Source organism: Pedobacter sp. GQ55 (assembly GCF_059758925.1).
Window position 1 is genome coordinate 57672 of sequence record NZ_JCAXEI010000012.1, and the last position, 57671, is coordinate 115342.

Here is a 57671-nt window from a genome sequence, read left to right on the forward strand (position 1 = left end):
AGTTTCGTCAACCTTTTTAATCAAGGCCAAGGATTTTATACAAAAAAATCAAAAAGAACCCTTCTTTTTATATTTTGCATTAACCGAGCCTCATGTACCACGGATGCCTGCAACAATGTTTCGCGGTAAAAGTGGTTTAGGTTTGCGTGGAGATGCTATCTTACAGCTGGACTGGACTGTGGGAGAGATTATTAAACAGTTAAAGGAATCCGGACTGGACAAAAATACCATGATCATTTTTTCAAGTGACAATGGTCCTGTACTGGATGATGGTTATCAGGACCAGGCAGTGACCAAATTAAATGGCCATACACCTACAGGTGCGTTCAGGGGTGGGAAATACAGCATATTGGAAGCTGGAACCAGAGTGCCGTTTATTGTGAGCTGGCCAGGAAAAATAAAGCCACAACAGGTTTCTGCGGCCACGGTAAGTCAGATTGATTTATTAGCCTCATTCTCAGCCCTGCTCGGCCAGCCGATACCCGCAGGAGATGCACCCGATAGCGAAAATACCATTGATGTATTTCTCGGTCAGTCGAAAAAGGGGAGGTCTGTCTTGATAGAACATGCAAATACACTTTCGATCGTAAAAGATGGCTGGAAGTATATTGAGCCTAGTGATGGACCCGCCTATAACAAGTTGGTAGGCATAGAAATGGGTAATTTAAAAGAGGCGCAGTTATATAACCTGAAAACAGATGAGGCTGAGAAAAATAACCTTGCTGCCCAATATCCTGATAAAGTAAAGATACTTAAGGATTTATTGACGACCATAAAAGATAAACGCTGAGAAAGTATATTAAGCTATTGCTTTCACAATTGTTTAACAATGGCTCAAACTCTCTTCAGGGTTGGTTTGATTGGATTCGAACCAACCCTGAAGTTGATACGGCGTAACTATCAGTCAGTTATGAAAGCATATGCTCAGCATATTTTCTACACAGTTTACAGTGATTGATTTGAAAGCTAAAAAAGAGAGAGTACAAACACGCAAAAAATGATAATTCTTTCTGTATGACCAAAGAAATAATTTCGAAGAAGTCTCAGTGCCTTCCGCATATGCTGTTCAACGGTGTTTTCGGAAATATGCAACTCTGAAGCGATTTCTTTATTGGAGAGGTGATGGTTGCGGCTGAGGTTAAAAACACTTCTGCATTTTAAAGGAAGTTTTTCTATCTGAAACGCCAGTTGTTGTTCCAGTTCTCTGGATTCAATTGAATGTAAAGTGGAGTTGTCTGTTTCTTTAAAAATATAAGAGCTGTAATCCTCATATCTTTTTAACAGTTTTTCTCTTCGGTAATGATCTATGATCTTATGTTTAACAGTGGTATTCAGAAATGCAGAAAGATTGATAATTTGATTGGCCGTTTTTTTTCTGGTAAATAATGCCAAAAAAGTTTCCTGAATAATTTCCTCGGATAATTCCCTGCTCCGGGTTTTGCTCAATGCGGCCGACAACAAACGCACAGCATACCTTTTGTATAGCACTTCAAAAGCATTATCCGCTCCATTCTGCCATAGCAATATCAATTCTGCATCACTAAGCTCCACAGGCATAACTCTATATTTGGTCAACGAAAATCCTCAAAAATTAATTATCAGTGCAGACGAAAGGTGCCTGTATCCATTAATACGAAAATAAGCAACATAATTATCATAACTGTCCTTTACTATCCTGCTCTGTCATTGGATAAATCAGCGAAGTGATACATGAATCTGAAAAAAAATATAGGGGGGATAACGGTTGGACAATTTTCATGCGTCTTACCCTTATAAGCAAACTCCGATAGATCATTTATGAATAGCGAAAGGTTACAATATTTGTTTAAACGGTATCAGGCTTCCAGCTGCACTGAGGAGGAGCTGGAGGAACTTAATGACTGGTACGAAAAACTAGGTACTGGCAATGAGCAGATCGAGCATTGGATTAACCAGGCAGGAGGCGAGGAGCAGTTGTCGGAAGAGTTGTATCGTAATTTTAACAAAAGGAAAAATATACAAAAGAGACATCAGCTGTTTAGCTGGTCGTGGAAAGCATCCGCAGCCGCGATTTTGATTTTGCTCGGTACAGGATTTTTGCTTTACAAGTTTTTCCCGGACCGTTCAGAGGCTCCTGCCGAACTAGTGCAGGTTCCGATACTGCCAGGAAAGAATAAAGCAGTGTTAACACTTGCTGATGGAACAAAAATTATTCTTGATGACAGTAATAATGGAGAGATTTCCCGCAAGAATGGTGTTTTGATTACTAAAACGGATAGTGGAAGTTTGGTCTATCGTAGTGAAAAAAATCCGGTAGTTACATCAGATAAAATGGCCTATCATACATTGTATGTACCAAGGGGAGGGCAGTATAAGGTAAAGCTGCCTGATGGAACTAATGTTTGGATGAATTCTGAATCTACACTTTATTTTCCGATCACTTCTAATGGGAAGGATCGTCAGGTACATTTGACCGGAGAGGCTTATTTTGAAGTAGCCCATAATAAGCGGCAGCCTTTTAAGGTACAAACCGGAGATCAGTTGGTAAGTGTATTGGGGACTCATTTTAACGTAAAAGGATACCCAGAGGATGCTGACATTGCCACCACCCTATTGCAGGGCAGTGTTCGTATTAGTAAGCTGTCCACCGGTCAAGCCAAAATGCTGCTACCTGGTCAGCAATCGAAACTTAGAGAAAGTGGAAAAGATATCGATATCGCTTATGTTAAAACAGATCAGGCAATTGCCTGGAAAAAAGGTTATTTTCTGTTTGATAACCAGGATATTAAAAGTGTAATGAAGACGATAAGCAGATGGTATAATGTGGATGTTACCTATAGCAATAATCTAGGGAATGACCGGTTTGGAGGTACTTTCTCCAGAAATGCAAATCTGTCAGAACTCCTGGCAAACCTCCAGGAACTTGGAGGTGTCCGTTTTCAGGTTACCAACCGAAATATCATTGTTAGTAACAGCCAATAAATTTTATATAATTAAAGCTAAAGAAAGGAGTAAGATGTGTAATTACTAACGTAAAAATTAAGACACCAAAAACCAAGGACGTTTGAGCCGCCCTTGGCATGCCAGAGTGAACTGGAGTGGAGGTCTGATCAAACTAAACGAATAATTTAAAAAACCAACCGACCAAATGTATAAAAAAAATACTGAAATAGTTTTCAGGAGGGATTCCTGTATGCTTCGACTAATATCCCTAAAGATGAGACTAACCTATATGCTATTGTTTTTTACTGTTTTTCAGCTCCGAGCCGAAAGCTTTGCGCAGAAAATAAGTATATCTGTTCAGAACGCACAGATAACGGATGTCATCTCTGAGCTTAAGAAGCAGACGGATTTTGATTTCCTTTACAACAATGCCACGCTAAAAAATGCAAAGCCGGTTACTCTGGATATTAAAAATCTTGATCTGAAAAAGGTTCTGGACCTTTGTTTTGAAAAACAACCTTTTGACTATAAGATCCGAAATAAAACGGTACTGATTACCGCTAAAAGACGCTGGGATGACACGCTCTGGCCATCTGTTGAAAAATGGCAGGTGCTTAAGGGAGTTGTCAGGGACTCTGCCACAAATGAAACGCTGATAGGGGTGTCGGTCATGGTTGAAGGAACCAAGACCGGCGCGGTAACTGATAAGGATGGTAATTTTACCATTAGCCATCCCGAGCCGAATTTCGTTCTGGTACTTTCCTATCTGGGGTACCGAACCGAACGAGTATCCATTAGCGGCCAACAATCTATCGAGATTAAAATGAGCAAGATGAACACCAGCCTGAATGAGGTGGTGGTTGTTGGTTATGGTACACGGGTTAAAGGTGCCATCACAGGTGCCATTTCAACGGTCAAGTCTGATGTATTTGAGAATCGCCCGCTTAATAATAGCCTGGATGCATTGCAGGGTACGGTACCCGGATTGACCATTACCAAGGGTAGCGGACAACCTGGAAATCAAAATTACGGCATTAAAATCCGCGGTTATTCCACTGTACATGACAGCCAACCCCTGACGCTTATTGACGGCATCCCCGGTGATATTGATAACATCAATCCAAATGATATTGCTGAAATCTCTGTATTAAAAGATGCTTCTGCGGCCATTTACGGCGCGCGCGCGGCAGACGGAGTGATCATTGTGACCACTAAAAAGGGAAAAAGCGGAAAGCCGGAAATTACCTATAGTGGTACAGTCGGTCTGAAAACGCCAACTTACCTTAGGAAGATTCAGAACACGTTGGAATATGCTGAATTTATGGATGAGGGACTTCGAAATGCGGGTATCAATGGATTTCCTCAGGAAGTGTTTGATAAGATCAGGGCTAATGCAGCGCCTGACCTTGATGGAGGCTGGAATTATGGAATTACCAGTTATCCTGGCTTTTACGGTTACACGGATTGGAATAAAGAGATTTATAAAAACTCTACCCAGCAGTTGCACAACCTTTCCATATCTGGTGGCGGAGAAAACAATAATTATCTGGTATCCATGGGCTATAATAGGGATGAGGGATCACTCCGGTTCGGAGAAAACAACTCCGACAGGTATAACCTTCGCCTCAACTATGATTTTCGGCTCACCCCCAAGTTCAACTTTGAGACAAGAACCAGTTTTGAGAGTAAGTCTACCATAACACCAACTATGCTTGGAAATGCGCTGACCAATGTTACCAGACAGTTTCCTTACCAACCGGTGTACAATCCGAATGGGCAGTTCTATGGTTATCAGGGCTATGAAAATCCCGCGCAGTCTCTGCAAGAAGCCGGTAGCCAGCGGGGAAGTTCTTCTAGATTTGCCACAAATTTTAAGGCAGACTACACCATTCTGGAGGGGCTTAAATTAACCGGGCAGGCCGCTATCAGATTGGATTACCTTAATGACAACGGTGCCAGTCGAACCTTTACACGTTATAATTATGTGGGTGAGGTTCAGGATATTAGAAATACGCCTAATTCCGCGTCTTACCTTAATCTGAAAACATTAAACCAACTGTATCAGGTATACCTGGACTATAATAAACAACTGGGTACTGATCATAGAATAAACTTTACCGGAGGTGGATCGATTGAAAAAACTAAAATCGAAGGCCAGACAACCTATGGTTATAATTTTATCGGCAATGACATCTTTACCTTAAACCTTGCTGACAGAACGAAAGCTGCTTATGCGAATTTTACGGGTAGACTAAGTAATCAGGCATTGGGATCCTATTTTGGTAGGTTCAGCTATTCCTTTAGGGAGAAACTGGTTTTAGACCTTACCGCACGTGCTGACGGTAGTTCCAAATTCTCACCAGATAAACGCTGGAGCGCGGTATTTCCATCAGCGGCACTGGCCTACAATTTATCTGAAGAAAGTTTTGTCAAGTCCCTCAATACTTTTGATCTGTTAAAGCTTAGAGCATCTTGGGGTAAGATGGGTAACCAGGAAATTGGGGAGCTGGGACTGTATGATTACATACCTTTAATTTCTATAATCTCAGATGATGCGAATAATGCTATACCATACCCAATTGGCAGTCCGAATGCAGGTTTAATAGGCGTCAATGCGAATCCAGCATCTGTTGACAGAACCTGGGAAACGATCGAAAACAAAAATATCGGAATGGATATAGCATTGCTTGGTTCCAGACTTAATTTTTCTTTTGATTATTATAATAAAACCAATAATGATATGTTGGTTGACATCGCTGTACCTGCAACCTATGGTGGTAAGGCACCTTCTTCCAACCAGGGAAAGCTGGTTACCAAAGGATTTGAAACTGCAGTGACCTGGAAAGACAAGGTAGGTGATTTTCGCTACAGCGTATCGCTACAGCTTAGTGACAGCAAAAACAAACTGGTGGACCTGAAAAATCTGGACAATTACCAGGAGGGCCTTAACAAGTTCAGGCAAGGTTATGGCATCTACTCTTATTTCGGTTATGTTTACGAGGGCATCATCCAGAATCAGGAACAGCTTGATAACTATAAGAAACTTACCGGTGTTCCTGCCCGAGTTGCCATTGGTGATGTGATGTACCGTGATGTTGACGGAGATGGAAAGCTGACAGCTTTTGGCGATAAATCAAAGGGATTGAATGGTGATATGGTTTATCTCGGTAATCTGATTCCCAGGTATACCTTTTCTTCTAACATTAGTGTAGGATTTAAACAATTGGACCTTCAGGTATTTTTACAGGGGGTAGGGAAAAGAGATGTAAGGTATGAGGGTAACATTGCTACCCCAAATACATTTTACTGGCCTTCGCTTTCTTATTACAATGGAAAAACCTGGACGCCAGAGAGAACCGATGCCAAATTTCCGCGGTATCTTCCTGGTGGTGTAGGTTATGACGATATCAGAAGTTATGATTATCGCGCCTCATCACTCACGATGCAGAATGTAGCCTATTTAAGGTTTAAGGTGATCACCCTGGGGTATAACCTGCCGGCCAGTGTTGCCAACAGTTTAAAGATGAAAACTGCCAGGATATTCTTCAGCGGCCAGGATCTTTTTACCATTTCCAAAGGAACATTTGGTGGGAACTTTGATCCGGAGGATGGCTTCAGAAATGAGGGCACTTATCCTTTCAATAAAGTGTATTCGCTGGGTCTTACTGTTAAATTTTAAACGCAAGCTTTATGAAACTTAAATATATTAATCATAGGAAATTATTAATTGCGGGCGTATTTATCCTTGCCGCGCTTTTAAACGGATGCAAAAAAGACCTTAACCTGGTTTCGGAGGACAGTATCACTGATGCTACATTCTGGAAAACAGGCGCAGATTTTAAACTGGCCGCAAATAATCTGTATAAGGGACTTGACCGTTTTGGCTTTGAGGATACTGAATCAGATATTGCATTTAATTTTCCAAATTCGGTAAGTAACGGAAACCTGCAGCCTGCCGAGTCAGTGGGACTCTGGACCGACAGCTATGGCTATATCCGGTCATCGAACAACATCATTGAAAAAGGATCGGGCAGTACCGATGCAGAAATAAAAAGATATGTGGCAGAAGCCAAATTCTTCAGGGCATGGTACTACTGGAAGCTACTGAGGCTATATGGTGGAGTGCCATTAATTACAAAAGTCTTGGCAACTGATGATCCGGCTTTATTTACGCCCAGATCAAGCAGAACGGAAACTGTTGATTTCATTCTTAAAGATTTGCAGGAAGCCAAAGCAGACCTGCCTTTGCAATCAACACTCGCTTCTGTAGATGTTGGTAGGATTACCCAAGGTGCAACGCTTGCTTTAGCTGCACGTGTGGCACTATTTGAGGGAACATGGGGGAAATCCAGGGCTGATGGCAATGCCACAAAGTATATTGATGCTGCCATTGCTGCTTCAAGGGAAGTCATTAACAGTGGTACATATGGTTTGTACACAGGCAAGGGAGCGCAAAGCTATCGTTACTTATTTTTGGAAGATGGAGACGACTCCAGGGAATCGATTTTGGATAGGAGGTATGCCCGAAATATCCTGGGCCAGGACATTCCTTATCAATATGATGGGAACGGTTATAACCCGACCAGAAAGATGGTAGACCTTTATTTAGATAAAAATGGATTGCCGATCACAGCTCCCGGAACAGTATTCAAAGGTTACGGGACTTTTGTTTCTGAATTTCAGGACAGGGATCCCAGGATGACCATGACGATGATCATTCCGGGAACGTTAACCAACCGGGTTTTCTTTCCGGTAACTAAGATTGCCAACTGGCCTGATAAGCCGCAACGTAATTTCAATACAGGATATATACTCTATAAATATATGTCGGAAGACCCAGTGGCCAATAATTCCGGACAAAATGGAGATGCCAGTATATTTGACTTTGATCGCCACCTTATCCGCTACGCAGAAGTGTTGCTTATTTATGCGGAAGCAGTTTTTGAAAAAGCAGGAGCAATAAGCGACGGTGATCTTGATCTTTCGATTAATAAGCTCAGAGATCGTGCGGGTATGCCGCATTTGACCAACACTTTTGTGGCTGCCAATAACCTTAATATGAGGAATGAGATCAGGAGGGAAAGAACTGTTGAACTCACTTTGGAAGGATTCAGGTACGATGACTTGCGCAGATGGAAAACTGCTGAAACTGAATTACCTCAAGATGTTAAAGGAATTAAAATTACTGGTTCTGAGTGGGCTGGGAAAACACCATATAGCGACCCGAGCTACCTGAGTAAGGTAGATGCAAATGGTTTTCTGGTTGCTGAAAAAAGCCGAAAGTTCGATCCAAATAAGGATTACCTTCAGCCGCTTCCGACTAAAGAGGTTGCCTTTTATCAGGCTAATGGTCACAATTTAGAACAAAACCCTGGCTGGTAGGACGATTTTACGCTCGAGCCGGCCGACTGTTGTCGGCTGGCTTTTTATACGATAATGGTTAAATGAATAAAAAAATAAATAATATGTTCAAAAAAGTAAGTTTATTAAACTTCCTGGTTATCTGCCTGATGTCTTTGGCATTTGGACAACAAGTAAAGAAAACAGCTTCTGGAGGGCTTATGGGCCATCGATTTTTAACCTTTAATACTATAATAAGGGTAAACCAGATTGAAGTGTCACGGGACCGGAGTGTTGGAGAGGATGAGCGGGCTTTACATACCCCTGAAAAAGTTGTTGCTTTCAGAAAAGCCGTGGAAGAGGGTTTTCCTGGAGCCAAGATGACCTGGGCATTTAGCTGGCTGGCGCTGAATGACAGCACAGAGAATTATAAAGAAATCCGGAAACTTGTGGTTGGCTATCACCATAAATATGGTGACGAGGTGACGTTTATCCCCGGAGCTTATTTTGCAAATGCCTATAATACTACTGAGCAAGTAAATAAAGACCTGCACGATGGACTTGCACTTGTAAGTCGGATGGTAGGCAACAGCTATCGCCCGCTTAGTATAGTGGCGGGTTTCCTTTCTGCAAAAAACCAACAATACCTGGCTGAAAAAGAAAATATACATGTTTGCCAGGGGAACATCTGGAGCCAGTTTGCGATTGATAACCAGGATGGCGATGGTTCTGTTTGTTATCCCTTTTACCCTTCAAAAGAGCATTTTTGCAAACCTGCACAAGGTAAAAGCGATTTTATTGACGTTGTTAACCTGGACGGGTGGACTGTGGATTTTTTAGCAGCCAGACGACAAGGTTTTGCAGAAGGTTTTAACAGCCGTATGGGAGTTGGGCCTATAGAAACATTAGGTAAGCACGGAAACGAGATCGGCCTGAAAGAAATGCTTCATGCTACTGCTATCCATTTTGATAAGGGCTTTGAATTGAATGGATTTGGCTGGGTTACTAATTGCTGGGAATTATCCCTTCCTTATGATGCTGCCCGGTTGAAGGATTGGCTAAGCAGTATAAAAAAACGCTGGCCGGATACAAAAGTGATTACCCAGGGAGAGTTCGGTTTACTTTGGAGATCCCATTACAAAAGCAACGATTTCAACTATCGCTTTGTGGAAAGAGGTTCAGGAATTGGCGGTTCGGATGCCAATCTTGAGATTAGTTGGTTTATGAACAAGGATTTCAGGCTGGCATTGCTCAGAGACTGGCAGCTTAATAGCCCGAAGCTGGTAATTGACTTTACGCGTTACGATTTGAATGCAAGGGAACCTATTGGAATGACAAGAAAGTGGAGCTTAATGGGTGATATCAATCAAAAACAAACCCGTCCGCAGGATAAACCCGTTCCGTTGATTAAGCTGCCGGAAAAATCAAATTTGATTATAAAAAAACGATACCCCAATTTATTTAGCAAGTTATAACCTAAACATAAAGGGTGCTAGGCAGAAAGCTAAATTTTCAGAAGTGTTGATGTGTAAACACTTCTGAAAAGAAGCCTACCGATCTAACCATTTTTTGAATTCTGCAACCTTGTTCTTGCTAATGATGACCGCTTCGCCGGTCTTAGGATCGGTAACAATTCGCAATTGATTTTTACCGTATATGAAAATAGTTTTGATTGACCTCATGTTGATGATGAACTGTCTGTTTGCTCGGTAGAAGATATCGTTGTCCAACTGCTTCATGAGTTCATCCAGACTATTATTGGTCGAGAACTGCTTGTTGTCGAAGGTAAATATAAGAACAGTGCTCCCGTCTAAAAAGAAATAGGCGATCTCGGAAACATCCAGATGTATAAGTTCATCTTTATGGTAGGTGATGATCCTTTTCCGGCCGTTTTCCTTTTCCCGTTCAGGTTGCTGAACCAGTATCTGATCCTGCAGTTTTTCCTGTAAGGCATTGAGCTGCAGGTTGAGCGTGCTTAGGCTGTTGATCTTTTCATTGAGGCCTGCAATCTCGTCTTCCAAAGCCTGTTCATGCCTGCTGTATATCCTTCTGATCAGCAACAGGCAACACGTAATAATGATCAGGGTACTCAGCAGAAAGCCAATGCTAAACTGCTTGTATAGAACGGAAAGTTCCTGGTGCATTACGTCGATATTTGCATGGGAAGCCACAATCCAGTCGCTGCCTTTTACTGGATACACATTTACGATTTCCGAGCTTCTGTGCTGGTCTTCGGGAAAGTTTCTGACACCTCCGAGCTTTTTCTGAGAACTGATGACCTCGCTAAAGGAAATAGAATTCTTTCCTTCGCCCAGATCAAGTAGGGAATTGTTTTGTTCTATTTTTTGCCCTATAAGCGCCGGATTTGGATGGCAAAGTTCGATGCCATTCTTATCATACATACAGATGAATTCGCTCTGTACGTCGGTATTTTCGATACTCTGCTGCAGGCTCCGGATCACTTGTGGTTTCTCAATTCCAGTGAGCAGCTGTTGTTCCAGTAATCTGCCAATCTCCCTGCTTTCACGTTTCCCGGATTCCATTTTGCTGGTCCAAAGTTTGTCACTGGCGACTTGGTAAAGATAACGGAAAGAGAAAAAACTGATCAGCAATACAGTGGCAGTAACGGTTATGAAAACGTAGATATGCAGTCGGGTTTTATTCATTTGGAATGCTTGATTAAAGTTCAGGTGCAAGAGAAGCCGGTAGAAACTATAAATTTGTGTAAGCCGAATGTCCTAAAAATATGGACTTATTCAAAGAGAAAAAATCGGCTTCACCGGCTAATAGTTCCCTTTAACAGGAAAACAGTGGTTCAGTCAGCTCGTGGAGAGTAGTTTTGTTTCATCATTATCTAATATAAATAGTATATGAAACGTAAATGGAAAATAATTATTTGTGTTGCACTTGGCTTAGTATCCCTGCAATTTATAAGGCCAAAAGAAACCACAGGCTCTGCATATGGCGTGGCCAGGCAGTTGGGTGGTATACCCAGAGAAGTAAACGGAATCTTGCAGACCGCTTGCTTTGACTGCCATTCCAATGAAACCCGGCTAAACTGGTATGACAAGATTACTCCTGTGAATTTTCTGGTCGCTTCGCATATCAGAAACGGTAGAAAAGCGCTCGATTTTTCGAATTGGGATTCGCTGGCTACCGCGCAGCAAAATGCTACGCTTTACTATGCGCTCAATAAGATCTTGTCGGGCGAGATGCCACTGCCAAGCTATACTGCCGTTCATCCTCAGGCTAAGATCGATGAAAATGGAATTGAAACATTAAAACGTTACCTGCTTTCCATTTCATATGACGCTAAACAAGGTAAAGCGGTGCCAAACAACCATAAAGAGATAACTGCCAGGGGTGTTGCACCAGAGCGGGAAGTTAAACCATCTCCCAACGGGATCGCTTATATTCCCGACTATCGAAATTGGAAGGCAATAAGTACGACAGACCGTTTCGATAATGGGACAGTACGTATCATCTTTGCGAATGAAACCGCAGTAAAGGCCCTGCAGTCAAAGAATACAGATCCATGGCCAGATGGGAGTATTTTTGCGAAGACTGCCTGGAAGCAGCAACAAAATGCCGATGGGAGTATTTCTACCGGGCAATTTGTTCAAGTTGAGTTCATGATAAAAGATGCCCGTAAATATAGCAAAACCAAAGGATGGGGTTGGGGAAGATGGAAAGGCGACGATTTGCTGCCTTACGGAAAGACTTTGGATTTTGATACAGAGTGCGTTTCCTGTCATCAACCTCAGCGAGATAATGATTATGTATTTACCAGGCCAATCGACCTGTTCAATTTTAAAAATTAAGCGATCATGAAAAGGAAATCAATTAAAGGAATGATCTTATTCGGTTTGGCGTTGACATTAGGCTGCAGTTCAGGGCATAACGACAGTTTGAATGATGAAGCCTCAGTTGGATCTGTTTTGGGACTACCCGAAAATCCCTTACTACTAACGGCTCTTACCACAAGCATTCGTCCTGATAGCGGTACCACGTCTACACTTTATGGAAATGAAATAGCCGTACGCCATACGCCCACGCAAGAGAATGGCTATCCGGTTGGTACGGTGCTGTACAATGTTACCTGGAAACAAAGAGCAGATCCCCACTGGTTTGGTGCCCGTGTGCCTGGGAAAATATTTTCGGTCGAGCGTGTTTCGATCAGCCTAAGTGGCGAAATGGTATATGAACTTTATAAGGGGAGTCCCCTAAGGTTAGTGCCTGGTTCGGACCACATGCAAAGGCTGTCGCAAGTCCTATCCATTCAACCGGCAGTATCGCCATAGGTCAGACAGGAACTATAAAATTTCTATTTCTTTCTCTTCAAAGGTCTCAAATATTTGTGCAATGATTATATTTCTTGTAAGATCTGCATTTGATATATCCTTGCACCAGAAATATATTTTTATACTGCTGTTTACCTTGCTCAGAGGACTGATCATAATTACGGGTTCTTTGTTTATAAAGACGTTGTCATTTTTGGTAATAATGTCTCTGATCTGTTGTACTACTTCAGTTGAATTGAAAGGTTTAGCAATAGTTAAAGAAATGTCTATACGCATCTGGTTATTGCTAAGGGTCCAATTGATGATATTGTTCGACAAAATGGCTCCGTTTGGAATAATAATCTCTGCACCTTCGTCACTAAGCAGCGTACTGGCGCGGACACCGATCTCCTTAACCCTTCCTTTTTTATTGCTTAGCTCTACCACATCTCCGATGCGGATAGTTTTATCAAAAATAAGGATGATCCCTGATACGAAATTGCTTACGATATTCTGTAAGCCCAGCCCGATACCTACACCAAGGGCGCCAAGGATTACGGTGATTTTGTCAATTGGCAACCCGGATGCTGCAACAGCAATAAGGAATCCTCCGATAAGTAGTACCAATCGCGTAATTAGTAATTTCGAGCGCTCTCCTTTATTGTCTTCAATTCCATCGTCGCCGGTATCTCCAAAGAAGTAGGCAATGTACTTCTGTAAAAAGTTGGCAATCCAAATGATGCCTAAAAACAAGACGATGCTGCCAAAGGTAAAAGAGAAGTTTCCTATAGTTCTTTTTTCATTGAGAATCTCCATTAAAGACTCATATAGACCGTTAAAAATATTAAGATTGGTGGTAAATATCACAAACCAGATAATTGTAGCACCAACTCCGGTTAGTCTTTTAAGGCCTGAGATAACCGGATGCCAATCAAAATACTCAGGATAGCCTTTACGGATTCTGCTACTTTTCATTTGAAGCAGAAATGCCTCCACCAATACTTTCGCAAGGATGGTTAGGGATATGGCATTTAATAAGGAGTTTACACCTGTCGAATAAAAAATTTGGGTAAGTGTGAAGCGGCCAAAAATATTGCATAAAGTGGCAATGACTGCAAATATGGTATAGATAAATCCTGTAATCAGTATCATTCTATATTTTTTTGCCTGCTCATCTAGCTTCTTCAAAATAATGACGCCATAGATGGTGGAACTGAGACTAAGGAAAAGAAGTAGCCAGCGCTGATATCTTGGTGGCATTCCCAAAAGACGCAGAAAAACAGGTGCAAGAAGGAGCAGTGCAAAAAGGCACCATGGGTAAAATAATTTTGATGATAGTTTTTTACGGAAAAATGCTGTCAACAAAACTGCAAGTAAGACCTGTACCGATTCGATATAAAGTGCCGGGGCCATCAGGTCAAAAATTGGCGCCAGGGTAAAGAGCATGATAAAGGTAATCAGATAGGGTTGTGGACCGAGTAAAGAGAAATCGTCAAGAGCTTCCAACCGGTCGCGTTGTTTCATGCTTCTGAAATTGAAAAATACCCAGAAAAAGAAAGTAGCACAGGTAAGGAGCAGTAAAAAGCGGCTGCTGCGGGTGTATACAAAATAATAACCTGATATTTCCTGTTCCGCATTGATAAATTTACGGAATCCAACACCTCTGGTCTTACCACCTGCTGATTCCCAAAGATAACGTCGTTCTTTCCCGAAAGCTTTTATACTTACCGCATCAAGCTGGTTATCGGTAAGATACATCAGCTCTTTAATGTTTATCAGGTTAGCCGAAGTTCGCGCCTGCAGGTTATTAATTGACAATGTGGTTGTCTTTAGCAGACTATCCATTACCACGCGTTTTTTCTGTAGTTCAGCAAATTGATCCTTAAACATTATGCGCATAGAAGGCAGTGTAAAAAGTTTAATCAGCACGGTGTCCTTGCGCAGGTTAAGAATTTCCGTTTTTAGTTCCCTTAACTCTTTTTCGTATTCATCCAGATCCGACAGGCAATCTTTGTTGTTTGTCTGAAGTTCTTTAAGTAAGGTCTGATCCATTTGCAGGTTTTGCAAGTTCAGCGTTCTTTCACTTTGTGTAAGCCTATTTTTGAGTAAGGCAAGAGCAGCCTCATCTTGTGTTAAATGTCCCGCTATCGGATTCAGTTTTTTAAAAGAACCAACCGTAACGGGAACTTTGTTTACCGTTTCGAATACCTTCTCCAGATGAATCAGGTAATCTCCCTTTGTCAAGGTTGCAGAGTCAGAAAGGATAGAAATGTCCTGACCTTTATCTATTGGCTTATTTTTCTGTGCAAAAGTAGAGATGGAAAAACACAACACCATTATCAGAGATACTGTGCCGTGAATTGCTATTGAAAAAGGATTTTTTACTGTCATTTGATCCATAGGAAGTATTGAAGATGTATCCAGAATACATAAAAATGCTTTGGATTGCCAAAAATAACGAATTCCATACAAAATCCTCATTGTTTTCTGCACCATCACCAATGACTTTCCTCAAAAAATACTTTAACAAAGTATGGCCGTCGCTAGTCGGTATATTGTATATAATATATATTGTATATTTGATCATCATTTAAAATTTGCAACATTGAAAGATAAAATACAATCCGATTCATTAAGCCAGTTAGCTGATCCGACTTATTCCAGGGTACGGGAAAAATTAAGAGAAGATATTCTTTCTGGTTATTTCATTTCGGGAGAAAGGCTTAAAATCGCTGAGCTGGTTGAGCGGTATAAAGTAAGCCAGATGCCTATAAGAGAAGCATTACAGCAATTGCAGGGTGAAGGATTGCTAATCATTGAACCAAATAAAGGAGCCCATGTTAGAAAAGTTGATCAGCAATTTTTAGAAAATATTTATGAGATCAGACAGTTAATTGAAGTTTATCTTACGGTAAAGTGTATAGAAAACTTAAAGGAAAAGGATCTGAAGCTGCTCAATCAACTGCAAAAAGGTTACGAAACAGCAGCATCAAAGAAAGATTATACGGGCTGTTTACAATTCAATAAACGGTTCCATTCTGCAATTTATGAATTGGCCAATAATGCCGAAGGTTTGCAAATATTGGAAAAACACTGGCAGCTGATCAATACGTTACGACTAACTTATGGCTTTGGTGTAGAGCGGACAAACGAGGTTATAGAAGAACATCGTGCAATAATTAGTGCCTTGGAAAGCAGAAATCCGATAGAAGTGGAAGCTGCGGCTGCCAGACATTGCGTTAATGCCAAAGCAGATCTCCTACGTCAGATAGGAGATAGATTAAAATAGTATTTATTCATTCTTAAGGTAAAATAGTTAGGATGTTGTTAATAAAACATCAGCTATTTTGTAGTATTTATAATTGTTTGTTAATATATTGTATATTGTATACAATATATTAAATTTGAATTATTATAAAACGCTACCAGCAGAAACTATAAGTACATTTATTATGAAGATCACTGAAATTAAAACCTTTATTTGCCATTCCTACAGAACAAACTGGGTGTTTGTGAAAGTAATCACCGATTCTGGTCTTTATGGAGTAGGTGAGGCAACACTGGAAATGAGGGAATTAACTGTTGTTCAGGCGGTAAATGAACTTAAAAGATATTTAATAGGTAAAGACCCTCATCATATAGAAGCAATCTGGCACGATTGCTACCGCGATGCCTATTGGCGGGGTGGGGTAGTTTTAATGAGCGCACTTGCTGCTGTTGATATGGCATTATGGGATATCAAAGGGAAAGATCTGGGAGTGCCTGTCTATCAGTTACTGGGCGGAAAAGTAAGAGATGCCGTTCCATGTTATGCAAATGGATGGTTTGCCCCGGCTAAAACACCCGAAGAATTTGCTGCAAAAGCCAAGGAAGCCGTTAAAAAGGGATTTAAAGGTCTTAAATGGGATCCTTTTGGTTCGGCCTATATGAACCTGACCAAAAAAGAATTTGCTTATGCTTTGAAGTGCATTGCCGCTGTTACAGACGCTGTTGGAACAGAAATAGATATTTTAATTGAAGGGCACGGGCGATTTAACATGCCAACTGCCATCAGGGTAGCTCATGCCCTGGAAGATTTTGACATTACCTGGTTTGAAGAACCCATTCCACCAGACCACATGGAAGGATTGGCACAGTTAAGAAAAAAAACTAAAGTTCCGATTGCAGCTGGAGAACGTCTGTATAGCAGGTGGGATTATCGAAGTTTTCTAAATCAGAATTGTGCAGATTTCATTCAGCCCGATGTGAGTCATGCTGGTGGTATCTCTGAATTAAGAAAGATTGCTGCGATGGCTGAGTGCTATTATATCCCTCTTTGTCCTCACAATCCTAGTGGACCGGTAGCAAATGCAGCAACTTTGCATATTGCAGCTTCCACGCCCAATTTTCATTTCCTGGAAACGATGAGCAGTGATGTACCTTACCGGAACAAAATAAGTACTGAAAAAATTGAATTTACCAATGGAATGATGCAAATTAACGATTTGCCTGGTCTTGGGATAGACATCAATGAAGAAGCAATCAAGGAGTATGCATATGAGCCAAGAGACTTAAGGCACTACAATGGTAAGCTTACTGAAATCAGACCGCAAGATGCCATCGGCTATTTTACCAAATAATTTTAAAATGAAAAATGATCAGATATAACGCTCCTGATAGCTTAAAATCCAAATCCTTCAATTGGGAGTTGATTATTCTGCTGTGGCTGGTTTTTTTCTTTAACCAGGCAGACCGACAGGTATTTAATGTGATCCTGCCACAAATTAAAATAAGTCTGCAGCTTACAGATGCTGAATTGGGTATGATTGCCTCAGTATTTATTTGGGCGATCGGATTATGTGTGCCTTTAAGCGGATATATTGGCGATGTTTTCAGTAAGAAAAAAGTGATCATTTTTAGTCTGCTGTTATGGAGTGTCGCAACTTTTTTTACCGGATTCAGTGCCGGACTGATCCATCTGGTAATACTGAGGGGAATTGTGGGGAGCAGCGAATCTTTTTATGCTCCGGCGGCCAACGCACTTATAGGAGATACCTATAAGGATAAAACAGGGCTTGCCATGGCCATACATCAGACAGCGCTTTATGCCGGTATTATCATGAGTGGATTGATTGGCGCATTGATCGCAGAAAGGTTTGGGTGGAGTGTGGCTTTTTACATTTTTGGAGGAATAGGAATTGTACTCTCCATTGTACTTGTTGTAAGGTTTAAAAAAGATATTTTACCTGATACCGATTCTTTAGTCATCAAGAAAAAGGTGACTGTGTTTGATGGCTTAAAAGGACTATTTCAAAAGAAAACAGCAGTATTGCTGACTCTGGCATTTGCCTGTATGATATTCGTGAATGTGGGCTACCTAACCTGGGCACCAACATTTTTGCATGAAAAATACAAGCTCTCTCTAGCAAACGCCGGCTTTTCCTCCATGTTTTATCATCACATTTTTGCATTTTTGGGGGTGCTGGCCGGCGGGCGCTTTTCTGACTATCTGGCGAAGACGAATGTTGCTTCAAGATTAAGATTGCAAGCATTAGGATTACTGTTGGGCAGTCCTTTTATTTATCTGCTGGGATCAGCAAATGAGCTGATTTGGGTGTATGCAGGCATGGGACTTTTTGGCTTTTTCAGAGGTATTTATGACTCCAATATTTACGCATCTTTGTTTTTGGTCACTGCACCTGGAGTAAGGGCATCTGTTTCCGGCGCAATGATTATGTTTGCTTTTTTAATAGGCGCTTTTGCACCATGGATCTTAGGGACGATAAAGCCGACATTAGGATTATCTAGTGGCCTATCCGCGCTGTCCCTTGTTTATTTGCTGGGGAGCATTTTTATTTTTGTTGCGTTAAGATTTACCCTGGCTAAAGAAATACATGTGGATGCAGAAACAAAATAAATTTAAATAGTACCATCATGAGCGAATTAACAGGAAAAACTGCATTAATAACTGGTTCTTTAAGGGGTATTGGCAAAAGCATAGCCCTAACCCTGGCAGAAAAGGGAGCAGATATTATACTTAACGACCTGGCGGAAAGTGAAGACCTTAAAGAAACAGCGGAGAGGATAAGGGCTTTTGACCGCAAAGTATTCTTTAAAGCTGCGGATGTGAGTATAGAAAAAGATGTGGAAGCACTCTTTTCATTTGCTAAAAACAGCACGGGTAAACTAGATATCCTAGTCAATAATGCCGGAACGTCTCAAGCCAAAGATATTTTTGACACCAGCCTTGATGATTGGGAACATATTTTAGGAACCAACCTCACCAGTTGCTTTTTGTGCGCCAAGTATGCCATGCAAATCATGAGAGAACAGAAGGATGGGAGGATCATTAATATTAGTTCAGTAGTTGGGCAACAGGGAGCACTATATGGCCATGTACATTATTCAGCCAGTAAAAGTGGCATTTTAGGATTAACAAAAACGCTCGCCAGAACTGGTGCCCCATTAGGGATCAGGGTAAATTGCATTGCCCCAGGTATTATTGAAACCGATTTACTTGTCCAAACACATGGGAATGAGGGAATTGTAAGAATTGCTAAGAATGTACCTTTGGGTATTGGACAACCACGTGATATTGGCTTGGCAGTAGCTTTTCTGGCAGGTGAGGGTGGCAGTTATATTACGGGAGCAACCCTTGATATTAATGGCGGGCTTTATTTTAGATGAGACTTTTTTTATCTAAATGGCACTATATCGATTTCATTATTAATATAACCATCTTTTTTTAGTCGTTTTATTGAAGTATTTGTATTAATATAATTATATATTGTATACAATATATAATTATATTAAGTTTGTATATGAGCCTGTAATTATTGCCGGGTCAGACATAGCATTGATTTTACACTAACCAAATATAATATGTTAATCAAACCACTAAATCTTTGTGGGACCATTACTTTCAGCGTGATTTTTACCTGGATATTGGTAATGGCTTTACCATCGGCTGGAAATGCACAAAGCAAAAATATTTCAGGTAAAGTAACCTCGTCTGACAATGAACCGCTCTTCGGTGTCACCGTATTTGAAAAAGGCACTAAAACTGGAGCCACTACCGATGCTGATGGCAAATTTGTAATTACAGTTTCAAATGTAAATGCCACCTTGTCCTTTAGGTACGTTGGTTACCAATCAAGGGATATTCCTTTAAACGGCAAGAACATCGTCAACCTTGCCCTCAAAAATCTTGACAATGCTTTGGATGAGATTGTAGTGATTGGCTATGGTTCAACTGCACGGAAAGATGTGACCGGATCTGTCGGCCAGGTGAAAATAGATGAATTTGAGAAGGCACCGGTAAAATCATTTGACGATGCCCTGGCCGGAAGAGTAGCCGGTGTTCAGGTTTCGGGCGCCGACGGACAGCCCGGGGCAATCAATAATATTGTGATAAGGGGAGCAGGCTCAATCACACAAGACACCTCACCATTATATGTTGTAGATGGTTTTCCATTAGAAGATGCAAACAATAATTCCATAAATCCGGCAGATATTGCTTCCATTGATATTTTAAAAGATGCATCGGCCACAGCCATCTATGGAGCAAGAGGGGCTAATGGAGTAATCATTATTACCACCAAAAGAGGGAAGATAGGTGAGCCGGTGATTGCTTATAATGGTTACTATGGTTTTCAGAAAAATACAAAAACCATAGATCTAATGAGCCCTTATGAATTTGTAAAATACCAGTTAGAGCTAGACCAGGCTAACGCTACGATTGCTTACCTGGATAATGGAAAAACACTGGATGATTATAAAAATGTAAAGGGGTTAGATTTCCAGGATCAGATTTATAGAAATGCACCTATGCAGAACCATGACATCTCGATAAGTGGTGGATCTGATAAAACGCGCTATTCGATTTCAGGAAATATCATAGACCAGGATGGGGTGATTTTGAATTCAGGTTTTAGACGCTATCAGGGACGGATTGCACTTGATCAGAATGTAAATCCGCGGCTAAAAATTGGTGTAAACCTAAACTATAGCCATAGTGTATCTAGTGGAGCCATAGTTAATGCTTCCTCACCCAGTCAGTCGGCCAGTACCAATCCGCTTTATGCCGTCTGGGGTTATCGTCCTGTAACGGGCAATGACAATAACCTGGACGATGAGTTGTTTGATCCAGGCTTTGACTATAATGTAATTGCGGATTACAGGGTTAATCCTGTGATTTCTGCTAAAAATGAACTGCTGAGGGACTTAACTACAGCATTAATGGCCAATGCATATGTTGAATACAAAATTATTCCCTCACTAACGCTGAGGGTTACAGGTGGTATAACCAATAAAATGCTGAGAAATGAAGCTTTTAATAACTCTTTAACTCAATCGGGTAATCCCCGTAATTCAAATGGTGTGAATGGATACGTTTATCATAACCCTTCTACTGATTGGTTGAACGAGAATACGCTCAGCTACAGAAAGATATTTAACAAAGTGCATGACTTTACCGTATTAGCAGGTTACACTATGCAGGGAAAGAAAACAGCAAGAAATGGTTTTAATGCGCTTAACGTTCCTAACGAATCACTAGGACTTGATGGTTTGGATGAATCACCTTCTCAGATAGGGACCTCTTTGAGTTCAAGATGGGGGCTTTTGTCTTATCTGGGACGTATAAATTACAACTACAAATCTAAATATTACTTTACTGCATCTTTCCGTTCCGATGGATCTTCAAAATTTGCGCCCGGGAAACGATGGGGGTATTTTCCATCGGGCGCTTTGTCGTGGCGGATGAGCGGCGAAGAGTTTATGAAAAAACTAACATTTGTATCTGACGCTAAACTACGTTTAAGTTACGGAGAAACCGGTAATAATCGGGTTGCAGATTTTCCTTATTTGGATCAGATTACCCAGCCCGTTTGGGCTGCCTATTCTTACGGCAATGGTTCTCCTTCTAAAGGGTCCATAATCAGTGCTTTTGGAAATGTCAATTTGAGATGGGAAACCACCAGGCAAGTGAATATCGGTTATGATTTAAGTATGTTTAAACAGCGTGTAAATTTAACACTTGATCTTTACAGAAAAACCACCGATGATCTGTTACTGGAAGCCCTTTTACCTTATACAACAGGATTGCCTAGTGCGTTTAAAAACGTGGGAAAAATGCAAAATCAGGGTATTGAAATCTCACTGAGTACGATCAATATTAAGGGTAAGGAATTCAACTGGAGTTCAAATTTCAACATCAGTTTCAATAAAAATAAAGTGCTTGCACTTGCTGAAAACCAACGCTTGTTAACCAGCCCGGTAGGCTTTGATCAAAAATGGAATGCGCTTTCTCCTTACGTAGCCATGTTAGGGCAGTCGGTAGGGCAATTCTATGGTGTGATCTGGGATGGTGTTTATCAATATGAAGATTTTACAGAGAGTCCACAAGGTGTTTATACGCTTAAAGAGAATATTCCAAGAAATGGAAATCCCGTAGTGCAGCCCGGTGATATTAAATATAAAGACATCAATGGTGATGGAAATGTTAATGCTTCTGATTTTACAGTAATCGGTAGGGGTCTTCCGATACATACAGGTGGTTTGTCAAATAATTTTTCTTATAAAGGGTTTGATCTGAATGTATTTCTTCAATGGTCTTATGGGAATGACATTATCAATGCCAACCGTATGCTTTTTGATGGTAATGGGAAGCAATCCAGATTTTTTAACCAGTACGCAAGCTACGCCAATAGATGGCAACCCGATAATCCAAGCAACACCTTGTTTCGAACAGGTGGACAGGGACCATTTTATTACTCAAGCAGGGTAGTTGAAGATGGTTCATATCTAAGGCTAAAAACGATATCACTGGGTTATAATTTTCCAGCAAGAATATTCCAGAAAGCTCAGTTTAAAAGCTTAAGGATTTACGCTTCTGCCCAAAATATTGCTACCTGGACAAACTATTCAGGACCGGATCCCGAAGTGTCTGTCCGACATTCAACGCTTACACCCGGCTTTGATTTTTCAGCCTACCCTCGTGCAAGTACACTCATTTTTGGATTAAACCTGTCGTTCTAACCTACTTAATTATAAAAGTATGAAACTGTTAAAATATTTTTACTTCATTCTGGTGGCAGCTGCTTTTACTTCCTGCCAAAAAATTTTAGATACAAAACCAACGGATTTTATTAGTCCGGATGGTTTTTACAAAACGCCCGAGCAATTGCAAAGTGCCCTCAATGGAATTTATAATACATTGGGCAGGCAAGAGGTTTACGGAAACAATTACCTCTATATGTTTAATACAAACACCGACGAGTCTTATGGGAAAATAGTGGAGTTGACACCTTCTTATCAATATGATGCTGCGGATGCAAAGAATGAGTTGTTTTGGAAGGGCCTTTATACAGGTATTGAACGGGCCAATTTATTGCTTTCGAAAATGGATAATGTAACTATGGATCAAACGGCGAAAGACGTGATTAAAGGGCAAGCATTGTTTCTGCGTGGCTTTCAATATTTTATGCTGGTGAGCAATTATGGCGATGTTCCATTGATTCTTACCCCCACTGAATCCGTAACAGAGGTTAATGTTGCAAGGACACTGATGAAAGATGTCTATGCGCAGATTACAAAGGATATGATTGATGCGGAGGCTTTATTAAAAACGCAAACGGCTACGGCTCTGGGTTCAGGAGGGAAGGTTACCCGAACCGCTGTTCAGGCGATGCTGGCCAGGGTATACCTTTACATGGCAGGGTTTCCGTTAAAGGATACAGAAAAATATAAAGATGCATTGTTGTGGGCGAATAAAGTTGTTCATCCCACAGAAAATGCACCTGAACACGCTTTAAACCCCGATTATAGAGATGTGTTTTTAAAGTATGCCAGGGAGCAGTACGACGTGAAAGAGAGTCTGTGGGAATTGGAGTTCTGGGGTAACAATACTGGAGGCCTTAACCTCGGAAATACCTATACGGGAAGGTTTTGTGGTATTACCTGCAGCGATGCCAATAAGGGCTTCAGTTCCGGTTCGATAAATGCGACCAGAAAATTATATAATTCTTACGAAATTAATCCATTAAGTACAAGCACACCGAATAAGGCTTCTTTTGATTGGAGAAGGGACTGGAACTGCGCCAATTATACCTGGGGAACTGGAGCAGTAGCCAAAAAAACCAACGTGACCAATACCTGGCTTATGAATGCCGGAAAGTGGCGCAGAGAGTATGAAGTGGTTAACCCCAAGGATAAAAACTATACCTCCCAGAACTTCGCATTTTTGCGTTATTCAGACGTTTTGCTTATGCTTGCTGAAGCAGAAAATGAGGTTAATGGCCCTGCAAATGCTTATCAGTATGTAAATATGGTTCGCAAAAGAGCTTATGGTATATTATATGGGAATGTGATTAAGCACATTGCTGTAACCAGTGGTGGATCAGGCTATACCAGTGCACCCGAAGTAACAATTAACGGAGGGGGTGGCAGTGGAGCTACCGCCGAGGCAACTATCACAGGCGGTTCCGTTACTGGGATTATCATTACTTCACCAGGAACATTAACGGTAGGAGGTCCTTATTATACTTCAACACCAACAGTTACCCTTACCGGTGGTGGTGGAACAGGGGCTAGTGCTGTGGCAACAATTACCGAATCTGACGACGCCGACCTTTCTGTATTGCAAATTTCAAGTAAATCGGAGCTTTTAGCTGCCATAAAAGAAGAAAGATCAAGAGAATTGTGTTTTGAAGGATTAAGGAGAAACGATCTGATCCGCTGGGGCAAATTTGTAGAGGATATGAAGAGCTTTCTGGCATATGCCAATGCAAATGCAGGGACTGCAACTAACATTACAACCGCTGCTACTAAGGTTTCGGCCAGAAACATTTTTATGCCAATTCCTATTCATGATATTCAACTGAATAATTTACTGATACAGAACTCAGGATATTAATTTTTAAAGCTATGAGATCTGTTTATAGAGTAATGACCACAGGGCTAATTATCTGCTTGTTCCCAATGGCAGCAAGTACAGTAAAGGCCCAAAGCCTTAAAAATGCCATTTATGACAATTCAAAGCCTATTGTACAGGTTCAACCCTTGGATATGCAAAGAGTTGAACAAATTGTGGCTATGCTGCCCGAAAAGCCTTCCGGATTCGGGGATAACTATAAAAACAGGAAAGCCTGGGATATGCTGTTTAAAAGCGGGAAGTATAACAGCGTAATCAGTAGTGCCGACAGTTCGCTGAACCTGTCATTTCCGGCCTGGAATGACGACGATTATTTAGCGTACTGGACTAAAGGAACGTCTGTTCCAGGTAAAAATATGCTCCAAAAGCGCCTCTTATGGCTAACCTGGTATGTATTTGCAGAATGCCTTACGGATAAGGGGAAATATACAAGAGCCGCAGAAAATGCATTGCTCGAGCTGTGTCGTCAAAAGTCCTGGGTAAACCCCACGCATGATTATAACAAGGTAAATTTTGAGGGTAAAAAATACCTGGTCGAATTATCGGCGGTAAGTTACGCACAGCACATTGCACAGGCGCTGTATCTGCTGGATGATAAGATCGATCAAAAAGTTAAAGAAGAAGCAATTAAGGCTGTGCAGGAGCGGGTATTTAATCCTGTATTAAATTCAATTGCGACAGGAAACAATGAAAATTTCTTTTTAACAAACACCAATAACTTTAATGCAGTATGCCTTTCGGGTACGGTTGGGGCTGCTGAGACAATAATCGAGGATAAGACTGAAAGGGCGAAATTTATCGCCATTGCGGAACGCTATCATAAAAATGGAATCCAGGGCTTTCTGCCCGACGGATATTGTACAGAAGGACTGGGCTATTATAACTATGGTTTTGGACATTTTGTTCTTTTGCGTGAAACAGTTTATAAAAATACTGACGGAAAAATTGACCTGTTTGCTGACCCAAAAGTGAAACTGATGGCCGAATTTCTTCCCAAAACTGTAATTATCCATGGCGTTTTTCCATCAATTGGCGATTGCCGGCCATATACTCAACCCTCGCCCTTTATTCTCTTTTATGTAAACCGGAACCTGGGTGTTGATATTTCAGAGTTTAAAAATGTGGTTTTTCCAGACCGCCCTGTGGACCTGGCAACAAGTATCCTTACTGTTTTTCCGGAAAAGGTATCTGCAAAGGAACTTCCAATCAAGGAATCAGAATCCGACCTGCGATCCTATTTTGATCAGGCGGGTGTGCTCACCGTCCGCCCCGGAGGAGTATCTAAAATGGATATGGGGGTGGCAATAAAAGGAGGCAACAACAATGAGCATCATAATCATAACGATGTTGGATCTTTCTCTATTGTAGTAGGGGATGAGGTTTTAATGGGTGATCCGGGGATTATCCCATATACATCAAAAACATTTGGACCAGAAAGGTATTCCTACAAAACCATTGCTTCCTATGGACATCCGGTGCCGCTCATTGCCGGTCAGCAGCAAATACCTGGGGCTGCAGCAAAAGGCAATGTCCTCAGTACCAGCTTTACCAATGAACAGGATAAACTGGTTATGGATATTGCTAGCGCCTACCCGGTAAAGGAACTCAAAAAACTGGAACGGGAATTTATCTATGACCGCAAACATAATGGATTTTTTACCGTAGCAGACCATTTTGCATTTAGTGGAGATCAGAGTTATGAAACCGCCCTGATCACCAGAGGTAGCTGGAAGCAGATCGATACCAATCAAATCGAAATTACCGGTAAAAAAGATAAGCTATTCATTACCATAGTCGCTAAAGAAGAGTTTGAAATTAAAAGTGAGGAACTTTCTGAGGGCGGAAAACCCTATACCAGACTGGCCTTACGTTTTAAAAAGCCAGTGAAGGAAGGATCCGTTTTGATGATTTTTAAACCTTATAAGTAAAAAGTATGCTGTTATTTTCGCCGAGGTTAAGGGTAATATTTGTTATCCTGTTCATTTCTACATCATTTGGATTTGCCCAGCAAAACAACAAGAGCTTTTTTCCTGCCGGAAGCAGCGTGTGTTTTATAGGAAACAGCATCACCAACAACGGTGAATACTACAATGACTTATGGATCTATTATGCCACACGATTCCCGGCAGAAAAAATACGCTTTTACAATTGCGGAATATCCGGGGATGTTGCAACGGGAATTTTAAAAAGAATGGATAAAGATGTGCTCATCCACCGACCAACTCACGCGGTAATGATGATCGGCATGAATGACGTAAAACGGGAACTTTATGGTAAAGCAAATTCTAATGAAACCTTAAAGCAACAGGCATTGGCTGCATATAGGACCAGCACTGAGGCCGCGGTAAAAATCTTAAAAAAGAATGTAGAAACTGTTACGCTGCTTAAACCTTCTATTTATGACCAGACCGCAGTTATGGAAACAGAAAACCTATATGGTGTAAACGATGCTTTACAGCGTTGTGCAGAACACATGCAATTTTTGTCTGAAAAGTATCATACCAACCTGGTCGATTTTCAATCAGTATTGCTCCGCATCAATAAAGAAGAGCAGTTAAAAGACCCTGCTTTTACCATCATCGGTAAAGACCGGGTGCACCCCCAGTCGGTAGGACATTTTGTAATGGCTTATCAGTTCCTGAAGGATACAAAGTCGCCCCAATACGTATCTAAGCTGATTATTGGAGATGATTTAAAAGCATCACAACAAGATAGTTTTAATGCAGAAATAAGAAAACAATCAAATCAAGATAGCTTATTAACATTTGAATGCCTTGAGAAAAGCCTGCCCTTTCCGATTAAGGAATCTGCTGCAGATGCGCTCAAATGGATTCCCTTTAATGAGGACTTTAATATAGAGTTGCTGCAGGTAAAAAAAATATTACCGGGAAACTACCATCTTTTTATTGACGATATTTTTATTGCAGGGGTTACTGCTAAGGACCTCTCGACGGGGATTAACCTTGCACTATACAAAAATACACCCCAATACCGGCAAGCTCTAACGGTAATGAATACCTGCATAAAATACAGAGATGTGGAAGCAGTAATCCGCAATCTCCGCTTTGTTGAATTTATGCACCTTTCTGAACTTAAAGATGCATCAGATACAACTCTGGTGGCTGGATATCTTAAAAACCGACTGGAAACTTTAAAAGATGGCGGGCATTATGAATATCACCAGAAGCAATTTAAGAACTACTTGCTGAAAAAGAGTTCGGAAACAGAAGCCTTCAGACAATTGTCTATACTTGCCGACACTATTTATCAGGTAAATCAGCCCCGGGTCCATGTTTTTAAAATTGTTAAACAATAGTAAATAAAAGAAAGCTTGATTAAGATGCAAAGAAGAAAATTTATTAGCAATGTTGCGGTTATGGCTGCACTTCCTGTTATTTCTAGTCTTATGGGAGCCATTGAAAGTGGCCACATTAAAGCGAATTCCAGGATATTACTACGCTCATCCTGGCAAACGGTAAACATAGGTGATATTGGCCACACTTTTGGAATAATGGAACTGTTTAAAACCTATTTACCTGGCGCAGAGATAACATTATGGCCAAATAGTCTGGATAATGGTGTTGATGTATTGCTAAAGAAGAGTTTTAGTAAACTGAAACTTGCCCCCGGAAAGATCGATGCATCAGGTAAACCGACAACACCGGCCTTACAACAGGCATTTGAAACATGTGACATCATGGTACATGGCTCCGGACCCTGGATTGTAGTTCCTGCTGATCTTGCAGCATGGCACAAACAAACTGGTAAACCCTTTGGTATGTACGGTATTTCGCTGGTAGATGCAGATGTCAAATCTTTAGATCTAATTAATAAAGCCTCATTTATCTATTGCAGAGATACAGCTTCATTAGATTACCTGAAATCATTAAAATCTAAATGTCCGATAACCGAGTTTGCCCCGGATGCAACTTTTGCAATCAATCTTCGTAATGATAAACTTGCTGCTGATTACCTGGATTCGAAGGGATTGAAAAGTGGGGAATTTATTTGTGTCATACCACGACTGAGGTATACCCCTTATTGGAAAATGAAAAACATAGAACCAACAGAGGAGGAATCAAAGAAATACATGATTTCGCAATACTATAAAGACACCGATCATGCAAAACTTCGTGATGTGATGATCAGGTGGGTACGGGAAACGGGTTTAAAAATACTGGCTTGTCCAGAAGTCACATATCAGGTAGAACTGGCCAAAGAAATGCTGATAGACCCACTGCCAGAAGATGTTAAAAAACATGTGATATGGAGAGATACCTATTGGATCCCGGATGAAGCGCAATCAGTTTATGCAAAGGCAAGAGCATTGGTCAGTTTTGAAATGCACTCCCCAATCATAGCCTTTTCATCAAATGTTCCTGCTATTCACTTAAGGCAACCAACAGATACCCGAAAAGGACAAATGTGGGCCGATATTGGTCTTGCAGAGTGGCTTTTTGAAATAGATTTTACGAGCGGAAATCAGATAGGAGATGCCCTGATGGAAATTCACTCGAGTTATCCCAAAGCATTAAAGAAATTGTCAAAAGCAAAAGAATTTGTGATCAGCAGGCAAAAAGACTCCATACATAAGATATAGCCTATACCAAGGTTTAGCCTTCTATGTCGCCAACTAAAGTGTTGAATTTTATCTTGATATGAGTTTTGGCTTGTTTCTGAAATTCTTCTGGTGTTTGCCCGGTTTGCTTTTTAAAGAATCGGCTAAAGTATGGACGGTCAGAAAAACCCAACTCATAAGCAATCTCTTTAATGGTGTTCTCGCTATGAATGATGCTGCGTTTTGCCTCCAAAATAAGTCTGTCATGAATCAGTTGCATACCTGTCTTACTTAGTTTATCCTTAAGGATTTGGTTGAGGCGTTTAGAACTAATCCCTAATTTTCCGGCATAAAAATCCGTGTTTCGAACTTGCTGATAATTACTTTCCAACAGCATTAAAAATTCATAAACCCTTTTTTGGTGGATATCCTGACTGGTGAATTCATGTTCTTTTACCTGGATCAGTTTAAGCAAAAAAACTTTGAGCAATGCCCTTACCATAACAATATTATTGCTGGTATATTCTTTATCCAGTAATTGGAATATTCCCGAAAGTTCAATGGCTGATGTTTCATTTAGCCTGAGGCAGGAAAATTCACCCTGTACATTAAATATTTTGAAAAGATCAAGAAGAAATTCTTTATCCTCTTCTTCCAGCATACCTCTTTTAAAAGAAATCAGTTCTCCATTTTTTCCCGCTTTATTCAATTGATGAACCCTATACGGGGGGATCAGATAAATCCAGTCAGCCTTTGCCTCTAATTCAGTGTCTTTTAGTGCGTGCAGGGCATCTTCGTTTTTTAGCCAGACAATCTCAAAGAAATCCTTCCGTCCGGGATCATTAAGGTAACTCGGAGGGCAATTACCCAAATTCCGTATATAAATCAATGATTTTTCAAGTCCCGGTTGCAGTGCTGCATTTATCATGGCCTAAAGATAAGGACAATGGGTTTGTTGTATTGGACGATTGGGAAATTATGGTGGACTATTCGGAAATCCTTCTTTTTTTGTGGCTTATTTATGACTTTTTAACCCTTTAGTTTCCTGATTGTCCCACATAATGCGCTGATTGTATAAGGTTGAACCGATTAGCCCTCATTACTTTTGCGGAGGATTAAACGATAAGAAAATGGAGATTGAAAACATAAGTGAGAAGCAGATTGCTAATGACATTCGTGCCAATCTGGAGATGATTTTAGTTGAAAATACCTGGTTGTTAAAACAAATGGATTTCAATGAAGTATCAGCTCTGGTTAATTATATTGTGTCTGCTAATCATATTTTTATTATTGCAGCCGGGCGTTCTGGTTTTGCAATGCGCTCGGCTGCAATGCGGTTGATGCACCTGGGGCTTAAAGTTTATTTTGTAGGCGAAACCATTACGCCTGCCATAATAAAAGGAGATCTATTAATTGCGGCTTCCGGATCTGGTACAACTAGTACAATTGTAAGGGCAGCACACAAGGCAAAGGAAATTGAAGCCATTGTTGTCGCGATCTCAACGCAAGAGCACTCGTTACTTTCTGGTCTTGCAGATCAATTGATTTTGATACCTGCTGCGGGAAAGCAAGATCTTGAGAGTAGTCGCTCTGGGCAATATGCAGGAAGTTTATTTGAGCAATTCTTGCTGTTATTAATGGATTCAGTATTTCAGTCATTGTGGAAATTTAATGGTATACCAGCCGCAGAGCTATGGAAAAGGCATGCAAATCTTGAATAAATACAAATAATCAATTATATATTATCATTATGGCAAAATTACAAGTAGCAATAGATTTATTAACCACAGAAGAGGCATTGGCATTGGCAGCTAAAGTAGCACCCTATGTAGATATTATTGAACTGGGGACACCTCTGATTAAGAACATGGGGTCGGCAGTTATCGCTGCTATGAAAAACGCGCATCCGGATAAATTGGTTTTTGCAGACCTTAAAACTGCAGATGCAGGCGAGTTGGAAGCTGATGTCGCCTTTACCGCTGGTGCAGACTTAGTTACAGTAATGGGAGCAGCGGGAGATGCTACAATCATTGGCGCTGTTAAAGCAGCAAAAGCCCATGGCAAAGGGGTTGTTGTAGACACGATTGGTTATCCGGATCGGGTGAGGCGCGCTCAGGAAGTAAGTAAACTGGGAGTGGAATTTGTAGAGCTTCACGCGGGTTTAGACGAACAATGGACAGCTGGTTATTCAATTCAGGTATTGATAGACGAAGTGGCAAGAGTTGGGGTTCCTGTTTCTGTAGCAGGTGGTGTAAACATCAGTAATGTGGTCGCTGTTGTCGAAGCGGGAGCAAAAGTGATAGTTGCAGGTGCAGCAATTTATGGAGCCGAAGATCCGGCAGCAGCCGCGAAGGAACTGCGTGAGGCAATTGATGCGGTATAGCATCATTTGAGTTTACATTTAAGAATGTAGACGTCTTTGAAAATGAATTAAGAAGGTCTTTCAATTGCGATTGAAAGACCTTCTTAATTCATTTTTAATTTGTAATTTTCTATATTGCTAATCATTAACAAAAAGCTCAATATGATATTAGAAGTTGCTGCCCTGTATATTAAGGAAGGACAAAATGATCAATTTGAATCAGATTTTATGGAAGCGGGTCAATATATAAGCTCAATAACCGGATACATCAGACACAGCTTGCAGAAATGTATTGAACAAGACAACAAATACTTATTGCTTGTTGAATGGGAGAATCTCGAAGACCATACAATTGGATTCAGACAATCTAAAGTATATAACAACTGGAAAGAGCTTTTACATCATTACTACGATCCTTTTCCAATAGTAGAACACTTTCAAGTTGTGGTTACTAATCCATTACCAGCACATAAGGCGTAAAATATGTTGTTAAATCAAAAGAAAGGGAAATTACAAGCTTTCGGAATAATTGCATTTATACTAGTGCCTTTACTGGGGTGGGTATTTCCTGTCTCTAAAACAAAACCTAATCTGCCGTTTAACAGGCCAAATATAATTTACATACTTACTGATGATATGGGGTACAGCGATGTGAGTAGTTTTGGAGGTAATTTTGTACCTACACCCAATATTGACAGGATTGCGGCAAGCGGCAGGAAATTTACTCATTTTTACAGTGCTGCGCCAATCTGTTCCCCATCAAGGGCGGGTTTTATAACAGGTAACTATCCCGGAAGATGGAATTTTTCAACTTACTTAGACAATCGCAAACATAACCGTAATGCGCAGCAAGCAGATTTTCTAGACCCTGAAGCACCCACTATTGCTAAAATTTTTAAAAGCGCCGGATATGCTACTGGGCATTTCGGTAAATGGCATTTGGGTGGAGGCCGTGATGTTACCAATGCGCCTGGATTTGAGAAATATGGGTTCGATGAGCATGCAAGTACCTACGAAAGCCCTGATCCCGATCCTTTGATTACTGCTACAAACTGGATATGGTCTGAAAAAGATAGTATAAAGCGATGGGACCGTACTAAATACTTTGTAGATAAAACATTGGAATTTATGCAGAAACATAAAGGACAACCTTGTTTTATTAATTTATGGCCTGATGATGTACATACTCCATGGGTACCTCGAAAAGAAACAGAATATACAGGCCAGTACCCGATGAATCCCCAGGAAGAAGCTGCGTTTAAATTGGTATTAAAAGAATACGATATTCAGATTGGCAGGCTGCTGGATGGGTTGAAGAAGCTTGGGCTAGATAAAAACACCATTGTTATTTTTACCAGCGATAACGGGCCATTGCCAAGCTTTAGAGGTAGCAGGGCTGCCGGATTACGCGGTACTAAACTTTCTTTATATGAGGGTGGTACCCGCATGCCATTTATGATCAGTTGGCCCGGCCACATAACACCCGGTACAACCGATGAAACTTCGGTGTTGAGCGCACTTGACCTGTTGCCTTCATTAGCTAAAATAGCGGGGGTTAAACTGCCCGGCAGCTATCGCGGTGACGGTAAAGACCGTAGTACAGCTTTGCTGGGAAAACCATCTCCCAGAAATATGGATATGTATTGGGAATATGGCCGTAATGATATCGCATTTAAATTCCCCAAAGGTCGCGATAAAAGCCCTAATTTGGCTATACGGTCAGGGCAGTGGAAGCTTTTGATGAACAGCGATGGTAGCGATATACAACTGTATGACATTCAAAAAGATCACAATGAATCCACAGACCTGGCCGAAAATAACCCAAAAATTGTTCAGGAATTGAAAACCAAATTGGATAAATGGTGGACATCACTTCCTAAATTGGAATAATTTATTTTTTCTATTCTGAAAGTTTTTTTACTTCTTCCAGACCTTTTGTAAAGCCGTTATTCATAACCTCTTCCCATTCTTCTCCTACCTGCACAGAAGCTTTAAGTTTAGTAATGCCGTTGTCTTCAGAAAGATGGTATTCTTCAAGGGATCCTGCCCAGCTTTTCACCCTTTCGCTGGTGGTATCTTCTTTGCCGTCTATTACTTCACCCAAATGTTCAAACACGATATGATAAGGCTCATTTTTTATTTTAATGGTACTAACCATACCATTACCTTTTCCATCCAGGAAGAGTGTTTTACCGCCAACCTTCCAATCACTTTCTACTTTGGAACCACCACCAGGATTAAAGGCGTCTGTCCATTGAGAATAAGTTGGCTCATTCCAAAGCGTGCTCCAAACTTTTTGGGCCGGTGCTTTGATCTCTTTTGTGAACTGTAATGTTTTCATAATAATATTTTTTTAAGGTTAATGTCTTGTTAAACAAAACTATAGAAAAAAGTAAGCGCGTATGAGGTATTAATGCGACAATTTAAGGGCTTAATTACGACTTGTTTTATCACTTACTAACAGCTTCATTTTCATATGGTTTTTGTTAGGACAGATTTTTTCAACATAAAAAAAGGTTAGCCATCAAATGGCTGCTCTGGAAACAAGGGGAATTGAGGGCTAATAAACTTTTTTCTGAGCATTAAACTCTGTCCAGGTTTTTAATCAGGTAGTGCCAGCAGCTCTTTCGGCTGCAATTGCACGACGGGTTCCTACCGGAGAAGTTGCCTGAGGGATCAATACGATACTTAGAATAGAATATGCTAAACTTCTTGCCAGAGATTGCCATTTCATCGCTTAAATTACGGATGAGGATAAATGATCCTGATTAAGCAAAGATTAAATTATGGTTACGGTACTTCTTCCAGCAGTAGTGAATTAAAAAGGGAAGAAATTACAATACTTCGGGAAGACCGTCCATTCCCTGGCCTGAGTCTATGACGCAACTTTGTATTGTTCAATCACTCATAAAGCTTAAATATCTTGAGATATTTTCAAATAGATCTTTTTATGATCCTTTTTATGATGTTTAGTGTGTCGTTAAACGCTGTTGTATGTTTTTGTTGCTATATGCCTGTGAAATAAAATAATTAAATAGCTTTTAATTTATGTTTAAGTATTTTTAATTGTTATTCTAGTTTTTTTGTTAGTGTTTTTTAAAGTTTTATTTTTTTTTATTTAAAAAATGCAAAATATATACCAGTGAATTCAAAAATATATTACTTTAGCCTCATAAAATAATTGAATTGTTGGTGATTTTGTTCTTTTTCACCTGATTTTCATTCTGATTATTTAAAAATCAAACTTTTTTTGCTCATTTTTTTGACACTTAACCCAAATTAGCTCCTACTAGCTAAATCGTTTTACTAAAAAATTATCAACATATACAAATAAACCGATTATTAAACAATTAAATCTAACTAAAACAATTTAGCCTATGGAATAACCAAACATTCAAAATCAAAACAACCAATAGAAACTTTAATGTTTCAAACCAAACCAATCAATCTGAACTCCTGGACTCCTGATGATAAATAGGGAGCAGGTATTAATTTAAAATTCATGAATGCAATTTTATATAAGAATAAAATACTAGGCGGCGTAATGCTATTGCAGATAGCACTAGGGACTATATTTTTTAGTGGCTATGCCCAATCCACCACAGCAATCCATATTAACGGAATCGTTAAAGATGCAACCGACAATCAACCATTACCGGGGGTTTCAGTAATAAATAAGAGTACCAATAATGGAAGTTCCACAGACGATCAGGGACGTTACTCAATAAACATACCCGTCGGGGGTACAATCGTGTTTCGTATGCTTGGTTATAAGGCAAAAGAAATTGTAGTAAAAGCTGGTGATACAGATATCGAAATTAAGCTGGAATCTGATCAAAAGACACTAAATGATGTAGTTGTTATTGGTTACCAGAAAGTTTCCAGAAGAAAGGCCAGTGCTGCTATAACCTCAGTAGATCCTAAATCTATTGCTGATGTTCCGGCACCATCCCTGAGTACATTATTGCAAGGTCGTGTTGCGGGATTAAACGTGCAAAACTTCTCAGGCGAACCTGGGGTAAGAAGTACCGTTGTATTACGTGGAAATACCGCCGTGAGCAGGAACATTGACAACAATCCCAATTCGGCTTCCGGTAAAGCCAGCTTGGCCAGAGCGATTAGCGGACCCCTTTATGTAGTGGATAACGTAATGCAGAGTACAGAGGATATTGCTGCTTTGAATTTTGGTAACGGAACCAGTACAGATGTCTTGGCAGGTATCCCTATTAGTGATATTGAGAACATTGATATTTTAAAAGATGCATCAGCTGCAGCAGTCTATGGATCTCGTGGAGCCAATGGAGTTATCCTGATCACCACAAAAAAAGGATTAACCGGGAAAACGCAAATTAATTTCTCTACCTATCACGGTATTACAGAACGCCCAAACCTTGATAAGGTACTGATAGGAGCAGAAGAAGGACGTGCGAAAATGGAACTGATCAACCACTATGGAACGTATGATAACCTGAAAAATATTCCTCAAATACTTACCGATAGTTTAAATAGTGCCTTTAATAATGCGAATGACTATAGAGGCCAACTTTATCAGACTGGTAGAGTAGATAATTATGATCTGTCATTTACTGGGGGTACAGAACAATTTACTTATCGTTATGGGTTGAATTATTATTCTGAAGACGGTATCATTAAAAAATCAGGTTTCGACAGGTATAGCATCAACAGCAGAATGGGCGTCAAGCTGGCCCCTAAATTGGAGGTTGGCGTTCAAATTCGCTATAACCGTCTCGACAGACCAAGATCTGTAAGTGATTTAAGTGGAGGTAACAGCCCTTTTAATGGAGGATACTATGCCAGCAGTCCACTGCCATCTTCAAATCTTTTTCTCCCTGATGCAAATAGAGATTTCATCTTTGGAAATACAAATATCCAAACAGATGCCAATACCAATAACAGCTTAAGCATAAGTCCAACCATCGATTGGAAAATCTCTGACAAATGGTTATTTAACACCATTATATCTTATGAAACTGCAAATAGTAGAAAGGATACTTTCACACCGGGAACGGTTCGCAGAAGTGGAACAGGATATGCAACAAGCTTTGTAGACAACTCTACAAACTATTTAATGAGCAATACCATTCAGTTTTCGACCACTATTAATGATACCCATCATTTAAATTTACTTGCCGGACAGAATACTGAGTTCCATCAATACAGGGCAACATATGCGGAGGCTGACGGTATACCTAACGATCAGATTAGCGTCGTAAAAGTGATCAATAAAATGGGTTCTTATGCCTATTCAGATTTAATTGAAAGCGGTATCCAGACCGCCTTTTTCAGAGCGAACTATGATTTTAAGGGGCGATATTTGTTCTCGGGCGTAATAAATGCCGATGCATCATCAAAATTTGGTAAAGGTAACCGGGTAGGTTTCTTTCCATCATTCTCCGCTGGATGGATCGTTAGTGATGAACCTTTCATGAAAGCTGCCAGCTCCTGGTTAACTTTATTTAAAATTCGCGGTAGCTATGGTATCACAGGTAGACAGCCAGATGGTGGCGATAGTTACCTGTCCTTCAATACGTATAATGTTGGGGCGGGCAGTTTCCCGGGTAGTTCAAATCCATCAACAGGTCAAAACGAATCGAATACGTATAATGGAGTTCCTTCAGTGTCCCCAAACTTTTCAGGAGGTTTGTCAAACAGCGAACTCACCTGGGAGCATTCAAAACAGGCGAATATTGGAGTCGACCTGACTTTTTTAAATGGCAGATTTAATTTTGTAGCTGATGCTTATGTCAGAAATACAACGGAGGGGATATTTACACTTGCACTCCCTATTACTACAGGCTACTCAACCATAACTTCAAATGCCATTGGTACAAGAAATAGCGGTATCGAAACGCAATTCATTGCTCATTATTTCAATCCATCAAAAGCATTTCAATGGGAAACCAATTTCAATTTTGCTTTCAATAAAAATCTGATCACATCGTTGCCAAATGGTGGCCGGGATATTTATTTAGATAAATTCCTTTTGCGACAAGGGCAGTCAATCAATCAGTATAATGTGTTTGAGCAAACAGGCATATATGCTACTGACGGAGATGTTCCCGTAAATCCCATTGATGGAAGTGTACTTAGCTTTTATGGATATCCGTTTAAAGGTGGAGATCCAGTATGGAAGGATCAGAACGGAGACGGAATTCTTGACGCTACAGATTATGTGCCTGCCGGGAATCCAAATCCAAAAATGACAGGAGGTATGGTAAATACCTTCAGCTATAAAAACTTTAGCCTTTCAGTATTTGCCACATTTACCCTAGGTAGGGATATCTATAATGATTACCTGGTAGGAAAGCTCTCCCATTTAGTACCTACAGATGATGGCGATCCGGACCCATTGCACGCATTAAGCAACAATGCATTTCCATACCTAAATGGCATTAATTACTGGCGGAATCCAGGAGACAATGCGAATTATCCTTCCTTAAGCTCATTCTCTGGCACGCGTTACAAATACGCTGCAGTAAGCTCTAGATGGGTTGAAAACGGATCTTATATCCGCATAAAAACGGCCACGTTAGCCTATGCGTTTAAACCAAAAGTTCTACAAAGGCTATCATTGAGCAGGCTAAGGGTGTATGCTATGGCAGATAACCTTCATATTTTCCAATCGGCCAATTTACCGGATGCGGAACAGGTTGATGCCTTTGGTATTTATAACGGTAGCGGTTACGCCATACCTAAAAAGTATACGATAGGTCTGGAAATAGGGCTTTAATAGTTTTATCATTTATTAAATATGAAATCATGAAAATACATTTCAAAAAACATATTACAAGGCTTTTGCTTTTTATGCTAGTCATCAGCGCTGTTGCTTGCAAAAGAATTCTGGACCTGGAACCCCACAATTCGACCTTTACCGGAGCTTATTTTACCAATGGACAAGATGCAAATAGTGCTATTTCCGGAGCATACTCTTCGTTACGAAGGGTGCTGTTGAACAATTATTCGTGGCATGTATATGGCGATGCACCTTCAGGTGAATTCAGCATCAGATCTGACAGGGACAATCAAAATTTTAACATTTCAAATGGAGAATTTACTGGTTTAAACGTAGGTTCCGGGAACTGGAACTGGCAGTCCTATTATCAACTGTTACAGCAGGTGAATTTGATAATTAACAAGGTTCCCGGTATCGCAATCGAGAAATTTACCAATCAGGATGATAAAAAACGTATCATAGGCGAAGCTTATTTTCTTCGTGCTTTCACTTATTTCTACATGAGCAGAATATGGGGTGATGTTCCGTTGAGACTTGAACCTGATCTTGATATTAATCAGGCAAAAAATATCCCTCGTACACCTGCGGCCGAAGTACTTGCTCAATGCATCAAGGATCTTGAGCTTGCCAAAGCTAATCTTGTTTTTGGTTACAGTGATGAAAATCAAAGAGCTGTAAGGGCAAATAAGGGAAGTGCACTTGCTTTGGAAGCACACATAAAAGCCTGGACGGGAGATTACGCAGGGAGCGAAATCGCTTCGGATGATGTAATTAAGAATGGAGGGTACGCTTTAAGTGACTCTACAGACTATTCAAAAGTGTTTATCGGTAAATCTCTTGAGGGCATCTTTGAGATCAACATCAGCTATGGGCAAAGTGAAGGTATTTCTTTAAACGGAGGAGGGTATGCGCCAACGCTTAGGAGACCTTATGTAGCCAACAAAGCAGATATTCAATGGCCGGTAAATACCTCGTACATCAATAAAATCTATAAAGACACTACTGACATCAGGTATAAAACTTTCTTCTTCCAGGCGCAGTCGTCCGAGGGGCAGACCATTAAATTCTCTAATGTAACCTATGCTGATGGTTCGGCTAAAAATGATCCGAGGCTATCCAACAACCTGATCATCTTCCGTCTGGCCGATATTTATTTGCTAAGGGCAGAAGCGTTGAACAAATTGGGTCGTGATGGTGAAGCGGTTATATTGCTCAATGCCATCAGAAAAAGGGCTAAGCTCGCCGATTATGCCGGGGGAGGCACGGCTTTGGGTACAACAATTCTTGAAGAAAGGCTTCGTGAACTATATTTCGAAGGCCAGTCTTACTACGATATGGTAAGAACCAAAACACTTCCTACCTATAATGAACGCTTTAAAGACCAGTTCATGAATGGCACTCCTGAAGGTGGTTGGCTATGGCCAATAGACCCCGGAATGTTCAAAGACGACTTTACGTTAACACAAACGCCATACTGGCAAGGAAGGCTTTAATCATTAAATGAATCAGACATGAAAAAAATAATTATGATATGCATTGCAATAGTCACGGTGGTTACTGTTTACTCTTGCAAGAAAGATTATGTGATCGGTGGTAGTCTTTACAATCCTAAGGTTGATATGACCACATACGATTACCTAAAAACCAAAAAGCTGTTTGATACACTCATCATCATGGTAGATCGTATGGGTTTAAAAGATGAAGTAAATGCCAGTGGGACAGTTTTTGCTTTAACTAATTACGCCATAAGTAATTATGTTAAAGAAAAACAGGCGCATCTGCGTATTAAACTAAATGATGAGAACCTTGTTTTTACCTTCGATTCTCTAAAGCTCCCAGAGCTTAAGGATTCTTTAAGGGCTTACTTGTTTAAAGACAGACTTCCTGTAGAGGCACTAAGTGAAGTGGGGAAATTAAGGAAATCTAACGATGGGGAATTCAGGCTAATTCAGGCCATTCCAACAACAGATTATACCGACCCTAACATCTTCCCTGTTAAACCAAAATATGTTTACCTCACTAAAATAGTTAAAAAGGAGGATGGAACGGGTACCATCCCTACTGACTCTACGCAACTCCCATTGGTTGACCCTGAACAATTGCTGCAGGCGCGTGTGCAGACCTCGGGGATCATCACCAACACCGGTGTGATACATGTGGTAAATAACAATCACACCTTCACCTTTTTTGGTGATATCAAGAATTAATGATTTTAAGCTAATAATATGAAAAGATATATAAAACTTATAGCACTCGGCTTTGTAGCGATGGGGATCATATTCTCTTGTAAGAAAGTCGAAAACGGTTTTCTCAGCAATCAGATCAGATACCGGGATAGCCCAATAAAAATTCAAAAAGGCATAACGGTTCAAACTAAACCGGTAGACAACGATGGCTCTAGTGCACCGGTAACTTATGAATTGTTAGATATTCGTGATGCAGTTACAAAAAAACATGCAGAACTATTATATACAAACTACGAGCGGTATATTTTTATCTCTCAGTTTGATGTGAATAGGGACACAACTGTTGAATTGCTAAATAAACACAGGCAATTATTAAACGCACCGCCGGTTGAATTTAATACACATACCGGAGCATTTACTTTTTATGGAACAACCGCAAATGTGTCTGTTGGGACCTATGAATTTGATATCCGGGCAACCAATGAGAATGGTTCAAAGGATTTTAAAAACATTGGCCAGTTTTCTTTATATGATGGGCCGGTAGCGGAACAATCTGCCGGGGGCGGTGCCTGGTTTAAGGATGGGTCCAGCGAGTCTGGAGATATTGGAGAACCAGAAGTTAAAATTAAAAAGACTTCCAACGAGGGTACTTTGATCATTCTAAAAATAGTAGATAAAAATGGCACTCCATTTAACCCAAAGAAAAATGAGTTCATTAAACGTGGAGACAGGAATAGCTTTGATACTTTTGCCAGATTCCATCCCCTTGTATTAACGGATTCTACAATGGCCTGTAACTTTGAAGTAGTTCCATTTCCGCTTGTTGCAGGGCCTCCTGGACAGGGTTATACCATTTATTACAGAATTCCCGGCAACTTTGCCAAACTCGACCCCGGTCTTACTCCAACTCCAGATCGAGGCTATAGCATTAACCCGCGATTTACTTTCCGAATCTATCAGGAGGGAACTTATGAAGTAACGGTTAGGATTAAAAATGCGACAAGAGATGTCTTGTAGCAAGTAGTGCACATCAGAAAAGGGTGCCAATATTTCTTTGGCGCCCTTAATAAGAAATTTCTATCGGCCTTTCTTGACCCAGTCATCTCCATTATTTACTACTTTAGCTATAAAGTATTTAGAAGATGAACGTTGTCAAGATAAAACAGACTGTAGTTGCACTACTGTTGCTATTTCCCGGACTGGTCTTTTCGCAGGGAAAGGCACAACAGAAGAAGCCAAATATCATTTATATCTATGCAGATGATTTGGGCTATGCTGAGATTGGCCCATACGGACAGAAAAAGATTAAGACCCCTAATTTGGATAAACTGGCCAAAGAGGGGATGAAATTCACTCAACATTATACCAGTACACCAGTTTGTGCACCCGCCCGTTGTATGCTTATGACAGGCAAACATGGTGGACATTCCTACATTCGTGGCAACTATGAAATGGGTGGTTTCCCAGATAGTTTGGAAGCAGGGCAGATGCCATTGCCCGAAGGAACATTTACAATTCCGAAAATGTTAAAAGAAGCTGGGTATGTTACAGCTCTAACCGGCAAGTGGGGTTTAGGAATGAACAACACAACAGGATCGCCGTTAAAGCAAGGATTCGATTATTATTATGGATACCTGGACCAAAAGCAATCCCATAATTTTTATCCCTCTCACCTTTGGGAAAATGATGAGAAGGTGGTACTTGATAACCCTTACATGTACGTCCATAAAGGCCTCGATTCTACAAAAGCGACCGATAAGGATTTTGATTATTACAAAGGTAAAGTGTATTCGCCAGGCATGATGACTAAAAAGGCGGTTAATTTTATTAATGAGCAAAAATCGAAGCCGTTTTTCCTATATATGCCTTATACTATTCCACATGTTTCGTTACAGGCGCCTGATGAGTATGTTAAAAAGTACATTGGGCAGTTCAATGAGCATCCTTACTACGGACAACAGGGATACGCGCCAACTAAGTATCCGTATTCGACCTATGCTGCTATGATCAGTTATCTGGATGATCAGGTTGGGATTATTATGGCCGAAATTAAAAAGCTAGGGCTAGATGACAATACGATCATTATGTTTTCAAGCGATAACGGCGCCACATTCAATGGTGGGGTAAATGCTAAGTTCTTTAATAGTGTCGATGGCTTGCGTGGGTTAAAGATGGATGTATATGAAGGAGGGATCAGAGAACCATTTATTGCAAGGTGGCCTGGTAAGATACCTGCAAACACGACCAGCGATTTTGTATCTGTACAGTTCGACATGATGGCTACTTTTGCCGCGATAACGGGTGCAAAACCGAATAACACAGATGGTATATCGTTACTGCCAACCTTGTTAGGGAAAAATAAAGAACAGAAGCAGCGTGACTATATCTATTGGGAATACCCTGAAAAGGGTGGACAGCTGGCAATAAGGATGGGGGATTGGAAGGGTGTAAAAGTAAATCTTCGCAAGAACTTAAATAATCCATGGCAGATCTTTAACCTGAAAACAGATCGGAATGAAACAACAGATATTGCTTCCGAACATCCTGAATTAACCAAGCGTTTTGACGAGATCGTTCAGAAAGAGCATCAAGTTTCTCATTTACTGGAATGGGAGTTCTTGGAAAACAAATCTGGGAAAAAGTAAGCTGGAGTCGATTTAAACTAGAATCCTGCATGGTTGCGATTACGCTCTGTTTGTATAGATAAAGTTGATACTTTTCTCATTATTGCGCTTGAAAAAATATAGTTAAAAAAGGGCATTTTGATACGTTATAACTTATATTTTTGGCTTTGCACATCTCTAAAAAGCCGTCAGTATGATACCGGATAACAAACTCAACTCAGCAAAAAAGCCAGGAAACACCAACACATATGTAATTGGTTTTCGGTACATCGACAGATCAAGTTTTATGACTGTAGGAGGCAAGGGCGCCAACCTGGGAGAACTTGCCGGAATCGAGGGAATAAGCGTGCCGGAAGGTTTTTGCGTGACCACCGAAGCGTATAAAAGAATAACTGAAAATAATCAGATGCTTAACAGTTTACTGGATGAATTAAGTCATCTTAAGGTAGAAGAGCGAGTTAAAATCAGCGAGCTTAGCAGCAAAATACGTAAGGTTATAGAAGGAATATCCATTTCTGAAGATATTGAAGAAGAGATTGTGGGGTTTCTCACAAAGTTTGAGGAGAAGGATGCCTTTGCTGTACGATCCAGTGCAACGGCGGAAGATTTGCCTACGGCATCATTTGCCGGGCAGCAGGATACTTATCTGAATATTATTGGTAAGGAGGCAGTCTTAAAATACATCAGCAAATGCTGGGCGTCCCTGTTTACAGATAGGGCTGTAATTTATCGTTTGCAGAGTGGATTTGACCACAGGAAGGTTTACCTGTCGGTTGTTGTTCAGAAAATGGTTTTCCCGGATGTGGCGGGAATTATGTTTACAGCAGATCCGGTTACCTCAAACAGAAAAATAGTATCTGTTGATGCCAGTTTTGGATTGGGTGAAGCGTTGGTTTCGGGAATTGTGAATGCGGATAATTACAAAGTTTCTGAGGGCAAGATTATCGATAGGAAGATATCCAGTAAGAAACTGGCTATTTATGCCTTAAAAGAGGGAGGCACAAAGGAGCAGAAAATCGGACCGGATCAGCAGAACGCCCAGGCGCTGACGGATAAGCAGATTTTACAGCTGGAACGTATGGGTAGAAAGATCGAAGCGCATTTCTGTAACCCACAGGACATCGAATGGTGTTTGGTGGATGATACGTTTTATATTGTACAGAGCCGGCCCGTTACTACCTTATACCCGATTCCCGAAGCGAATGATCAGCAGAACCATGTTTATATATCTGTTGGCCATCAGCAAATGATGACTGACCCCATGAAACCACTTGGATTGTCCTTATGGCAGTTAAGAGCTGCCAGACCCATGTTTAAAGCTGGTGGGAGATTGTTTGTTGATGTTGCAGATAGCCTGGCTATGCCTGCTGTCAGGGAAAATTTATTAGAGGCGATGGGACAACATGATCCACTTATAAAAGAGGCCCTTCTGACCATTACAGAGCGAGGGGATTTTATAAAATCGTTACCAAATGACGAAAAAGCACCGATGCCTGTTAAAAGCACTAAGGGTATGTCTTCCGTGGATATTTTAGCGCAAGTGGGAAACGACCCGGCAATCGTTTCCGATCTGATTAGACATAACGAGACGTCAGTAAAATTGCTAAAACAAAACATCCAAACGAAATCAGGAACGAATCTGTTTGATTTTATTCTGGATGATATCCAGCAATCAAAGAAGACAATATTTGAGGCTCAACATATGGGTGTGATCATCGCTGCAATGAATGCCTCATCGTGGCTCAATGAAAAGATGAACGAATGGTTAGGTGAAAAAAACGTGGCAGATGTACTTTCTCAATCCGCACCAAACAACATCACTTCAGAGATGGGTTTGGCACTATTGGATGTGGCAGATGCAATCCGCCATTATCCGGAAATAATTGAATACTTGCAACAGGTAAAAGCAGATGATTACCTGGACGAACTTGTTAAGTTTAACGGTGGACAAGATGTCCGGAGCGCTATTGATGCTTATCTAGATAAATATGGTATGAGATGTGCCGGTGAGATCGATATTACCAAAACCCGTTGGAGCGAAAAACCCAATATACTTGTCCCGATAATTCTGGGTAATATTAAAAACTTTGAATCCGGGGCCGGTAAACGGAAGTTTGAACAAGGACGGCAGGAAGCTCTAAACAAAGAAGAAGAATTAGTAGGCCAGTTGACGTTATTACCAGATGGTGAACAAAAGATCAGGGAGACAAAACAAATGATCAGCCTACTCCGGAATTTTGTAGGTTATCGGGAATATCCAAAATATGGTATAGTTAATCGCCTCTTCGTTTATAAGCAGGCTTTGCTGAAAGAAGCCGAACAACTCGCACAAGCCAACATCATTCCCCATAAAGAAGATGTTTACTATCTTACTTTTGAGGAATTTCGCGAAATGGTACATATCCATAAACCAGACAACCAGCTCATCAGCAACCGAAAAGATGAGTTCAAATCATATAAAAGACTAAACCCGCCAAGGGTAATCACATCAGACGGTGAAATTGTTTCGGGTACATACAAGCATGAAAACCTTCCGGCGGATGCTATTGCAGGTCTGGCGGTTTCTACAGGAGTGATAGAGGGGAGAGCACGTGTAATCTTAAATATGGAAGATGCAAACCTGGAAGACGGGGATATATTGGTTACCACCTTTACCGACCCCAGCTGGACACCCTTATTTGTATCGATAAAGGGTCTGATTACCGAAGTTGGCGGAATGATGACTCATGGAGCAGTAATTGCACGCGAATATGGGTTGCCGGCAATTGTTGGAGTAGACAATGCTACGAAGCTGCTCAAAGACGGTCAGCGTATCAGGCTGAACGGAACCGACGGATATATTGAAATACTTTAGGGAAAAATTGGAACAGAAAGTCTAATGTTTTTGTCCCTTATTTATCTTAAAAAGGTGTAATAGTTGCGGGAATAAGGCGGACATATATTCCTCTACTCCAGTTTTCGAGCCTGGAAACGTGAGCACAAGTGTTTCGCCTATAAATCCGGCAACGCCACGGGATAACATGGCGTAAGGCATACGTTCCTGTCCGTATCTTCGCGCTGTTTCCATAATTCCATCAATTTTACGTTTAATTAAGGGGGTAATGGCCTCTGGTGTAACGTCTCTAGGAGAAAGCCCGGTACCTCCTGTGAAAATCAAGAGCTGATATTCAGTTCCGCAGAGTTCAATAGCCTTTTCTTTGATACTGTCGACCTCATCTGGCAGGATCTCATATTTGAGCGTTTCAATGCCAAGTTGCTCCAGTAACCCAATAATGGTTTTTCCGGATGTATCCTGAGCCTTACCCGCGAATATAGAATCAGAACAGACTACTACAGCTGCCTTGATATCCGGAAACTGTAAATTCTTGTGGTCAGATTTACCACCGGATTTTTTTTGCAACCTGATGTTTTGAATTTCTACACCCTTATCGATGGGTTTGAGCATATCATACATGGTGAGGGCAGTAATGGAGGCACCATGCATGGCTTCAACTTCTACACCTGTTTTGTAAATAGTATGCACTTCAACGGTTATATGGATGTTTAGCCCCTCAATTCCGTAGGTGATGGAGGTATATTCTATTGGAAGGGGATGGCAATCGGGGATGAGGTCGCTCGTTTTTTTTACACCCAAAAGTCCGGCTGCACGGGCAAATTCGAAAACATCACCTTTGGGTATTTTTCTTTGTTCAATGGCTGCAATGGTTTCCGGTTTAGAGACTTTTACAGTAGCAGTTGCAATAGCTATTCTTAGTGTGCTTGATTTTTTTGTAATGTTTACCATATTAGCTATTCTCTTTCCATTGATGTGTATCGTCTTCAAATATTTCTTTGCCCCAAATTGGCAGTTCTGCTTTTAATCTTTCTACGATTTCTGCACAGGCATCTATTGCTGGTTTACGGCGTGTAGATGAGGTAAATACAAAGAGACAGATCTCACCCGCTTTTATTGTGCCCAGGCTGTGGTAAACATGCATGCAATGAAGCGGGTATTTTTGAAAAATATCTTCCCTGATCTGATGCATTTTCTCTAGTACCAGCTCCTGGTAAGCTGTATACTCAATGGCTGTCACAAGCTTTCCTTCAATCTCATCTTTCCGCACTTGTCCCATAAATATGCTGTGACCGCCTATAGTTGTTTTTGCACTGTGTTTGGAAATACTATCAGCTATGAATGCAGGCTCGATCCTTCCGTTAATAAATATGTTTTTTACTTTTCTTTCCACTTTTATGGTATTATCCTCCTGAAAAAGGCGGCATGATGCCTACTGTATCTTGATTTGAAATCACCGTATTCTCCTGAACAATATCCTTATTCAGGGAAAGTTTATATTTCATATTGCTAAGCAATGGAAATGATGTTTCCAGATAAGCTTTTAACTCATCGGTATTGCGGATATCAGAGATTTCAATCTTCTGATGCGTTATAAATTCGGATATTTTTCCAAAACTGATGATCTGAATTTCCATAATGCTAATTTACCCTTAAAATGCTGATTTTTCTAATAAATTGCAAGATAACCACCCAGCGATGGTCTTAATTAGGCAATTGCATAATGGTTACCACATCTCCCTGTTTGAAATCCTGCTGTTCTTCGGGAAGGCAGATCAGGCAGTTTGCCAGTGCAAAAGAGCTTAACCGAAACGACTCCTGGGCATTTAATGGTGTTGCCTTGCCATTTTTGTAACTTCCCTTAAGGAAATGGGTAAGACCAGCCGGTTTCTGATAGTCATGCGTCAGTTCGGCACTTATTTCTTTTACACTATTTTCTTTGTGCGAAATTGCTTTCAGAGCCGGCAATACATAATTGTAATAGCAGTTAAGAACCGAAGATGGGTTTCCCGGTAGACCAAATATCAGTTTTTGATCTTTTTTTCCGAAAAATAATGGTTTACCCGGCTTTTGCTTTACTTTATGGAAGATCTGCTCAATCCCACATTTCTTTGAGGCTTCCAGTACGAAATCGTAATCTCCTACGCTCACACCACCGGTAAGCAGGACAACATCATGTTCCTGTAATGCCGACCTAAGCACATCTGTTAGTATGTCCAGATTGTCATCAGCCGCTGTTACTTCAATTTCAGTGATTCCTTCATTTTTTATTGCGGCAGTTAAAGAATAGGAGTTAGATTCATATACCTGACCAAAACTAAGTTCCATCCCGGGTTGTTGAAGTTCTTTGCCTGTTAAAATGATGGCTACCTTAGGCATCGGAAAAACCTCCACATCATGAATACCAATTCCGGCCAGAAATCCTACAGCGGCAGGGCCTAGCAGGGTTCCTTTTTGCATGGCAAGTGCTCCGGCTTTAATCTCCGATCCTATTTGACGAACATTTGCTCCCGGCAACAGTTTTGGATCCTGAAGCGTGATCTTATTTCCTTGTCTGCTGATCTTTTCCTGCATTACCACTGTGTCCGCGCCTTCAGGCAGGGGAGCTCCGGTAAAAATCCTGGTGGTTTGATTGGCGTCAATGGACAACAATTGGCTGGTGCCAGCGGCCATTTCTCCAACCATATCTAATTCTGATGAGGAGTCCTGATAAACCAAAGCATATCCATCCATAGATGATTGTTTGAAAGCCGGAATATCATAGCGCGCATAGATATCTGCAGCTAAAATGTGTCCTGAAGCCTTTTTTAGACTTAATTTTAGGGCTTCCAGCGGCTGAGTATGATCTGAAATCAGTTGTTTTGCCTGGTTAACGCTTATCATCTTAAATTATCCTCCTATGGTAATCATACTTCTGTTCTTGATGGAATCCGCATCAAGTTTTTCGAAATGCTCAATAAGCTGTCCGCCAAGTTCTTTTTTCTTACTCCAGATAGAAGCTTGGATCAATGGAAGAATGTCTTGATTGTTTCTTAAAGGGCCCAGTAGGTCTGCCTCTCCATCAGAGAAGAGGCAATTTTTGAGCTTTCCATCAGCAGTCAATCGCATCCTGTTACAAGTACTGCAAAACGGTGCTGTCATGGTGCTTATAACGGCAAAAGAACCTTCGTGTCCCGGAATCATGAAACTTTTTGCCGTATCGTGTGGTGCGGCTTTAACCGGAAGCATCGTGAAATCTTTAGCTATGGCAGCCAGTATTTCATCAAGGGAGAACATTTTATTACTGGTCCATTTGTTCCCGCTGAATGGCATAAATTCAATGAACCTGATTTGGATAGGATTATGTTTTGTCCAATCTATAAAATCTTTAATTTCATTATCGTTGAGGCCTTTCATCACTACCATATTTATTTTAACGGTAATTTTGTGATGTAAAAGCAGTTCTATATTGCTGCGTACCTGATGGAACAGGTCTCTACGGGTAATGAATAAGAATTTTTCTGGCTGAAGGGTATCAAGACTAATGTTAACTGTTTTAATTCCGCCTGCAATTAGTGCAGGGAGCATTTCTGCGATACGCGTTCCATTGGTGGTGATCACCAATTCTACCGGAAGCTTGCCTAAAGCAGTTATGATCGCGGCTGCATCTTTACGCACCAAAGGTTCTCCACCGGTTAACCGGATTTTTTTAACACCCTGTTCTACAAATATTTTTGCAAGCTGAACAATCTCTTCTGTCTGCATCAACCTTGAAGCTGGGGTAAAGTCATATTCTTCCTCTGGCATACAGTAGAAGCAGCGGAAATTGCAGTTATCAGTAAGTGATATCCGCAGGTAATCGTGCACTCGTCCAAAAGAATCTGTTATCATTGCTATTTAATTAAATTATTGTAATCCGTTTCTGTATCTATATCTATATGTCCTAACTCAAAGGGGATAGTTTCTGTATCCTCCATGTTTAATTTTACAATGCTTTTTGCCCCTGTATTGCCCGTAAGAGATAAAAGCTTTTCAAAGTATTTTTTACTGAATAGGGCAGGAGTACCTACCGTTTCAGCATAACTACTGGCAATAATGCCTTTACTGCTCAGCTTACGCTTTTCAAGGAGTTTCTCAAAGATTTTTGAAGTAATGAAAACCTGATCCGCGACCGCAATGATTACGTTTTCTATTTCCTTTGATTGGTTCCCTATCGCAGACACCCCTGCAGCAATACTCGAGGATATTCCTGTTTGCCAGTTAGGATTGACAATATACGCAATTCCCAGGTAAGTGTTATGGTTTAATATTTCTTTTGAATAGGCACCAAGAACCACAACAGTTGGTGTATTGGGTATTTTTAAGGCTTCTTCGGTTACCAAATCCAACAATGTTTTGCCCTTATACTTTAAGAGTTGTTTTGGCTGACCCAGCCGACTTGAGTTCCCCGCCGCCAATATGATGATCCCCGTGTTCATAAATTTGAATAGACATGGATTGGACTCTTTTTTACTTTCAGAGAATTTGCCGAAGCACCCGAAAAAACAGATTTAATTTCTGCAACAATAGAGATGGCGATTTCTTCTGCAGTTTCTGCTCCGATATCAAGGCCAATCGGTCCATGTACCCGGGATTCGTTTTCTGGGGTATTCCTGTTCAGTTCATCGAGCATTCTGATCAGTTTCTTTTTAGGTCCAAGAACACCAATGTAAGGTGCATTGGTTTCTAGAAGGAGATTCAGGAGTTCAAGATCATAATTGTAGTTGTGGGTCATCAGCACGAATGCCGTTTGTTCATCTATCTGTATTTGTGATAGAAGTTGCTCCGGCTTGCTGACCAACACGTGGTTTGCATTTGGAAAACGTATTGTTGAGGCATGAGTAGGTCTGCCATCAGCAATGGTTACTTCCCATCCTAAAAGATAAGCTACTTCTGCCAAGGGTTGCACATCGTTTCCGGCACCGGCAATAACCAAAGAAACAGATGGCCGGATAAACTCTAAAAAACCGTCTATATTTTCTTCAGTAGTTTGATAACTGCTGAAAACCGAAGTCTTATTGTTCCATACCTTAGCAACATCATCCATTATTGATTGTTTTATTTCTATGGGGATATTGGATTGGAAGCTATCTTTTCGGTAAAGCATACTTGTGCCTGGTTGCGCTTTTGAATTTAAAGCGAAAAGTGTGACCAAAACCGCATCTTCACGTTTCTCGCTCAATGCAGTTAAAATGGCTATTGGATTGAGTTCTTCTTCTTCAATAATCGGTTCAAAAAGGATATGGACAATGCCATTGCAGCCCAGTTGTACGCCAATCTTTGCGTCCTCTTCATCGGTTGTGTCATAAGTGATGAGCTTGTTTTCCTGTTGCACAATGGCCGAAAGTGCTTTTCTTAAGGCATCGCCTTCCAAACAGCCTCCGCTAATGGCACCTGTAAGCTGCCCGTCTTCCGTAATCAGCATTCTGGCACCTGGTCTGCGATAGGAAGACCCTTCTACCTTTACTACGGTTGCCAGTGCTGTCTTTTTGTTAGCCTTCAATGCTTTTTGATAGGCCCTAAGTATGTCAGCAATTTCGTTCATCAAAATCTCCTAATTAAACAGCGCTTAAATCAAATGGAAGTTTTCGTATCCGCTTCCCTGTTAAATCAAATATGGCATTTGTAAGGGCAGGGGCAAAGGCCGGTAAACCCGGTTCACCAACTCCGCCTGCATCTGCCTCGTTTTCCATAATGTGCACTTCTATAGGTGGTATGTCCGTAATTCTTGGCATTTTATAGTCGTAGAAATTTCTCTGTTCTACCAGCCCATCTTTAAATGTGATTTCGTGAATTGTAGCTGCACCTAATGCCATTACTATACTTCCTTCTACCTGGGCTCTGATGATATCAGGATTTACGTACCATCCACAGTCCATCACGGCCCAAACCTGATCTATTTTAATTTTACCACCAGCATCTTTGGATACTTTTACAATTTGGCCCACTGTACTGGAAAAGCATTCTGTAATGGCAGCGCCAAAACCTTCATTTTTCTTCCTTTTCTTCCAGCCTGAAACTTCTTCCATTTTGTCAATCAATCGCTGACATCGTTCATCCTGTAAATACTGTCTCCTGAGGTCCAGAGGATCTTTACCTGCTGCTAAAGCAACCTCATCCAGAAAACTTTCATAGGCAAATCCATTGGTAGAGGCATATACAGATCGCCACCACATGGTAGGAACAGGTGTTTCAAATTGTACTTCGGCAAAGCTGATGTTTTTGATGCTGTCGAAGTAAGGTTTAAGAAATCCTTCAGAGGTACTTCGGTTCGCCTGATCTGTTTTTCCACCTCTCCAATGGTCATTATTCTGACCTGACATGCGGAATTTGAGTGCAGTTACCTCTCCGTTATGGATGGCACCCTGGCACCTGTACGAGATGCCCGGACGGTATGGTCCTTGGGTAGCATCATCCTCTCTTGTCCACACCACCTGAACCGGAGCTCCGATTTCTTTGGAGATCATTGTGGCCTCATGAGGATAATCCATAAATGCTTTTCTGCCAAATCCACCACCCAGGAAAGTCATGTTAACGATGACTTTTTCTTTAGGTAGGCCCAATTGTCCACTGATGTAATCCTGTACCCATTCCGGAGCTTGGATAGGTCCCCAAATCTCCACCTTGTCTCCCTGATAATGCGCAACACAATTTACAGGTTCCATGCAGCTATGCGATTGATAAGGGGTCTGGTAAACTGCGTCAATGGTTTTTCCTTCCTGTTTAAGGATGTCATCTGGATTTCCTTGTTTTTTTAGGTACAAACCTTCCTTGGTTTGGAGGTCCTCTTGCTGGCGTTTATAGATTTCAGCTGTGCTGATGTGTTCAAAACCGGAATCATCCCATTCTACTTTTAATGCTTTTTTTCCCTGCATTGCTGCCCAGGTAGAATTTGCAACAACGGCTACACCCTCACGGAAAGTATTAAAAACGCCCATGCGAACTTTAAAAACCTTTGTTACTCCTGGTATTTTCAGGGCTGCACTGGCATCAAAACTTTTTACGATTCCTCGTAACCTGGGATTACGCTCAACAGTTGCATAAAGCATGCCTGGTAACTTCTTATCCAGCCCAAATATTGCAGTGCCATTTGTTTTTAGGGGGGTATCCTGTCTGTGTAGTGGTTTGCGGATCAGTTTATATTCGGAGATTTTTTTAAGGACAACTTCTTTCGGTGCTTCGAGTTTCGAAGCGTCTACAACGAGTTCTCCATAGTGAAATTTCTTTCCTGAAGCTTTGTGTAGCACGTGGCCTGATTCGGCATAGCAGTCAGTAATGGGCACATTCCATTTTTTTGCTGCAATGGTGATCAGCATAATCCTGGCCGTTGCGCTTAACTTTAATAAATTCTTATAAGAGCCACGTATGGTTGAACTTCCGCCAGTAATCTGGCTGCCGTACTTTTCTCTGTTACCTTGGGCGAAAACAATATTTACATCTTTCAGATCAACTTCGAGCTCTTCGGCAATAATTTGTGGAACAGATTGAAAAGAGCCCTGACCCATTTCGGCACGGTGGTTAAAAATAGTGACTTTGCCATCTGTATCTATATGGATCCAGGCGTTCAGTTCTACTTCTGATTTTGCTACCCCACTTGTATTCACGATTTCTGCTTCTTTGGCACTTGAAGGGAAATAGAAACCTAGGCACAATGCTGTGCCTGCCAGACCTGAAACCCTGAGAAAATCTCTTCTGGAAACTTGGTTTGTACTCATAGTTGTAGATTTAATTTATTTGCTTTTAGGAGCATATGCTCCGGTATTGATCCATGTTTCCCATGCTTTTTTGAATGCTGCATGGCTCATTGGTGGCTGTGAGCGTCCCTCTCCCGGATTCCATCCGGATAAAACCAACCCATCGTCGGCATGTTCCAATAGTTGTTTCATAGACTTATTGCCATTTTGCTTAGGGTTTACCAGTTGTTTCGCCAATTCATGTGCTGTTTTGCCCTGGAACACCATTTTCATATCTGCAGGTGGCAAATGCCAGTCTGGATTTCCCGGTGGGGTATGTAAACCGGGTGTATTGTTTGGCTGATGGCAGTTCGCACATTTCATCGCAAACATGCCTTTGCCGTCGTGTCCTCTTTTTGGATACATCTCATGCAGATGGCTGTCGTCTCCCTGTAAAGGGATATCTCCCGAAGGGTGGCAGTTCATACAACGTGGGCTCATTAAAACTTTATAAACCTGTTCAAAGGCTTTTACTGATGCTATGCTGTCCTTTTTAATTTTCTGTGTAGCCTCTCCAGAAACGTTGGGATGGTTGTTTACTGCATTCAAGCCGAAAGCCATGACTCCAACCATGGAGAAGATGACTGCCATGATAATTATTGATCTTTTCATTTTGTTCCGCCTTCCTTTTTATGCAGTTCTGCTGCTAAGTGAATCGCTTTTCGAATGCGGGGATAGGTACCGCAACGACAAATATTTCCAGACATGGCACTATCAATATCTTCATCTGTAGGATTTGGGTTTTCTCTCAATAGCACAGCTGCCGACATCAATTGACCAGAATGACAATATCCGCACTGCGGCACATTAACTTCATTCCATGCTAACTGTAGCGGATGGTCATTGTTTTTTGACAGTCCTTCTATGGTAACGATTTTTTTACCTTCCGCCCGGCTAACTTTGGTTACACATGACCGCACAGCTTCTCCGTTTAGGTGAACTACACAGGCTCCACATTGAGCAACACCGCATCCATATTTGGTTCCGGTTAGACCAACAAGATCACGAATGGCCCACAAAAGCGGCATATCTGGATCTGCATCTACCTCATAAGATTTTTGATTGATATTTAAGTTAATCATATGCTAATGGTTTTTGGTGATATTTCTCTATTAAAATACTGTTTTTTCTATTTATATTCTGCTATTAATGTTAAATCATGTACCTTATCCTTATTAGCTTGTCAGCCGGTTATGATACTTTTCATCTTCAGTTCTTTAATTCAAAGATCAAAATAACTAAAGGCATTAAGGGTAGATGGATTACGGGTATTACTACCAATATTACTGATTGAGATGATTTGATAACAATCGCACTTATAGAATGTTTAAATTTGTGTTCGTAAGCAAAAAATATGATTGGAGTAGTTCTTTCAGGTGGTCAAAGCATAAGGATGGGTAAGGATAAAGGTCTGTTGCAAAATGGGCAACAAACATGGGCACAACAAGCATTTGCTAAATTGTCATCATTACAAATCCCTGTTTCCGTATCCGTAAATACACCACAATTACCAATATACCAAACTGTTTTTTCTAACTCTTCATTAATCACAGACGATTCCGCCTTGTCTATCGGAGGCCCACTTAAAGGCATCTTATCCGTACACCTTATTTATCCGAATGAAGATTTACTTGTACTTGCCTGTGACATGATAAACATGGAAGTTGATCTTTTAGACTTCCTTGTTCAACAGTATAAGGATAAGCCGGCTGATGCATTGGTCTTTATGAATGAAATGCAATCTGAACCACTATGCGGCATATATTCAGCAAAGGCATTGGACAAGATATATGCCTTGCATATGAATCAAGAACTGCATAAGCACAGTATGAAATATGCGCTTGATCAACTCGACGTCCGTTACCTCCCTGTTTCTAAAAAGTGGAAGGCTTATTTTGATAACTATAACACACTAAGTGATTTAAATAATAGCCAAGGCTAATCGATCATTCTTTGATCGAATATCACTGATACAATTCTTTTTAGACTGATTTTTTCTTAATTTTAAGAACGATTATTTTATTAAAACCGTACGGAAATGGAGGATTTAGAATTGGTTTCCATTAAGCAGGTATTTGTCAGAAAGGTTAAGGGTTTAACAAGTTTACCGTTATCGGATCTACTTTCGGTAGAAGAGCCGCTTGAAATAAGAATAGCTTATGGCCCTCAGGCAGAGCGGATACAAAAGAATATATCTGTGACCATGCGCACGCCAGGTAATGATCTGGAACTTGCGATGGGCTTTTTGTTTACAGAAGGAATTATTTCTTCTTATCAGGATGTGACTGATGCCTATCACTTAGATATGAAATGTTCATCACAAAAGCAGAATATTGTGCAGGTGGAACTCGCTGAAAATTTCATGCCTCAGTTGCAGCAATCGGACAGAAATTTTTATACAACCTCTAGTTGCGGAGTATGCGGAAAAGGTTCTATCGAATCTATTAGGACGGTTAGCCCCTTCAGTAATCGGGATAAACCACAGTTAAACCTATCAACAGATATATTATATGAATTACCCGGAAAGTTAAGTGCAGTCCAAAGCGGATTTGCAGCTACCGGAGGCATTCATGCATCGGGCCTTTTTACTATCGAAGGCGATTTAGTTCTGTTACGGGAAGATGTTGGGAGACACAATGCACTTGACAAGTTAATTGGCAAGTCATTACTCAACGGCGACTTGCCATTGGATCGGCATATTTTATTGCTGAGCGGAAGGGCGAGTTTTGAATTAATTCAGAAAGCAGCCATGGCCGGTATTGCGATTGTTGCTGCCATTGGCGCTCCATCGAGTCTTGCAGTGGAACTTGCTGCAGAATTTGATATTACACTTTTGGGCTTCCTGAAAGAAGACAGGTTCAATATTTATAATTTAAGTAGTAGAATATTAATACCAACATCGCATGAAACCATCATGACTTCCCAAACCACATAGTGGTATGGAAAATCTGATAGGTTCATCACAATTGAAAAATAAATAATATAAAGATGAAAATTAGAATTAAAGGCAATTCGCTGAGATATAGACTGACCAAATCTGACGTAGCAAAACTGGGATCTGAAGGCTTTTTGGAGGAACGTTCTGAGTTTGTGGGTAAAACGCTGGTGTATGCCATTGAAACTATAGATGGTGGTAGCCTGTCAGCTGATTACATCGGTGACCGGATAGTCCTAAGCATACCAAAAACAATGGTTGATGAACTCAACAATACGGAGAGAGTTGGTTTTGATGATAAGGACGGTCCGGTTAGTTTACTCATTGAAAAAGACTTTACTTGTCTTGATAATGTTGAAGAGGACCAGAGTGATAATTTTCCCAATCCATTACTAAACAAATGAGCCATGGAAAAAGAGAAAAAAGAACCGGCTGCAGAAAATCCATACAAATTATTAAATCTGAAATTAACAAAGGTTGAAAAATGGGCTGCTGGAGTGCCTGCAGTGATCGCGGCATTTGGTGATTTTTTTGAGGAGGGGGTACCCATTCGTGGTACAAGAGCTTTGTTTAGGATGAATCAAATGGGAGGCTTTGATTGTCCAAGCTGCGCCTGGCCTGATCCAGATGATGACCGATCTCCTTTGGGCGAATATTGTGAAAATGGGGCGAAGGCTCTGGCAGAGGAAGCAACTACCAAAAAAGTTACTGCAGACTTCTTTAAAAAAAACTCCGTTTACGATCTGGCTAAATTAACGGATTTTGAAATAGGTCGTAAAGGGAGATTGGCCGAACCTGTTTATTTGCCAAAAGGCGGTACTCATTATCAGCCTATCAGCTGGGATGATGCTTTTAAAAAAATAGCGGAACACCTGAATGCAGTAGAAACACCGGATGAAGCTGCTTTTTATACCTCTGGCAGAACGAGTAACGAAGCTTCATTTTTATATCAGCTCTTCGCAAAAGAATTTGGTACCAACAATATGCCAGATTGCTCTAATATGTGTCATGAAACATCGGGTACTGCTTTGTTGCCAACCATTGGTATTGGAAAGGGAACTGTAAAACTAAATGATTTTTACGATACAGATGTGATTGTGATTATCGGGCAAAATCCTGGGACCAATGCACCCAGAATGATGAGCGCACTGGAAAAAGGTAAAAAAAACGGAGCAAAAATCATTGCGATTAATCCTTTACCAGAAGCTGGATTGA

The 57671-nt window shown here is 40.8% G+C and carries 46 protein-coding genes (2 of these 46 cut by a window edge); 30 read left to right on the top strand and 16 right to left on the bottom strand.

Features of this window, described 5'->3' with window-relative positions:
- Window positions 1–790: the 3' portion of a sulfatase family protein gene (locus tag AC6CH7_RS22925; RefSeq protein WP_498264921.1), read on the top strand. The gene continues 719 nt to the left of window position 1, outside the view; 790 of the gene's 1509 nt are visible here — the last part of the coding sequence; its start codon lies beyond the left edge, outside the window; its stop codon occupies window positions 788–790.
- A 176-nt stretch (window positions 791–966) separates the two neighbouring features.
- Here AC6CH7_RS22925 and AC6CH7_RS22930 read toward each other — a convergent pair whose 3' ends face one another.
- Window positions 967–1557 carry an RNA polymerase sigma factor gene (locus tag AC6CH7_RS22930; protein ID WP_498264922.1) on the bottom strand — a complete coding sequence of 197 codons (591 nt, stop codon included), beginning with the start codon at window positions 1555–1557 and terminating at the stop codon, window positions 967–969.
- Between the two features lie 240 nt (window positions 1558–1797).
- Here AC6CH7_RS22930 and AC6CH7_RS22935 point away from each other — a divergent pair, with 240 nt between their 5' ends.
- The 4 genes from AC6CH7_RS22935 (at window position 1798) to AC6CH7_RS22950 (ending at window position 9737) form a co-directional block, all read left to right on the top strand.
- The gene (locus tag AC6CH7_RS22935) at window positions 1798–2961 is read left to right on the top strand and encodes a FecR family protein (protein WP_498264923.1); all 1164 of its coding nucleotides are present in this window, start codon (window positions 1798–1800) and stop codon (window positions 2959–2961) included.
- Between the two features lie 235 nt (window positions 2962–3196).
- Window positions 3197–6601, top strand: coding sequence for a TonB-dependent receptor (locus AC6CH7_RS22940; RefSeq protein WP_498264924.1), 3405 nt, complete (start codon window positions 3197–3199; stop codon window positions 6599–6601).
- Window positions 6602–6612: 11 nt separating this feature from the next.
- On the top strand, window positions 6613–8304 hold the full coding sequence (locus AC6CH7_RS22945) for a RagB/SusD family nutrient uptake outer membrane protein (protein ID WP_498264925.1): 1692 nt from the start codon (window positions 6613–6615) through the stop codon (window positions 8302–8304).
- An 83-nt stretch (window positions 8305–8387) separates the two neighbouring features.
- Window positions 8388–9737 (top strand): DUF3863 domain-containing protein, encoded by a 1350-nt coding sequence (locus AC6CH7_RS22950; RefSeq protein ID WP_498264926.1) that lies wholly within the window; start codon window positions 8388–8390, stop codon window positions 9735–9737.
- Window positions 9738–9812: 75 nt separating this feature from the next.
- Here the strand turns inward: AC6CH7_RS22950 and AC6CH7_RS22955 are convergent, their stop codons facing one another.
- The gene (locus AC6CH7_RS22955) at window positions 9813–10928 is read right to left on the bottom strand and encodes a LytR/AlgR family response regulator transcription factor (protein WP_498264927.1); all 1116 of its coding nucleotides are present in this window, start codon (window positions 10926–10928) and stop codon (window positions 9813–9815) included.
- Window positions 10929–11132: 204 nt separating this feature from the next.
- Between AC6CH7_RS22955 and AC6CH7_RS22960 the strand changes: the two genes are divergently transcribed.
- Window positions 11133–12083 (top strand): cytochrome P460 family protein, encoded by a 951-nt coding sequence (locus AC6CH7_RS22960; RefSeq protein ID WP_498264928.1) that lies wholly within the window; start codon window positions 11133–11135, stop codon window positions 12081–12083.
- A gap of 6 nt (window positions 12084–12089) precedes the next feature.
- Entirely contained in the window at window positions 12090–12563 is a 474-nt protein-coding gene (locus AC6CH7_RS22965; RefSeq protein WP_498264929.1) for a hypothetical protein, read from the top strand.
- Window positions 12564–12575: 12 nt separating this feature from the next.
- On the opposite strand, the gene AC6CH7_RS22970 is transcribed toward AC6CH7_RS22965, so the two are convergent.
- Window positions 12576–14942: a mechanosensitive ion channel family protein gene (locus tag AC6CH7_RS22970; RefSeq protein ID WP_498264930.1), complete on the bottom strand. Its 2367-nt coding sequence runs from the start codon at window positions 14940–14942 to the stop codon at window positions 12576–12578.
- 205 nt (window positions 14943–15147) lie between these two features.
- Between AC6CH7_RS22970 and AC6CH7_RS22975 the strand changes: the two genes are divergently transcribed.
- From AC6CH7_RS22975 to AC6CH7_RS23015, 9 genes are all read left to right on the top strand, one after another.
- Window positions 15148–15831 (top strand): GntR family transcriptional regulator, encoded by a 684-nt coding sequence (locus AC6CH7_RS22975; RefSeq protein WP_498264931.1) that lies wholly within the window; start codon window positions 15148–15150, stop codon window positions 15829–15831.
- Window positions 15832–15994: 163 nt separating this feature from the next.
- Window positions 15995–17161 carry a galactonate dehydratase gene (dgoD, locus tag AC6CH7_RS22980; RefSeq protein ID WP_498264932.1) on the top strand — a complete coding sequence of 389 codons (1167 nt, stop codon included), beginning with the start codon at window positions 15995–15997 and terminating at the stop codon, window positions 17159–17161.
- Window positions 17162–17175: 14 nt separating this feature from the next.
- The gene (locus AC6CH7_RS22985) at window positions 17176–18438 is read left to right on the top strand and encodes an MFS transporter (protein ID WP_498264933.1); all 1263 of its coding nucleotides are present in this window, start codon (window positions 17176–17178) and stop codon (window positions 18436–18438) included.
- Between the two features lie 17 nt (window positions 18439–18455).
- Window positions 18456–19208, top strand: a complete 753-nt coding sequence (locus tag AC6CH7_RS22990; protein ID WP_498264934.1) for an SDR family NAD(P)-dependent oxidoreductase — start codon at window positions 18456–18458, stop codon at window positions 19206–19208.
- Window positions 19209–19403: 195 nt separating this feature from the next.
- On the top strand, window positions 19404–22559 hold the full coding sequence (locus AC6CH7_RS22995) for a SusC/RagA family TonB-linked outer membrane protein (RefSeq protein WP_498264935.1): 3156 nt from the start codon (window positions 19404–19406) through the stop codon (window positions 22557–22559).
- Window positions 22560–22578: 19 nt separating this feature from the next.
- On the top strand, window positions 22579–24435 hold the full coding sequence (locus AC6CH7_RS23000; RefSeq protein ID WP_498264936.1) for a RagB/SusD family nutrient uptake outer membrane protein: 1857 nt from the start codon (window positions 22579–22581) through the stop codon (window positions 24433–24435).
- Between the two features lie 11 nt (window positions 24436–24446).
- A complete protein-coding gene (locus AC6CH7_RS23005) occupies window positions 24447–26381 on the top strand; it encodes a hypothetical protein (protein WP_498264937.1) in 1935 nt (644 codons plus the stop codon).
- A gap of 5 nt (window positions 26382–26386) precedes the next feature.
- Complete coding sequence (locus AC6CH7_RS23010; protein WP_498264938.1) at window positions 26387–27769, top strand: SGNH/GDSL hydrolase family protein; 1383 nt, start codon at window positions 26387–26389, stop codon at window positions 27767–27769.
- 24 nt (window positions 27770–27793) lie between these two features.
- Entirely contained in the window at window positions 27794–29053 is a 1260-nt protein-coding gene (locus AC6CH7_RS23015) for a polysaccharide pyruvyl transferase family protein (RefSeq protein WP_498264939.1), read from the top strand.
- A 13-nt stretch (window positions 29054–29066) separates the two neighbouring features.
- Here AC6CH7_RS23015 and AC6CH7_RS23020 read toward each other — a convergent pair whose 3' ends face one another.
- Window positions 29067–29939 (bottom strand): helix-turn-helix domain-containing protein, encoded by an 873-nt coding sequence (locus tag AC6CH7_RS23020; protein WP_498264940.1) that lies wholly within the window; start codon window positions 29937–29939, stop codon window positions 29067–29069.
- A 202-nt stretch (window positions 29940–30141) separates the two neighbouring features.
- Between AC6CH7_RS23020 and hxlB the strand changes: the two genes are divergently transcribed.
- The 4 genes from hxlB (at window position 30142) to AC6CH7_RS23040 (ending at window position 33263) form a co-directional block, all read left to right on the top strand.
- Window positions 30142–30732, top strand: coding sequence for a 6-phospho-3-hexuloisomerase (hxlB, locus tag AC6CH7_RS23025; protein ID WP_498264941.1), 591 nt, complete (start codon window positions 30142–30144; stop codon window positions 30730–30732).
- Between the two features lie 29 nt (window positions 30733–30761).
- Window positions 30762–31394 (top strand): 3-hexulose-6-phosphate synthase, encoded by a 633-nt coding sequence (hxlA, locus tag AC6CH7_RS23030; protein ID WP_498264942.1) that lies wholly within the window; start codon window positions 30762–30764, stop codon window positions 31392–31394.
- Between the two features lie 141 nt (window positions 31395–31535).
- Window positions 31536–31853, top strand: coding sequence for an antibiotic biosynthesis monooxygenase family protein (locus AC6CH7_RS23035; protein ID WP_498264943.1), 318 nt, complete (start codon window positions 31536–31538; stop codon window positions 31851–31853).
- A gap of 3 nt (window positions 31854–31856) precedes the next feature.
- Entirely contained in the window at window positions 31857–33263 is a 1407-nt protein-coding gene (locus AC6CH7_RS23040) for a sulfatase-like hydrolase/transferase (RefSeq protein WP_498264944.1), read from the top strand.
- 10 nt (window positions 33264–33273) lie between these two features.
- Here AC6CH7_RS23040 and AC6CH7_RS23045 read toward each other — a convergent pair whose 3' ends face one another.
- Window positions 33274–33714 (bottom strand): SRPBCC family protein, encoded by a 441-nt coding sequence (locus AC6CH7_RS23045; protein ID WP_172660083.1) that lies wholly within the window; start codon window positions 33712–33714, stop codon window positions 33274–33276.
- 264 nt (window positions 33715–33978) lie between these two features.
- Window positions 33979–34107 carry a hypothetical protein gene (locus AC6CH7_RS23050; protein WP_498264945.1) on the bottom strand — a complete coding sequence of 43 codons (129 nt, stop codon included), beginning with the start codon at window positions 34105–34107 and terminating at the stop codon, window positions 33979–33981.
- Between the two features lie 768 nt (window positions 34108–34875).
- Between AC6CH7_RS23050 and AC6CH7_RS23055 the strand changes: the two genes are divergently transcribed.
- The 6 genes from AC6CH7_RS23055 (at window position 34876) to ppsA (ending at window position 45791) form a co-directional block, all read left to right on the top strand.
- Complete coding sequence (locus AC6CH7_RS23055; RefSeq protein ID WP_498264946.1) at window positions 34876–38124, top strand: SusC/RagA family TonB-linked outer membrane protein; 3249 nt, start codon at window positions 34876–34878, stop codon at window positions 38122–38124.
- Between the two features lie 29 nt (window positions 38125–38153).
- Window positions 38154–39620 (top strand): RagB/SusD family nutrient uptake outer membrane protein, encoded by a 1467-nt coding sequence (locus AC6CH7_RS23060; protein ID WP_498264947.1) that lies wholly within the window; start codon window positions 38154–38156, stop codon window positions 39618–39620.
- A gap of 18 nt (window positions 39621–39638) precedes the next feature.
- Complete coding sequence (locus tag AC6CH7_RS23065; protein WP_498264948.1) at window positions 39639–40334, top strand: hypothetical protein; 696 nt, start codon at window positions 39639–39641, stop codon at window positions 40332–40334.
- A gap of 18 nt (window positions 40335–40352) precedes the next feature.
- Window positions 40353–41330 (top strand): DUF5007 domain-containing protein, encoded by a 978-nt coding sequence (locus tag AC6CH7_RS23070; RefSeq protein WP_498264949.1) that lies wholly within the window; start codon window positions 40353–40355, stop codon window positions 41328–41330.
- A gap of 125 nt (window positions 41331–41455) precedes the next feature.
- Window positions 41456–42958 (top strand): arylsulfatase, encoded by a 1503-nt coding sequence (locus AC6CH7_RS23075; RefSeq protein ID WP_498264950.1) that lies wholly within the window; start codon window positions 41456–41458, stop codon window positions 42956–42958.
- Window positions 42959–43130: 172 nt separating this feature from the next.
- Window positions 43131–45791: a phosphoenolpyruvate synthase gene (gene ppsA / locus AC6CH7_RS23080; RefSeq protein ID WP_498264951.1), complete on the top strand. Its 2661-nt coding sequence runs from the start codon at window positions 43131–43133 to the stop codon at window positions 45789–45791.
- Window positions 45792–45812: 21 nt separating this feature from the next.
- Here ppsA and moaCB read toward each other — a convergent pair whose 3' ends face one another.
- From moaCB to AC6CH7_RS23130, 10 genes are all read right to left on the bottom strand, one after another.
- Window positions 45813–46721: a bifunctional molybdenum cofactor biosynthesis protein MoaC/MoaB gene (moaCB, locus tag AC6CH7_RS23085; RefSeq protein ID WP_498264952.1), complete on the bottom strand. Its 909-nt coding sequence runs from the start codon at window positions 46719–46721 to the stop codon at window positions 45813–45815.
- Window position 46722: 1 nt separating this feature from the next.
- Window positions 46723–47163 carry a molybdenum cofactor biosynthesis protein MoaE gene (locus AC6CH7_RS23090; RefSeq protein WP_498264953.1) on the bottom strand — a complete coding sequence of 147 codons (441 nt, stop codon included), beginning with the start codon at window positions 47161–47163 and terminating at the stop codon, window positions 46723–46725.
- A gap of 10 nt (window positions 47164–47173) precedes the next feature.
- Window positions 47174–47407 (bottom strand): MoaD/ThiS family protein, encoded by a 234-nt coding sequence (locus AC6CH7_RS23095; RefSeq protein ID WP_498264954.1) that lies wholly within the window; start codon window positions 47405–47407, stop codon window positions 47174–47176.
- A gap of 67 nt (window positions 47408–47474) precedes the next feature.
- Window positions 47475–48653, bottom strand: a complete 1179-nt coding sequence (locus tag AC6CH7_RS23100; RefSeq protein WP_498264955.1) for a molybdopterin molybdotransferase MoeA — start codon at window positions 48651–48653, stop codon at window positions 47475–47477.
- Between the two features lie 6 nt (window positions 48654–48659).
- Window positions 48660–49640 carry a GTP 3',8-cyclase MoaA gene (gene moaA / locus AC6CH7_RS23105; RefSeq protein ID WP_498264956.1) on the bottom strand — a complete coding sequence of 327 codons (981 nt, stop codon included), beginning with the start codon at window positions 49638–49640 and terminating at the stop codon, window positions 48660–48662.
- Between the two features lie 2 nt (window positions 49641–49642).
- Window positions 49643–50227 carry a nucleotidyltransferase family protein gene (locus AC6CH7_RS23110; protein WP_498264957.1) on the bottom strand — a complete coding sequence of 195 codons (585 nt, stop codon included), beginning with the start codon at window positions 50225–50227 and terminating at the stop codon, window positions 49643–49645.
- A complete protein-coding gene (locus AC6CH7_RS23115) occupies window positions 50224–51333 on the bottom strand; it encodes an XdhC family protein (RefSeq protein ID WP_498264958.1) in 1110 nt (369 codons plus the stop codon). The genes AC6CH7_RS23110 and AC6CH7_RS23115 overlap by 4 nt, the downstream gene beginning before the upstream one ends.
- A gap of 13 nt (window positions 51334–51346) precedes the next feature.
- The gene (locus tag AC6CH7_RS23120) at window positions 51347–53503 is read right to left on the bottom strand and encodes a molybdopterin cofactor-binding domain-containing protein (protein ID WP_498264959.1); all 2157 of its coding nucleotides are present in this window, start codon (window positions 53501–53503) and stop codon (window positions 51347–51349) included.
- A gap of 15 nt (window positions 53504–53518) precedes the next feature.
- Window positions 53519–54133, bottom strand: coding sequence for a hypothetical protein (locus AC6CH7_RS23125; protein ID WP_498264960.1), 615 nt, complete (start codon window positions 54131–54133; stop codon window positions 53519–53521).
- The gene (locus AC6CH7_RS23130) at window positions 54130–54603 is read right to left on the bottom strand and encodes a (2Fe-2S)-binding protein (protein ID WP_048903171.1); all 474 of its coding nucleotides are present in this window, start codon (window positions 54601–54603) and stop codon (window positions 54130–54132) included. Before AC6CH7_RS23130 ends, AC6CH7_RS23125 begins: the two co-directional genes overlap by 4 nt.
- Window positions 54604–54875: 272 nt before the next feature.
- Here AC6CH7_RS23130 and mobA point away from each other — a divergent pair, with 272 nt between their 5' ends.
- The 4 genes from mobA to AC6CH7_RS23150 all read left to right on the top strand — a co-directional run.
- A complete protein-coding gene (mobA, locus tag AC6CH7_RS23135) occupies window positions 54876–55463 on the top strand; it encodes a molybdenum cofactor guanylyltransferase (RefSeq protein WP_498264961.1) in 588 nt (195 codons plus the stop codon).
- A gap of 96 nt (window positions 55464–55559) precedes the next feature.
- On the top strand, window positions 55560–56456 hold the full coding sequence (gene fdhD, locus AC6CH7_RS23140; RefSeq protein ID WP_498264962.1) for a formate dehydrogenase accessory sulfurtransferase FdhD: 897 nt from the start codon (window positions 55560–55562) through the stop codon (window positions 56454–56456).
- A 53-nt stretch (window positions 56457–56509) separates the two neighbouring features.
- A complete protein-coding gene (locus tag AC6CH7_RS23145; RefSeq protein WP_498264963.1) occupies window positions 56510–56860 on the top strand; it encodes a DUF7009 family protein in 351 nt (116 codons plus the stop codon).
- A 3-nt stretch (window positions 56861–56863) separates the two neighbouring features.
- Window positions 56864–57671: the 5' portion of an FdhF/YdeP family oxidoreductase gene (locus AC6CH7_RS23150; RefSeq protein WP_498264964.1), read on the top strand. It continues 1532 nt past the right edge of the window; 808 of the gene's 2340 nt are visible here — the first part of the coding sequence; it begins with the start codon at window positions 56864–56866; its stop codon lies off the right edge, out of view.

What these genes read in the sequence shown, in the direction of transcription:
- AC6CH7_RS22930 (WP_498264922.1), bottom strand. Translation starts at nt 1,557, where the DNA reads ATGCCTGTGGAGCTTAGTGATGCAGAATTGATATTGCTATGGCAGAAT.
- AC6CH7_RS22935 (WP_498264923.1), top strand. Translation starts at nt 1,798, where the DNA reads ATGAATAGCGAAAGGTTACAATATTTGTTTAAACGGTATCAGGCTTCC.
- AC6CH7_RS22940 (WP_498264924.1), top strand. Translation starts at nt 3,197, where the DNA reads ATGAGACTAACCTATATGCTATTGTTTTTTACTGTTTTTCAGCTCCGA.
- AC6CH7_RS22945 (WP_498264925.1), top strand. Translation starts at nt 6,613, where the DNA reads ATGAAACTTAAATATATTAATCATAGGAAATTATTAATTGCGGGCGTA.
- AC6CH7_RS22950 (WP_498264926.1), top strand. Translation starts at nt 8,388, where the DNA reads ATGTTCAAAAAAGTAAGTTTATTAAACTTCCTGGTTATCTGCCTGATG.
- AC6CH7_RS22955 (WP_498264927.1), bottom strand. Translation starts at nt 10,928, where the DNA reads ATGAATAAAACCCGACTGCATATCTACGTTTTCATAACCGTTACTGCC.
- AC6CH7_RS22960 (WP_498264928.1), top strand. Translation starts at nt 11,133, where the DNA reads ATGAAACGTAAATGGAAAATAATTATTTGTGTTGCACTTGGCTTAGTA.
- AC6CH7_RS22965 (WP_498264929.1), top strand. Translation starts at nt 12,090, where the DNA reads ATGAAAAGGAAATCAATTAAAGGAATGATCTTATTCGGTTTGGCGTTG.
- AC6CH7_RS22970 (WP_498264930.1), bottom strand. Translation starts at nt 14,942, where the DNA reads ATGGATCAAATGACAGTAAAAAATCCTTTTTCAATAGCAATTCACGGC.
- dgoD (WP_498264932.1), top strand. Translation starts at nt 15,995, where the DNA reads ATGAAGATCACTGAAATTAAAACCTTTATTTGCCATTCCTACAGAACA.
- AC6CH7_RS22985 (WP_498264933.1), top strand. Translation starts at nt 17,176, where the DNA reads ATGATCAGATATAACGCTCCTGATAGCTTAAAATCCAAATCCTTCAAT.
- AC6CH7_RS22990 (WP_498264934.1), top strand. Translation starts at nt 18,456, where the DNA reads ATGAGCGAATTAACAGGAAAAACTGCATTAATAACTGGTTCTTTAAGG.
- AC6CH7_RS22995 (WP_498264935.1), top strand. Translation starts at nt 19,404, where the DNA reads ATGTTAATCAAACCACTAAATCTTTGTGGGACCATTACTTTCAGCGTG.
- AC6CH7_RS23000 (WP_498264936.1), top strand. Translation starts at nt 22,579, where the DNA reads ATGAAACTGTTAAAATATTTTTACTTCATTCTGGTGGCAGCTGCTTTT.
- AC6CH7_RS23005 (WP_498264937.1), top strand. Translation starts at nt 24,447, where the DNA reads ATGAGATCTGTTTATAGAGTAATGACCACAGGGCTAATTATCTGCTTG.
- AC6CH7_RS23010 (WP_498264938.1), top strand. Translation starts at nt 26,387, where the DNA reads ATGCTGTTATTTTCGCCGAGGTTAAGGGTAATATTTGTTATCCTGTTC.
- AC6CH7_RS23015 (WP_498264939.1), top strand. Translation starts at nt 27,794, where the DNA reads ATGCAAAGAAGAAAATTTATTAGCAATGTTGCGGTTATGGCTGCACTT.
- AC6CH7_RS23020 (WP_498264940.1), bottom strand. Translation starts at nt 29,939, where the DNA reads ATGATAAATGCAGCACTGCAACCGGGACTTGAAAAATCATTGATTTAT.
- hxlB (WP_498264941.1), top strand. Translation starts at nt 30,142, where the DNA reads ATGGAGATTGAAAACATAAGTGAGAAGCAGATTGCTAATGACATTCGT.
- hxlA (WP_498264942.1), top strand. Translation starts at nt 30,762, where the DNA reads ATGGCAAAATTACAAGTAGCAATAGATTTATTAACCACAGAAGAGGCA.
- AC6CH7_RS23035 (WP_498264943.1), top strand. Translation starts at nt 31,536, where the DNA reads ATGATATTAGAAGTTGCTGCCCTGTATATTAAGGAAGGACAAAATGAT.
- AC6CH7_RS23040 (WP_498264944.1), top strand. Translation starts at nt 31,857, where the DNA reads ATGTTGTTAAATCAAAAGAAAGGGAAATTACAAGCTTTCGGAATAATT.
- AC6CH7_RS23045 (WP_172660083.1), bottom strand. Translation starts at nt 33,714, where the DNA reads ATGAAAACATTACAGTTCACAAAAGAGATCAAAGCACCGGCCCAAAAA.
- AC6CH7_RS23050 (WP_498264945.1), bottom strand. Translation starts at nt 34,107, where the DNA reads ATGAAATGGCAATCTCTGGCAAGAAGTTTAGCATATTCTATTCTAAGT.
- AC6CH7_RS23055 (WP_498264946.1), top strand. Translation starts at nt 34,876, where the DNA reads ATGAATGCAATTTTATATAAGAATAAAATACTAGGCGGCGTAATGCTA.
- AC6CH7_RS23060 (WP_498264947.1), top strand. Translation starts at nt 38,154, where the DNA reads ATGAAAATACATTTCAAAAAACATATTACAAGGCTTTTGCTTTTTATG.
- AC6CH7_RS23065 (WP_498264948.1), top strand. Translation starts at nt 39,639, where the DNA reads ATGAAAAAAATAATTATGATATGCATTGCAATAGTCACGGTGGTTACT.
- AC6CH7_RS23070 (WP_498264949.1), top strand. Translation starts at nt 40,353, where the DNA reads ATGAAAAGATATATAAAACTTATAGCACTCGGCTTTGTAGCGATGGGG.
- AC6CH7_RS23075 (WP_498264950.1), top strand. Translation starts at nt 41,456, where the DNA reads ATGAACGTTGTCAAGATAAAACAGACTGTAGTTGCACTACTGTTGCTA.
- ppsA (WP_498264951.1), top strand. Translation starts at nt 43,131, where the DNA reads ATGATACCGGATAACAAACTCAACTCAGCAAAAAAGCCAGGAAACACC.
- moaCB (WP_498264952.1), bottom strand. Translation starts at nt 46,721, where the DNA reads ATGGTAAACATTACAAAAAAATCAAGCACACTAAGAATAGCTATTGCA.
- AC6CH7_RS23095 (WP_498264954.1), bottom strand. Translation starts at nt 47,407, where the DNA reads ATGGAAATTCAGATCATCAGTTTTGGAAAAATATCCGAATTTATAACG.
- AC6CH7_RS23100 (WP_498264955.1), bottom strand. Translation starts at nt 48,653, where the DNA reads ATGATAAGCGTTAACCAGGCAAAACAACTGATTTCAGATCATACTCAG.
- moaA (WP_498264956.1), bottom strand. Translation starts at nt 49,640, where the DNA reads ATGATAACAGATTCTTTTGGACGAGTGCACGATTACCTGCGGATATCA.
- AC6CH7_RS23110 (WP_498264957.1), bottom strand. Translation starts at nt 50,227, where the DNA reads ATGAACACGGGGATCATCATATTGGCGGCGGGGAACTCAAGTCGGCTG.
- AC6CH7_RS23115 (WP_498264958.1), bottom strand. Translation starts at nt 51,333, where the DNA reads ATGAACGAAATTGCTGACATACTTAGGGCCTATCAAAAAGCATTGAAG.
- AC6CH7_RS23120 (WP_498264959.1), bottom strand. Translation starts at nt 53,503, where the DNA reads ATGAGTACAAACCAAGTTTCCAGAAGAGATTTTCTCAGGGTTTCAGGT.
- AC6CH7_RS23125 (WP_498264960.1), bottom strand. Translation starts at nt 54,133, where the DNA reads ATGAAAAGATCAATAATTATCATGGCAGTCATCTTCTCCATGGTTGGA.
- AC6CH7_RS23130 (WP_048903171.1), bottom strand. Translation starts at nt 54,603, where the DNA reads ATGATTAACTTAAATATCAATCAAAAATCTTATGAGGTAGATGCAGAT.
- mobA (WP_498264961.1), top strand. Translation starts at nt 54,876, where the DNA reads ATGATTGGAGTAGTTCTTTCAGGTGGTCAAAGCATAAGGATGGGTAAG.
- fdhD (WP_498264962.1), top strand. Translation starts at nt 55,560, where the DNA reads ATGGAGGATTTAGAATTGGTTTCCATTAAGCAGGTATTTGTCAGAAAG.
- AC6CH7_RS23145 (WP_498264963.1), top strand. Translation starts at nt 56,510, where the DNA reads ATGAAAATTAGAATTAAAGGCAATTCGCTGAGATATAGACTGACCAAA.